General features: G+C 68.1%; 45 protein-coding genes and 1 tRNA gene (1 of these 46 running past the window's edge). 35 read left to right on the top strand and 11 right to left on the bottom strand.

Annotation, left to right across the window (positions count from 1 at the left end; genetic code table 11):
* Together GC150_05335 and GC150_05330 are read left to right on the top strand one after the other, a co-directional pair.
* A protein-coding gene (locus GC150_05335) for a TRAP transporter fused permease subunit (GenBank protein ID MBI1384313.1) crosses the window boundary here: on the top strand, positions 1 to 303 show its 3' end. Its footprint begins 2316 nt before the window's first position; 303 of the gene's 2619 nt are visible here — the last part of the coding sequence; the start codon falls outside the window, past its left edge; the stop codon is at positions 301 to 303.
* Between the two features lie 168 nt (positions 304 to 471).
* Complete coding sequence (locus GC150_05330) at positions 472 to 1563, top strand: glycerol acyltransferase (GenBank protein MBI1384312.1); 1092 nt, start codon at positions 472 to 474, stop codon at positions 1561 to 1563.
* Positions 1564 to 1587: 24 nt separating this feature from the next.
* On the opposite strand, the gene GC150_05325 is transcribed toward GC150_05330, so the two are convergent.
* Positions 1588 to 2535 (bottom strand): hypothetical protein, encoded by a 948-nt coding sequence (locus tag GC150_05325; protein ID MBI1384311.1) that lies wholly within the window; start codon positions 2533 to 2535, stop codon positions 1588 to 1590.
* A gap of 259 nt (positions 2536 to 2794) precedes the next feature.
* Here GC150_05325 and GC150_05320 point away from each other — a divergent pair, with 259 nt between their 5' ends.
* Together GC150_05320 and GC150_05315 are read left to right on the top strand one after the other, a co-directional pair.
* The gene (locus GC150_05320; protein MBI1384310.1) at positions 2795 to 3268 is read left to right on the top strand and encodes a hypothetical protein; all 474 of its coding nucleotides are present in this window, start codon (positions 2795 to 2797) and stop codon (positions 3266 to 3268) included.
* A 209-nt stretch (positions 3269 to 3477) separates the two neighbouring features.
* The gene (locus GC150_05315; protein ID MBI1384309.1) at positions 3478 to 4224 is read left to right on the top strand and encodes a hypothetical protein; all 747 of its coding nucleotides are present in this window, start codon (positions 3478 to 3480) and stop codon (positions 4222 to 4224) included.
* A 56-nt stretch (positions 4225 to 4280) separates the two neighbouring features.
* On the opposite strand, the gene GC150_05310 is transcribed toward GC150_05315, so the two are convergent.
* The gene (locus tag GC150_05310; protein ID MBI1384308.1) at positions 4281 to 5951 is read right to left on the bottom strand and encodes a hypothetical protein; all 1671 of its coding nucleotides are present in this window, start codon (positions 5949 to 5951) and stop codon (positions 4281 to 4283) included.
* Between the two features lie 247 nt (positions 5952 to 6198).
* Positions 6199 to 8208 carry a hypothetical protein gene (locus GC150_05305; GenBank protein MBI1384307.1) on the bottom strand — a complete coding sequence of 670 codons (2010 nt, stop codon included), beginning with the start codon at positions 8206 to 8208 and terminating at the stop codon, positions 6199 to 6201.
* A gap of 315 nt (positions 8209 to 8523) precedes the next feature.
* Between GC150_05305 and GC150_05300 the strand changes: the two genes are divergently transcribed.
* The 4 genes from GC150_05300 (at position 8524) to GC150_05285 (ending at position 12877) form a co-directional block, all read left to right on the top strand.
* The gene (locus GC150_05300; GenBank protein ID MBI1384306.1) at positions 8524 to 9120 is read left to right on the top strand and encodes a nitroreductase; all 597 of its coding nucleotides are present in this window, start codon (positions 8524 to 8526) and stop codon (positions 9118 to 9120) included.
* A 37-nt stretch (positions 9121 to 9157) separates the two neighbouring features.
* Positions 9158 to 9757, top strand: coding sequence for a flavin reductase family protein (locus GC150_05295; protein ID MBI1384305.1), 600 nt, complete (start codon positions 9158 to 9160; stop codon positions 9755 to 9757).
* Between the two features lie 142 nt (positions 9758 to 9899).
* Positions 9900 to 12242, top strand: a complete 2343-nt coding sequence (locus GC150_05290) for a thiol:disulfide interchange protein (protein ID MBI1384304.1) — start codon at positions 9900 to 9902, stop codon at positions 12240 to 12242.
* A gap of 5 nt (positions 12243 to 12247) precedes the next feature.
* Positions 12248 to 12877, top strand: a complete 630-nt coding sequence (locus GC150_05285) for a redoxin domain-containing protein (protein ID MBI1384303.1) — start codon at positions 12248 to 12250, stop codon at positions 12875 to 12877.
* A 13-nt stretch (positions 12878 to 12890) separates the two neighbouring features.
* On the opposite strand, the gene GC150_05280 is transcribed toward GC150_05285, so the two are convergent.
* Positions 12891 to 13799 carry a CoA ester lyase gene (locus GC150_05280; GenBank protein MBI1384302.1) on the bottom strand — a complete coding sequence of 303 codons (909 nt, stop codon included), beginning with the start codon at positions 13797 to 13799 and terminating at the stop codon, positions 12891 to 12893.
* 50 nt (positions 13800 to 13849) lie between these two features.
* Positions 13850 to 14311 (bottom strand): MaoC family dehydratase, encoded by a 462-nt coding sequence (locus tag GC150_05275; protein MBI1384301.1) that lies wholly within the window; start codon positions 14309 to 14311, stop codon positions 13850 to 13852.
* A 181-nt stretch (positions 14312 to 14492) separates the two neighbouring features.
* On the opposite strand from GC150_05275, the gene GC150_05270 reads away from it, so the two are divergent.
* Entirely contained in the window at positions 14493 to 15446 is a 954-nt protein-coding gene (locus tag GC150_05270) for a lytic transglycosylase domain-containing protein (GenBank protein MBI1384300.1), read from the top strand.
* A 27-nt stretch (positions 15447 to 15473) separates the two neighbouring features.
* On the opposite strand, the gene GC150_05265 is transcribed toward GC150_05270, so the two are convergent.
* Positions 15474 to 16433: an NAD kinase gene (locus GC150_05265; GenBank protein MBI1384299.1), complete on the bottom strand. Its 960-nt coding sequence runs from the start codon at positions 16431 to 16433 to the stop codon at positions 15474 to 15476.
* Between GC150_05265 and GC150_05260 the strand changes: the two genes are divergently transcribed.
* On the top strand, positions 16390 to 17295 hold the full coding sequence (locus tag GC150_05260; protein ID MBI1384298.1) for an NAD-binding protein: 906 nt from the start codon (positions 16390 to 16392) through the stop codon (positions 17293 to 17295). The two genes, GC150_05265 and GC150_05260, sit on opposite strands and share 44 nt — an antisense overlap.
* Before the next feature lie 141 nt (positions 17296 to 17436).
* Positions 17437 to 19635 carry a cyclic nucleotide-binding domain-containing protein gene (locus GC150_05255; GenBank protein MBI1384297.1) on the top strand — a complete coding sequence of 733 codons (2199 nt, stop codon included), beginning with the start codon at positions 17437 to 17439 and terminating at the stop codon, positions 19633 to 19635.
* A 35-nt stretch (positions 19636 to 19670) separates the two neighbouring features.
* Here GC150_05255 and GC150_05250 read toward each other — a convergent pair whose 3' ends face one another.
* A complete protein-coding gene (locus GC150_05250; GenBank protein MBI1384296.1) occupies positions 19671 to 20060 on the bottom strand; it encodes a DUF3307 domain-containing protein in 390 nt (129 codons plus the stop codon).
* 230 nt (positions 20061 to 20290) lie between these two features.
* Between GC150_05250 and GC150_05245 the strand changes: the two genes are divergently transcribed.
* Positions 20291 to 21607: a nucleotide sugar dehydrogenase gene (locus GC150_05245; GenBank protein ID MBI1384295.1), complete on the top strand. Its 1317-nt coding sequence runs from the start codon at positions 20291 to 20293 to the stop codon at positions 21605 to 21607.
* A 34-nt stretch (positions 21608 to 21641) separates the two neighbouring features.
* On the opposite strand, the gene GC150_05240 is transcribed toward GC150_05245, so the two are convergent.
* Positions 21642 to 22556 carry a hypothetical protein gene (locus GC150_05240; protein ID MBI1384294.1) on the bottom strand — a complete coding sequence of 305 codons (915 nt, stop codon included), beginning with the start codon at positions 22554 to 22556 and terminating at the stop codon, positions 21642 to 21644.
* Positions 22557 to 23379: 823 nt separating this feature from the next.
* Here GC150_05240 and GC150_05235 point away from each other — a divergent pair.
* From GC150_05235 to GC150_05130, 22 genes are all read left to right on the top strand, one after another.
* A complete protein-coding gene (locus GC150_05235) occupies positions 23380 to 24624 on the top strand; it encodes a hypothetical protein (GenBank protein MBI1384293.1) in 1245 nt (414 codons plus the stop codon).
* Between the two features lie 196 nt (positions 24625 to 24820).
* On the top strand, positions 24821 to 27547 hold the full coding sequence (gene alaS, locus GC150_05230) for an alanine--tRNA ligase (GenBank protein MBI1384292.1): 2727 nt from the start codon (positions 24821 to 24823) through the stop codon (positions 27545 to 27547).
* A 175-nt stretch (positions 27548 to 27722) separates the two neighbouring features.
* Positions 27723 to 29186, top strand: coding sequence for a UDP-N-acetylmuramoyl-L-alanyl-D-glutamate--2,6-diaminopimelate ligase (locus GC150_05225; protein MBI1384291.1), 1464 nt, complete (start codon positions 27723 to 27725; stop codon positions 29184 to 29186).
* Positions 29183 to 30673: a UDP-N-acetylmuramoylalanyl-D-glutamyl-2,6-diaminopimelate--D-alanyl-D-alanine ligase gene (locus tag GC150_05220; protein ID MBI1384290.1), complete on the top strand. Its 1491-nt coding sequence runs from the start codon at positions 29183 to 29185 to the stop codon at positions 30671 to 30673. Before GC150_05225 ends, GC150_05220 begins: the two co-directional genes overlap by 4 nt.
* Positions 30674 to 30716: 43 nt before the next feature.
* A complete protein-coding gene (locus GC150_05215) occupies positions 30717 to 31880 on the top strand; it encodes a phospho-N-acetylmuramoyl-pentapeptide-transferase (GenBank protein MBI1384289.1) in 1164 nt (387 codons plus the stop codon).
* A gap of 32 nt (positions 31881 to 31912) precedes the next feature.
* Complete coding sequence (locus GC150_05210; GenBank protein ID MBI1384288.1) at positions 31913 to 32710, top strand: (Fe-S)-binding protein; 798 nt, start codon at positions 31913 to 31915, stop codon at positions 32708 to 32710.
* Positions 32711 to 32714: 4 nt separating this feature from the next.
* A complete protein-coding gene (locus GC150_05205) occupies positions 32715 to 34124 on the top strand; it encodes a DUF3390 domain-containing protein (protein MBI1384287.1) in 1410 nt (469 codons plus the stop codon).
* Positions 34121 to 34777, top strand: a complete 657-nt coding sequence (locus tag GC150_05200; GenBank protein ID MBI1384286.1) for a hypothetical protein — start codon at positions 34121 to 34123, stop codon at positions 34775 to 34777. The genes GC150_05205 and GC150_05200 overlap by 4 nt, the downstream gene beginning before the upstream one ends.
* Before the next feature lie 64 nt (positions 34778 to 34841).
* A complete protein-coding gene (locus tag GC150_05195) occupies positions 34842 to 36263 on the top strand; it encodes a UDP-N-acetylmuramoyl-L-alanine--D-glutamate ligase (protein MBI1384285.1) in 1422 nt (473 codons plus the stop codon).
* The gene (locus tag GC150_05190) at positions 36260 to 37426 is read left to right on the top strand and encodes a cell division protein FtsW (protein MBI1384284.1); all 1167 of its coding nucleotides are present in this window, start codon (positions 36260 to 36262) and stop codon (positions 37424 to 37426) included. The genes GC150_05195 and GC150_05190 overlap by 4 nt, the downstream gene beginning before the upstream one ends.
* An 87-nt stretch (positions 37427 to 37513) precedes the next feature.
* Entirely contained in the window at positions 37514 to 38623 is a 1110-nt protein-coding gene (murG, locus tag GC150_05185; protein MBI1384283.1) for an undecaprenyldiphospho-muramoylpentapeptide beta-N-acetylglucosaminyltransferase, read from the top strand.
* 87 nt (positions 38624 to 38710) lie between these two features.
* The gene (locus GC150_05180) at positions 38711 to 40144 is read left to right on the top strand and encodes a UDP-N-acetylmuramate--L-alanine ligase (GenBank protein MBI1384282.1); all 1434 of its coding nucleotides are present in this window, start codon (positions 38711 to 38713) and stop codon (positions 40142 to 40144) included.
* Between the two features lie 14 nt (positions 40145 to 40158).
* Complete coding sequence (gene murB, locus GC150_05175; GenBank protein MBI1384281.1) at positions 40159 to 41106, top strand: UDP-N-acetylmuramate dehydrogenase; 948 nt, start codon at positions 40159 to 40161, stop codon at positions 41104 to 41106.
* A 114-nt stretch (positions 41107 to 41220) separates the two neighbouring features.
* Positions 41221 to 42162 carry a D-alanine--D-alanine ligase gene (locus GC150_05170; GenBank protein ID MBI1384280.1) on the top strand — a complete coding sequence of 314 codons (942 nt, stop codon included), beginning with the start codon at positions 41221 to 41223 and terminating at the stop codon, positions 42160 to 42162.
* Positions 42150 to 43127, top strand: a complete 978-nt coding sequence (locus tag GC150_05165; protein MBI1384279.1) for an FtsQ-type POTRA domain-containing protein — start codon at positions 42150 to 42152, stop codon at positions 43125 to 43127. The genes GC150_05170 and GC150_05165 overlap by 13 nt, the downstream gene beginning before the upstream one ends.
* Positions 43128 to 43190: 63 nt before the next feature.
* Positions 43191 to 44516, top strand: coding sequence for a cell division protein FtsA (gene ftsA, locus GC150_05160; GenBank protein ID MBI1384278.1), 1326 nt, complete (start codon positions 43191 to 43193; stop codon positions 44514 to 44516).
* 158 nt (positions 44517 to 44674) lie between these two features.
* Positions 44675 to 46474, top strand: coding sequence for a cell division protein FtsZ (gene ftsZ / locus GC150_05155; protein ID MBI1384277.1), 1800 nt, complete (start codon positions 44675 to 44677; stop codon positions 46472 to 46474).
* 207 nt (positions 46475 to 46681) lie between these two features.
* The gene (locus GC150_05150) at positions 46682 to 47644 is read left to right on the top strand and encodes a UDP-3-O-acyl-N-acetylglucosamine deacetylase (protein MBI1384276.1); all 963 of its coding nucleotides are present in this window, start codon (positions 46682 to 46684) and stop codon (positions 47642 to 47644) included.
* A 435-nt stretch (positions 47645 to 48079) separates the two neighbouring features.
* Complete coding sequence (bamD, locus tag GC150_05145; GenBank protein ID MBI1384275.1) at positions 48080 to 48928, top strand: outer membrane protein assembly factor BamD; 849 nt, start codon at positions 48080 to 48082, stop codon at positions 48926 to 48928.
* A 201-nt stretch (positions 48929 to 49129) separates the two neighbouring features.
* Positions 49130 to 51268, top strand: a complete 2139-nt coding sequence (gene ligA, locus GC150_05140) for an NAD-dependent DNA ligase LigA (protein ID MBI1384274.1) — start codon at positions 49130 to 49132, stop codon at positions 51266 to 51268.
* A gap of 81 nt (positions 51269 to 51349) precedes the next feature.
* Positions 51350 to 52087 (top strand): branched-chain amino acid ABC transporter permease, encoded by a 738-nt coding sequence (locus GC150_05135; protein MBI1384273.1) that lies wholly within the window; start codon positions 51350 to 51352, stop codon positions 52085 to 52087.
* Entirely contained in the window at positions 52084 to 52389 is a 306-nt protein-coding gene (locus GC150_05130; GenBank protein MBI1384272.1) for a hypothetical protein, read from the top strand. Before GC150_05135 ends, GC150_05130 begins: the two co-directional genes overlap by 4 nt.
* A gap of 62 nt (positions 52390 to 52451) precedes the next feature.
* Here the strand turns inward: GC150_05130 and GC150_05125 are convergent, their stop codons facing one another.
* Positions 52452 to 54728: a hypothetical protein gene (locus GC150_05125; GenBank protein MBI1384271.1), complete on the bottom strand. Its 2277-nt coding sequence runs from the start codon at positions 54726 to 54728 to the stop codon at positions 52452 to 52454.
* A 223-nt stretch (positions 54729 to 54951) separates the two neighbouring features.
* Positions 54952 to 56280 carry a hypothetical protein gene (locus GC150_05120; GenBank protein MBI1384270.1) on the bottom strand — a complete coding sequence of 443 codons (1329 nt, stop codon included), beginning with the start codon at positions 56278 to 56280 and terminating at the stop codon, positions 54952 to 54954.
* A 391-nt stretch (positions 56281 to 56671) separates the two neighbouring features.
* Here GC150_05120 and GC150_05115 point away from each other — a divergent pair.
* Positions 56672 to 56762: transfer RNA gene (locus GC150_05115), tRNA-Ser, on the top strand.
* Positions 56763 to 57295: 533 nt separating this feature from the next.
* Here GC150_05115 and GC150_05110 read toward each other — a convergent pair.
* On the bottom strand, positions 57296 to 57671 hold a 376-nt coding region (locus tag GC150_05110; GenBank protein MBI1384269.1), incomplete at its 5' end, for a hypothetical protein.

The raw sequence follows: 57671 nt of genomic DNA, 5'->3' as shown, positions 1-57671 counted from the left end.
ACTACCAAGACCTTCATCGTCGCCCTCGGCGCGGCGGGGTCGGGCTCCGAACGGCTCGCCCAGGCCGGACTCCTGGTGCGCGAGGAAGCCGGCAAGGCGCTGCTCGACGAGCCGTTGCCCGGCTCGCGCTATTTCCAGTCGCTCCAGGGCTTCGACTTCTACGGCGACAACCCGGTCGAGATCACGCGCATCGAAACGCCGGCCGAGCGCATGCCGAGGCAGGTCTTCTACATTCCGGCCTTTCTGCTGCTCCTGATCGTGATTCTTGCGCAGCGCCGACGCCAGACCGTACCGGCATTCTGAACCGGACGGCATGGCTGGTCGGCCGATGCAACCACGTCAGAACGCTTGCTCTCTCGGGGATTCGGTGCTCGGATGCCGTCTTTCAGCCTGCGGTGGCGACGACGGGCCGCAACTTGAGGGCACTGTGTTACGAGCGGCGAGTGGCCGTGCCTGCTGAGAGGTGGGGCGATGGTGACGAAGTTCCGTGAGCTGAGCTACGCGAATCCGAAGGACCCCTGGTGGAAGCGCAAGATGGTCGAGACCATCGAGGCGCTGTCCGGCCGGCACCGATTCCTCCCGCTCTATCAGATCTGGCGCACCGAAATCGTCGGCCACTCCGATCGTGTGATGGGCGACCTTCTGAAGCTCATCAACGTCGAGCTGGCGATCAAGTCCGGTCACTGGCCGCCGGTCATCGCGCCCGACGTGCCCCTCGTCATCGTCGCCAACCACCCGTTCGGCATCGGCGACGGCATCGCCGCGCTCGCTATCGCCGAGCAGCTCGGCCGGCCCTACAAGGTCCTGCTCAACCGCGACCTCACCAAGGTGCCGGAGATCCTGCCCTATTCGCTCGCCGTCGACTTCGAGGAATCGAAGGAGGCGATGAAATTCAACATCGAAACCCGCAAGGAGGCGCTCGACCTCCTCGCCAAGGGCTGGACGATCGTGGTTTTCCCGGGCGGTGGCGTGGCGACGGCGCACACCCCCTGGGGCAAGGCCGAGGAGTTGCCCTGGAAGATGTTCACGGCGCGCATGATCATGTCGGCCAAGGCCGCCGTGCTGCCGGTCTACTTCGAGGGCCAGAACAGCTGGATCTTCCACCTCGTCAGCCGCTTCAGCCTCACACTTCGGCTCTCCCTGCTCGTTTCGGAATTCCGCCGCTTCGCCGGCTCGGTGTGCAAGGTTCGCATTGGCGACGTGGTCCCCTTCGACGAACTCACCCACAAGGACGACCGCAAGGAGCTGATGCAGGAGCTCTACGATCGCGTTCACGCGCTCGGCGAACTCGAGGTGACGAACGAGGTCGTCGAGGAGCGCGGCGGCCGCCGCCTCAAGACCATCAAGGCGATCCGCCGTATCCGCCGCAAGGCGAGCGAGTTGATCCCCGACCGCGAGGACATCAAGCGCAAGGCCAGGGACCAGGTCGAAAAGGTCAAGCGCTTGAAGGAAAAAGCGGTCGACGCCATTCCGGAACGCCACGAAGTCGCCGACCGCATCCAGCGCGGCGTGCGCCGCATCAAGGGCAAGAGTGACGGTGGTGACGACCGCGACGCGGCGTGACACCACCCTCGCCAAGCGTGCCAACTAGGCAGCGAGTCCCACCCCGACGTACGTCACCCGGCCGTCACGCGTCACCTTGACGGCACCGAGCAGGGGCGCCTTGGCGCTGAGCGACCTCCAGAACGCGAGTTGCGGAACCGGATTGAGCCCCCTGGCCGAGCATGTCGTTCGATAGGCCGCCAGGGCATCGATGGCCGTGACCGCGTTTCCGGGGGCCTGTCGGAGAGCCGTGCCGATGAATTCCTCCGGCTCCAGGCAATTGGCGACGGTGCGCTTTCGTATGATCTCGGATTCCTCCAGCGAGCGCACCACCCGCCCGCCCTGTGCTGCGCTCGGGATGACGACATTCGATCCGGTGCGCTCGCCGAGGTCCGAACCGGCGGCCGAGTGGTTCGCATAGGTCGCCCAACTCGGCGCATAGTCCTCGGCCTGATCGCCCCAGACGGTCCAGCCCGCCCGCGGGCCGCGAGCAAACAGCTCCAGGAATGGCCCTTGGCTGCACGCCTCGATCAGGTCGTAGAGTTCGTCGGGCTTGCGAGAGTGCTCCCGCTTCTGGGTCTTGATGATGTTGACTTGCCGTCGTCCGGCTTGGCGAGTGCGAGCGTTCTTGCCGCGCACGCCGAACAGCACCAGTTCGGTCGTGTTGCGAAAGTAGAAGCCGACACCGCGCCCATCCGGACCGCCGTCCTTCCTGATCTTGTGCCAGACGATGTTGCTCTTGTAGTCGAAGCCCCACGCGGCCATGACGCGCAACCCCTCGGGCAGGAGGGCGTTGGGAACCCAGAGGTAGAGATGTGCCGGGGTATCGGCTATGTCGGCGACCGGCATCGCCAGCACTTCGTCGAGACTCATCGTGCCGTAGCGCGACAAGCGACGGTGCTCGGGCGCTATCTTTCCGGTTCGGTTCTGGAACTGCCACGGCGGATCGGCGAGCACCGTCCTGAAGCTTGAGCGCGGAATCGTTTCGAGCATGGCAGCCTCCACCGATCAGCCCCCAGACTGGCGGCGAGTCGCCGTTCGCACAACGCGATTGCCGGCCCTGCCCTCCGTTTCCTGGGCACCTTTCGCTTGCGCCGCCTCACTCACCCGTGACCGCCCGCCGCATTGCCGCCCAGGTTCGTTCAACCACCATTCAGCCCGCAGGCGGCAGAACTGACTTCACGTTGAGACGAGGTGGCGCGCCGAGCCGCAAGGCCCCCCTCCCCGTCTCGATCCAACAGGAGGTCAGCACATGTCGAAGCCCATCACCACCCTTGCACTCGCCGCATTCGTTGCCGCTGGTGGCGCCCTCGCCACTGTCGCCACGGCCGAGGCCAGGCCCCGCCACGACCTGCGGCCCGATCTCGTGATCCAGTCGGTCGAACTCTATTCGACCGATCGCTGCAACGCCCTCTCGCCCGCCATCGTGGGTGACGTCGTCATCAAGAACCGTGGCCATACCCGTTCCAAGGCCCTCTGGATTTCGCCGATCCTGCGCGTCCAGGACCTCGCGGACGCCGGCTTCAAGGATGCCGAGGTTCGCATCAAGGCGCTCGATCCGGGCGAATCCATCTCGATCCGGGTCAACATCGGGACCCTGCGCAGCAAGGTCGACTACGATGGCTCGCGGCGCCTGCGCGTCATCGCCGATCCGCGCAACCGGATCGAGGAGGCCAACGAGTTGAACAACGCGCTGACGGTGCGCGTGCGCACGCGCTGCACGTGACAGCGATCGCCAGACCTGATCGCCAGACCTGATCGCAAGGCATGATCGACGAGGCCCCGTCGCCCCCGAGGCGCGACGGGGCCTCATCGTCGCTGGTCTGTATCATCCAATGTCCGGGGCGGCGCGACCTGCCGGCGCCCGCCCCGCCACCTTGCTTCGCGCGTCCCCCCGGTCTCAAATGCAAGCTCGCGAACCGCAAGGTGCCCCCGATGTCCATCCTCATCGTCGCATTGGTCGTCGTGCTGCTCGTCGTCGTTCTGACAGCGGGCCGCACGCGCCGGGTGCGTGAGCCGCGAGCCGAGGACGAGAAAACGCCGGATCGCACCGCGTCGCAGCCGGACGGGACGGTCGTGCCCGGCGAGCCGTTGGACGGTAACGGCGCCGTCGCGAACGGCGGAGGCGTGGGCTTCGAGGTCGGCAATGGCGCGCCGGCGGTCGCAAGACCGGTCGCCGCGAGGCCCGGGCCACGGCGCGAGCGCCAGATCGACGAGATCCAGATTCCGGGCGACGGGGATGAGGCGCCAGGCAAGCCCGACGAGGTTCCATCGCCGGGGGAGCCCGACGAGCAGCCCCTGCCTGCTCGCACGAAGGCCCAGCACGCCGAAACCGCTCTCGAGCGGGCCGAGCGCCTCGGCGACTCACCGACCCTCGCGCGTCTCCTCATCGAGCAGGGTGAGGAATATCTGGCGGGTGGCCAACTGGTACCGGCCCGAGACGCCCTCCAGCGCGCCCTCGTCGTGTGCCACGCTCTCCGTGACCCCGAACTCGAGGCCCTCGCCCGCCTCAATCTCGGCGATCTCGCCGAGCGCGATGGTGATCTGACCAGCGCATGCGAGCATTGGCAACTCGCCCGCCGCCTGTTTTCCGGTGCCGGCCGACCCGACGCCGAGCGGATCGCCGATGCGCGCATGCGCCGCGTACAATGCCCGACGGACTGGGTGTTGGACGATTTCTAGGTTCCGGATCGGCGCCGTGATGCGCGTGGCCGTGTTTCCTGCCCGGCTTGCGGCGCTCACTGGCTGGCGACGACCTCGACCTCGCCGACGGCATCGGCAGCGACCGTGAAGGTGCGCTGATAACTCTGCTCGCCACGGATCGCGGTCACGGTATAGCTCCCGGGCGCAAGGATGTGCGTGGGTAGTGCCCCGGCCGTTTCCTTGACGAGTTCACCGGCCGCATCGACGATCCGCCACCGGGTATCGGCGAGCGCTTCGCCTCCCGGAGTCTGCACCAGCTTGAATGTGATCCGTCCGCCGTTGTGTGAGAACGTGACCTCCGTCAGCTTACCGGCCTCGACCGAAACGTCGGCGGCGACGGTGGCGTTGGCATCCCCGAGCCTGCTGACCACGTGATAGAGTCCGGAGTTGAGCCTGACGATCAGCCCACCGGCGACGTCGGAGAGCAACAGCGGCCGTTCACCCGACTGGTTGCGCTCGTCGAGGTAGACATCGAACGTCATGCGCCGTTCGCGGATCGGCTTTCCGTCGGTGGCGACCGCGTTGACCCGCAAGCCACCGGCATTGAGTACGAGTTCGAGTTCCAGTGGGCTGCCGTCCGCGAGCGCGACCTTCAGTGGCTTGGTCACGTGTGCCCGCCCATAGGAAGCATTCACCAGGTAGTCGCCCGGCGGAAGAGCGAACCGTGGGGTCGCTTCCTTGGCCGTCGCCACCAGATTGAGCGCACTGGCATTGCTGCCAGCCGAAAACACCCGCCAGACGAGGCCGGAAGGAATCTGCGGCCCGCCTTCGTTGAGGATCGCGCGCAATTGCAGGGTGCGGGCCGGCGCTGCCGCTGGCGTGGCGGGGGCCTGCGGAACCGGCTCGGTTGCGGTCTGATTGGTGCGCACGTCCCAGTTGGCCGCCGCGCTCTTGGGCGGCGCAACGACGGCCGTGCCCCATGCGGCACTGGCCGCGCTTTCGTCGTCTCGGCGCGCCAGCGCGCGCGTGAAAACCGCATTGAGCGCGGCGGCGAGTTCGCTCTGCGTGCCAGCTGCCCGATAGAGGCCACCTGTCGCCCGAGCAATGCAGGCGAGGGCGGTATTGTCCGCGCCTCCGCTCGGAAATGCGATCGTATGAACCTCGAGGCCAGGATGGTCCCGCGCCAGTTCATCGGACACGGCGCAGGGCGTCGGCGAGCACGAATCGGCCCCCGTCCCGATCACGATGAGACTGCGTGATCCGGCGGCTTCCCCCCCGAGCCGCCTTGCAGCCGCCAGCAGCGCCGGCGTCAGCGCCGCCTGCCCCGCCGGCCGCAGCGCACTGACGGGCTTGGCGAATGCAAGCGCCTCGAGCGGCCCGACCGGGCGCATCGTGCGCGGTTCGGTGCAGGCGTCCTGCCCCATCACGTCGAGCCCCATGTCGATGGAGCCGTCGAACGTCACGAAATTCGCCGCCAGCGCGTTGCCCATGGCAACGAAGGCGCGCACGCCCGAAAGATCGTTCGCCATGCTCTCGCTGGACTCGATGACGAGGATCGCGCGGGCCCTCTCGGTCGCAACCTGCGCGGCGAGCGGGCCGGCGACAGTGCCGAGCGCGACCACGGCTGCGATCAGGCCAACCAGGATGGCGGCGCCGAGCTTCGCCGATGGACGCAGTTGTGCCGTCCCGGTGGCTCCGGCGCGATGCTCTGATTGGTCTGAGGGGTGCGCTGTCACGGAGTTTCGGCCGGGTTGAAGTTGTTCCATTGGCTGGCGTTCGTCGGCCGCCTCGACTGCGCTGCGACTGCAGCCTCGTGCCGCCCCGCCCCCGACCGCCTCCGCCATGGCTGGCAGCCGAGATGGTTCGGGTCGCGATTCGCCAGCCAGTGCCGGCTCGGCATGCCAGTCCGGGATGGCGAAATCACGTCCGCAAGAGCCTGCCAGATTCCTCCTTCGCGTGCATTGCCCGTGTTTGCGGGACTTGCTGCCGTAAGGCCCGACCGTCCGGTTGCGATCATCGCCAAGTCAGGGCGATCTCCTTGGCTTCGCCGGCGGCCACCGTGATGTCCGCGGTCACCGCCCGGTCACGGTGCTCGGCCGTGACAGTGTACCGGCCGGGCGCCAGGAACGCCCGTGGCTCGAGGCTACCCGATTGCCAGACGGGACGGCCCTGCGCATCGACGACGCGCCAGTAGACGTCCCGGACGATCTTGAGGCCGTTGGGGTCGCTGAGCGCAAGGGCTACCTCGCCGGCTTCATAGACGAGCGTGATGTCGGCATGGTCACCCGGGCCGAGCCGGACGCTCGTCGTCGCCAGCGCATTGCCCGGCGTCAGTGTTCCGACGATCCGGTAGCGTCCGGGTGTGAGCTCGAGGGTCGCCTTCGGTCGCGCCGTGGTCAGCACGGGCGTGAACGTTTCGCCATCGGTGGCCTCACCCTCGCGGTAGACCCGATATGTCACGCCCGTGACGAGGGGAGCGCCTTCACTTCCGAGGCGGGCGGCAGCGTCGATGGTCGCCGCGGCCAGTTCGAGGCGCCGCCGCGTCACTTGGCCCGGCTGGACGGTGAAGGTCCGGCGCACCTGCGCGAGGCCGCGCGTCGCCGTCACGTGATAGACATTGGCGGGAAGGGTGAAGACCGGGCTCGGCGCCGCCGATCGTGCCACTTCGCGCCGTCCGCTCGCCGCGCCCGGATCGTCTTCCTCGACGATGAAGAGGACATTTCCAAGGGTTCCGCCATTGCCGTCGTCCGCACTGACGGCGAGCGCCCCGACATAGAGGTAGAGTTCGACGTGCCGATCGTCGCCCGGCGACAGACTGACCGTGGTCTCGGTGCGTGAGAGGCCGTATTGGGCACTCACCTGATAGGAGCCCGGTGGCAGGACGTATTGCGGTTGAACCTCGCGGCTCATGGTGAAAATTTCGCTCGTCTCGCTGTCCGGCGCGCCGTGGAGGGTAAAGAAGACACCGTCGAGCAGCGGGCTGCCCGGGTTGGCGTGTGCAACCAGCGCCAGTTTTGCCGCCTCGATCGCCGCCTCGATACGCGTATCGCCGAGTTCCGCGACCTCCACCTCGATGCCGGCGGTCGCAAGGCCATGACCGATCTCGACACGGTAGCGCCCGGGGGGCGCATCGAGCACCGGGTTGATGGCCGTGCCGGCGAAGAGCACGTCGCTGTCGGGGCCCTGATCGGCTCCGTTCCGCCGCGAGCCGGCCGGCGCGGCTTGGTTCGCCTGCCGGCCGAGCCGTCTCGCTTCCACCATCCGCTCACGGGTTTCCTGGTCGAGCGCCACGACACGCCATTGCACCGGCTCGTCGATCGGCATGTTGTCGGGGGCAAGCACGGCCGACAGCACGAGACGGGGCGGACCCGTTGGCCGTGCTGGCGGTGTGACGGGAACGGCGACCGGGCGAACCTCGTCTTGCGGTGACTTCAGGACCCGGTCGAGCCCTTCCTCGAGATCGCCGCGCGAGCGCACCACCGTCAGCCGGCTGCGCTCGCCACGTCCGAAACAGGCGAGGCCTTCGAGTTCGGCGTCCTTGGGGTTGAGCGCTAGCGCTTCTATGCGCAGCCCCGCGCGCTGCTCGAGCAGCTCGCTGGCCGTTTCGCAGGGGTCGCGCTTGCAATTCTCGAAGCCATCGACAACCAGCAGGATCAGCTCGCTGCGTGGCCCCTGGGCGTCGTCGCCATCGCCACCGGCTGTGGCCGTTTCCTCGCCGATCGCCCCTCGGTCTTCGAGCGCCTGCCCGGCCACATCGAGCGCTGTCGCGAGTGGCGTTCTGCCGCGCGGGCTGACGCCTGCCAGCAGCTGGCCGAGTTCGTCGGCGCCCCCCGGGGCGATCGGGCGCAGCAATTCGGCATCGCTGCAGTCGGACTTGCGCCGGTGACCAAAGGCAACCAGTCCGAGATCCAGCCGGCGGGCCGCGGCGGGAAGGCGCTCGATGATCGAGGCCCGCGCGGCCCCGACTTTGTTCACGCCGTCCAACTCACCCCACATCGAGCCGGAGCCATCGAAAACGATCACGGTCGCCGGTCGGCTCTGGTCCCGCTGAGCTTGGGCCGGGGTTCCGGACACGACCGACGAGGCCGCCACCAAGCCCCATGCGAGCAGCAGGCCAGTCGCCCGGCGCCAGCCGAACCGTGGCGATCGAGCGCGACGGCAGTTGCGGGCAGGGGCGGGTGCCCTGCGGTCTGGCTCGAGGTTCGGCGAAACACGCATCCTTCGTCCGCTCCCGCATTGCTGGCTCGACACTTTCCGGTCGAGTTCCGGTGCACCATCATATATCCACGCAAACGCCACAAGCGAAGCCGGCAAGCCCCGCTTTCCCTGGAGTTCGACATGAACCAAGACGCCATCGAGCTCTTGCTGACGCGCCGCTCGGTCTCGACCAAATGGCTGGGCGAGCCGGGACCCGGCGACGAGGCGCTCGAAATCATCCTGACCGCGGCGGCGCGAGTGCCGGACCACAAGAAGCTCGAGCCGTGGCGCTTCATCGTTTTCGAGGGCGAGGCGCGTCGCCAGTTCGGCGAGTTGCTGGCCGGCATCGCGGCTCTCGAGGAATCGCGTGGTCGCGAGGCGAAATCGCTGGAAGAGGACGCTGGCCGCCTCTTGCGGGCGCCGACGGTCATCTGCGTGGTTTCCTCACCGGTGCAGGATGCCCCGGTCCCGCTCTGGGAGCAGACCCTTTCGGCGGGCGCGGTCTGCCAGAACATCCTGCTCGCGGCGACCGCGCTCGGCTTCGGCGCGCAGTGGGTGACGGAATGGTTGAGCTACAGCGAGGCAGCCGGGATATTGCTTGGTCTTGCATCGCACGAGCGCGTCGCCGGGTTCATCTATGTCGGCACCCCATCGGAGCGGCCGATCGACCGGCCGCGCCCCGATCTCGAGCGAAAGGTCACGCTCTGGCGTGCGCCGCAGGTGGCCGTGGGTGATTGAAAGGCGCTGCGAGCGCGAGCCGACGAGGGGGCTTTGGATGTTCTACGACGCGATCCGCAACGACCATGGGCTGGCGCACGACCCCTTCAAGGCGTTGGTGGTGCCACGTCCCATCGGCTGGATTTCGAGCCTCGCAACCGATGGCACCCGCAATCTCGCACCCTACAGCTTCTTCAATGCGGTCGGCGATCGGCCGCACTACGTCATGTTCGCCTCGGCCGGCCGCAAGGACAGCCAGCGCAACTGCGAGGAGACCGGCGAATTCGTCTGTTCGCTCGCGACGTGGGCATTGCGCGAGGCCATGAACGTTTCGTCGGCGAGCGTGCCGCCCGAGGTCGACGAGTTCGAGCTGGCCGGCCTGACGCCCGCCCCCTCGCGCCTCGTTCGCCCGCCGCGCGTCGCCGAGAGCCCCGTCGCCCTCGAATGTGTCTATGAGCGCACGGTGGAACTCCCCGCCGAAGGGTCCGCGATGCCCTATGCCATGGTGATCGGCAAGGTCGTCGGCATCCACATCGACGACGGTCTGTTGGAGGCCGGCAGGGTCGTGATCGAGCGCGCTCGCCCGATCGCCCGGCTCGGCTATCACGACTACACCGTGGTCGATGAGGTCTTCAGCATGGTGCGCCCGGGCTCCTGACCCGCCGACGGCGCATGCCATCGCCATCAAGACGTCGTGAGGGCCCCTGCCGATCGCGGCCTCGGTCGGCTATGTAAAGCGGGCTCCGGCAGGTCGCCGATTGGCGTCGTCATCGATCGCGGCGGAGCGAGCGAGAGGGTTCATGTCAAGTCGACTGGCGCGAGAGACCGGACGGGCGAGCCATCGGGCCGAGAGCTGGATCACTGGTGCGCGCGCGCTCGTTGCCGGGGCCCTGGCGCTGCTCGGTTTGCTGTCACTGCTCGCGCTGGGCGCCTCTGGAGCTGGCGCGGCGGCCGACGCTGATGCCCCGCCGCGCCGCGTCGCCATCGATCTCGTCGCCGACGGCACCGAGGTGGCGCCGGGCCGCCCGTTCTGGCTCGCCGTGCGCCAGCGCATCGATCCCGGCTGGCACACCTATTGGAGCAATCCCGGCGACAGCGGCGAGCCGACGCGGCTCGAGTGGAGCTTGCCCGAAGGCTTTTCGGCGAGCGACATCCACTGGCCGCTGCCTCATGCCGTACCTGTCGGTCCGTTGGTGAATTTCGGCTACAAGGACGAGGCCGTTCTCCTGGTCGAGGTGACGCCGGCGGCCGGGGCGCTGCCTGATCGCTTCACGGTTTCCGTCCAGGCCGAATACCTGGTCTGCGAGGAGATCTGCATTCCGGAGGCCGGCGAGGCGGCCCTCGAGTTCCGCTCGCGCGCGGGCGGTGGCCACGTCGTCGAGGGCGGCGTCCCGGTCGCCGAGGCTTCGCGCATTCTCGACACTGCCCGCCGGCAACTGCCGACGCCGTTGCCCTGGGCGACCGCGATCGAGGTCGGCCCCGAGACCGTCGCGCTCTCCGTCGCCGCCACCGAATTGGACCCTGGCCGGATCACCGACCTCTATTTCTTTCCTGATCGCTGGGGTCTGATCTCCCACCCGGCCAGCCAGCGCCTCGCTTGGCACGAGGGTGGCTTCAGGTTGACCCTGGCGCGGGGCGATCTGAAGGGTGAGGCGCTCGACGGCCTCGCAGGGCTCCTCGTCGTCACCGAGCGTCTCGCCGGCCCGGCGTCCGCCGGCGCCGGGGAAACGACGGCGCGGCACGGCTTCACGCTCTCGGCCTCGGCGAATGCCGCGCCTCTGGCACTCGGACCGGCCCGGGGCCCGGCCGCCGGCTCGGGCTATGCCGCCGGCGGCTTCATCGCCATGGTCGAAGCGGTGCTTCTGGCGGTGCTCGGCGGGGTGCTGCTGAACCTGATGCCCTGCGTCTTTCCCGTCCTCTCGCTCAAGGCCCTCTCGCTCGCGGGCAAGGCCGGCCACGGCACCGGCGAGCGCCGTCGCCAGGCACTCGCCTATGGCGCTGGTGTACTGGCGACATTCGCCGCTCTCGGAGTTCTCCTCCTCGTGCTGCGGGCGGCCGGCCTCGCGCTCGGCTGGGGCTTCCAGTTCCAGTCCCCGTTTTTCGTCCTCGCCATGGCGGCACTTTTCATGGCGCTCGGCCTCAGCCTCTCGGGCGTTTTCACGGTGGGCGGCTCGCTCGTCGGTCTCGGCTCCGGCCTTGCCGCGCGCCCCGGGCTGTCCGGGTCCTTTTTCACCGGTGTCCTGGCGAGCGTGGCCTCGACGCCCTGCACCGCACCCTTCATGGGCGCCGCGCTCGGCTATGCGCTGACCCGCCCGGCGATCGAGGCGCTCGTCATTCTCCTTGCGCTCGGCGTCGGGTTCGCCCTGCCCATCGTGGCGCTCGGGTTTTCGTCCCGCCTCGCGCGGTTGCTGCCGCGTCCTGGGGCCTGGATGGAAACGTTGAAGCAGGCACTCGCTTTCCCGCTTTATGCCTCCGTCGGCTGGCTGGTCTGGGTCCTCAGCATCCAGGCGGGTAGCGAGGGGGTCATCGCGGCCGCCGTCGTGCTCGTCACCGTCGCTCTTGCGGCTTGGCTCCACGGCCGGCTCGGCGAGGCCGCCCGTGTCTGGCGCACGGCCCCCGTTGTGCTGATCGCGGCGAGCCTTTTCGCGGGCGCCACGCTGGTCGAGGGCAGTGGCGGCGAGCTTGCCGGCGGCCCTGGCGCGGTCGTTGCCGGGCGCCCGGGCGGCGCGAGCACGTCCGGCCCCCTCGCCGAGCCCTATTCGAGCGCCCGCCTCGAAGCCCTCCTTGCCGAAGGCCGCCCCGTTTTCGTGAACTTCACCGCCGCCTGGTGCATCACCTGCAAGGTGAACGAACTCGTCGCGCTCTCCTCGGAGCGTGTCGCGCGTGCCTTCGCGGATGCCGGCGTCGTCTATCTCAAGGGTGACTGGACGCGGCAGGATCGGGCCATAACCGAGGTTCTCCAGCGCCACGGCCGGGCCGGCGTGCCCCTCTATCTTTTCTTTCCAAGAGGTTCGGCGGGTGTGCCGGACGTCCTCCCCCAAATCCTGACCGAGCAGATGCTTCTCGAGCGTATCGCGGCCTCGACCGCCGCCGACGGTCGCCTCCGGCTCGGCAAGGGACCGTCGACGGAGCAACAGGAGTGATCACCATGCTGGAATCCGTGAGGTTCTTCACCAGGGCTGCGCTGTCCGCCGCTGGCTTTCTCGTCCTCGCCAGCGCCTCGGCTACGGCCGCACCGGAAGTTGGCCGCCCGGCGCCCGCCTTCGAACTCCTCGACAGCGCCGGCAAGGCCGTGCGTCTCGAGGACTACCGTGGCCGCAATGTCATCCTCGAGTGGAGCAATCACGACTGCCCCTACGTCCGCAAGCACTACAACTCCGGCAACATGCAGGACCTGCAGCGTGATGCGGTCGGCGAGGGTTCCGTCTGGCTCACCGTGATTTCCTCCGCACCCGGCACACAGGGCTACGTCGCCGGCCTCGAGGCGGACGAATTGACCGCATCGCGCAAGGCCGCCCCGACCGCCGTCCTCCTCGATCCGACGGGCAAGGTCGGCCGCCTCTACGATGCCCGCACCACGCCGCAGATGTTCGTCATCTCGCCCGATGGCACGCTCACCTACATGGGCGCCATCGACGACAAGCCGACGACGCGCACGTCCGACGTTGCCGGTGCGCGCAATTACGTGCGCGACGCGCTGCGCTCGATGGCGTCCGGCGCCGCACCCGACCCGGCTGTCACGCGTCCGTACGGTTGCTCCGTGAAATACGGCTCCTGAAAGGACGGTCGTATCAGTCGCCGAGACCGGCGAGCCGTGCGCGCTCCAGAATGCGCTCGGCCCGCCTGAGGTGCGGCACGTCGATCATCTCACCATCGAGGCTGGCGACGCCGAGGTTGTCGACCGCCTGAAAGGCCTCGACGATACGGCGCGACTGCTCGATCACGCCCCGCGACGGCGTGAAAGCGGCATTGATGATCGGCACCTGCGCCGGATGGATGGCGAGCTTTCCGGAAAAGCCGTCGCGCGCCGCCTCCTCGGCCTCGCGCTGAAGGCCGGCCTCGTCGCGGTATTGGGTGAAGACCGTGTCGTAGGCAGGCCGCCCGGCAGCAGCCGCGGCAAAGAGCGTCAGATCGCGGGCCAGTTGGAACGGCGACGTCCAGGTGCCGTCCGGTTTGCGCGCCGTCGTCGCACCGACGGCCGCGCTCAGATCCTCCGCCCCCCACGTCAGACCCGAGACGCGGTCTGGCAGGTCCGTGAACCCCGGCATGGCGAGCACCGCGCCGGGCGTTTCGGTGACCAGCGCCAGGAGCCGGGTGGTCCCGATCTCGAGCCCCCGCTCGCGCTCGAGCGTCGCGAGCGTGTCCGACAGGAGGCCGAGGTCCGCCGCCGCCCGCACCTTTGGCACCATGATCCCCTCGATGGCCCCTCGCCCACCGCCGCCCGCGCCCAACCTTACGAACCGGTCGAGATCGCCTTGCCAGAACGGCGTGTCGAGCGCGTTGATGCGCACGAGCAGGCACGTTCCCTCGCATCCTGTCCCGGCACCGGCGAGCCATTCGGCCGCAATCGTTCGCGCCTCGGCCTTGCGCGCGGTGGCGACCGAATCCTCGAGGTCCAGAATGAGCGCGTCCGGCCCGCTCGAAAGCGCTTTGGCGAGCTTGCGCTCACTGTCTGCCGGCACGAAGAGCAGTGATCGCATCGCTCGATCCTCGCTTGTTGTGAACGCTGACCTCGACCCGCTGTTGCGCCTCAGGCGGCGGGCGGGCGGCGACGCATGAAGGCCTGGCGCGTGCACTGGGCAACCAGCGTGCCGTCCTGCTTGTAGGCCCGGTGGATCAAGTCGACGATGCCGGCGTCGGGCCGCGAGCGGCTTTCGCGCTTGCCGGCCACCTCGGTCGTCACGTGCACCGTATCGCCGTGAAAGAGTGGCGCCGGAAACTTCACGTCCGTCATGCCGAGATTGGCGATCGTGGTCCCCATGGTCGTGTCGTTGACCGAAATGCCCACCATCAGCCCGAGCGTGAAGAAGGAGTTCATCAGCGGTTGGCCGAACTCGGTCTGCGTCTCGCAGAAGTGACGATCGATGTGCAGCGGCTGCGGATTGTGGGTCAGCGCGGAAAAGAGGGTGTTGTCCATTTCCGTGACCGTCCGCCGAATGCCATGCTCGATGATCTGCCCGACCTCGAACTCCTCGAAATGTAGGCCCTTCATGCTGTGTGCTCCATCGCTGTTGGCGGGCGCACCCGGTCCTGACCAGCGGGTGTGCCGAATTCGGACACCGTTTAAGCAGCTGGTAAGGATGTGCCCTTAGGGTAACGGTCAAGCGAGAGCGCCGAAATTCGGTGACTTGCGCGCGTGCTCGTTGCCGGTGGGTTCAGGAGGCCTCGTCGTCGTGTCGTCAGTTCTCGAAGTTCCCTACCAGATCGCGATGGCGCTTTCGATAGCCGCGAGCGCGACCGGCGCCGACTATGATTATCTCCTGATGACCGCGGCCCGCGAGAGCAATTTCGAGGCCCGGGCGGCCGCCAGGACGTCGAGCGCGCGGGGACTCTTCCAGTTCATCGAAGAGACCTGGTTGATGACGCTCAAGGAGGATGGGCCGAGCCTCGGCCTCGGCGACATCGCCGCCGGGATCTTCAAGACCAGCAACGGCCGCTACTACGTACCCGAGGCGCGCGAGCGCCAGCGCATCCTCGACCTGCGCAACGACCCGCGGATTTCCGCCCTGCTCGCTGGCGCCTACACCCGGCGCAACGCCGAAACCCTCGCTGACGGCATCGGCCGCAAGCCGACGGCGGGCGAACTCTACGTCGCCCACTTCCTCGGGCCACACGATGCGATCCGCCTCGTCCAGATGAAGAGCGCGCGCCCCGCCCAGCGTGCCGACCGGGCCTTTCCTCAGGCTGCCAAAGCCAACCCCTCGATCTTCTACGATGAGGGTCGTGCCCGCTCGCTTGCCGAGGTCTATCATCTGCTCGTGCATCGCTACGATGGCACCGGCAAGCCCGGCGCCCGGGGCGGGACCGGCGGTGCTTGGCGCACGATCATCCTCAATCACCTGCCGGCATCGGGCACAGAGTCCACCAAGCCCGGCAACGCGAACCGCTATGTCCGCCGCCTCGCCGTCCGCGCGCCAACGCCGCCAGCGCCGCTGCGCAAGCCCGCCGAAGCGAGCCCCGAAGGGACTTCGAAGGTCACTTCCGCCGCTGCCCTCGTCGGCCGCGGTACGGCCCACCCCGCCACGCGGCCGGCCGGCGATACCCTCGGCTCGCTCCTGCGCAATGGTCTCGGTCTCGCCAGCGAGGCGAGCGTGACCGCCGTCAACCTTCGCGCCGCTCTGAATTGAAGACGCCGAGACCGGCCGACGACCGCCTCAGTATTGGAATTGCTCGGTCAGGATGCGCTCTTCGAGGGCGTGCCCCGTATCGAAGAGCATCGGCAACTCGATCGAGCCGTCCTCGGCGACCTCCACCCGCTCGATCGAGCGGAATTCGGAATGGTCCGCCACCGCGCTCACCGGCCGCTTCTCGGCCTCTATGACGTCGATGGAGATGCGTGCGCGGTTCGCCAGGATCGCGCCGCGCCAGCGCCGCGGCCGAAACGGGCTGATCGGGGTGAGGGCGAGCAGCGGTGCCGTGATCGGCAGGATCGGGCCGTGCGCCGAGAGATTGTAGGCCGTGCTGCCGGCGGGCGTTGCAACCAGCACCCCGTCGCAGACGAGTTCGCTCATCCGCACCTTTCCGTCGATGGAGATGCGCAGCTTTGCCGCCTGATAGGTCTGGCGGAACAGTGAAACCTCGTTGATGGCGAGTGCTTCATGGTGTGTGCCGCCGCCATCGATCGCGCGCATGCGCAGCGGATGGATGATGCTCTTGTCCGCCTGCTCGAGGCGCTCCCGCAGGTTTTCCTCGTCGTAGTCGTTCATCAGGAAGCCGACCGAGCCGCGGTTCATACCGTAGATCGGGATCCCCGATTGCATGGTGGCGTGCAGCGTCTGCAGCATGAGGCCGTCGCCGCCGAGCGCGACGATCACATCGGCTTCGCGGGCGGGCACCTCGCCGTAGCGCGCAACGAGGCGTCGCCGGCTCTCCTCGGCATCGGGAGCCTGGCTGGCGACGAAGGCCAGCTTGTCGAATTTCGCCACAACGCGCACTCCGGAGCCGTGGACCCGACTGGCCGCTCCCGCCGGGCCTCGCTTGCGCGTATGGTCTAGGCCAAGCGTGGAACGGGTGAAAGTGCCGCGATGGCGCACCCGTCTCCACCACGAGGCGCACCGGGAGGAGACATCGATGGCTGCCACGCGCACAATTGGTCTGATCGGCACCGGGATCATGGGCGGGCACATCGCCCGGCGGCTGGCGACGGCCGGCCATCGCGTGCGTGCCTGGAACCGGACCCCCGACAAGCTCGCGCCGCTCGCTGCGCACGCTGTCGCGCCCGCCGCAACCCCGGCCGCCGCCGCCGATGGCGCCGACCTCGTGATCGTCATGGTGAGCGACGGGCCGGCGAGCGACGAGGTTCTCGGCACCGGCGGTGCGGCTGCTGCCGGTCCAGGCACGGTCTTTTCCGCCGCTCGCCCACCAGCTCTGGTTGTGGTCATGAGTTCGATCCCCGTCGAGACCGCCGAGCGTCAGGCGAGGCTCTGTGCGCAGAAGGCCATGGCCTATCTCGACGCCCCGGTCTCGGGTGGTGAACCCGGCGCTCGGGACGGACGCCTCGTCATCATGGCGGGCGGGAGCGCGGAGGGTTTCGCTGCCGCCCGTCCTGTGCTCGAGGTGCTCGGCCGCCCGACCCACATGGGGCCGGCAGGCGCGGGCTCCCTGGCAAAGCTCGCCAACCAGCTCATCGTCGGCGCCACCATCGCGACGGTCGCCGAGGCGCTCCTCCTCGTCGAGAAGGGCGGCGGACGGCCGGATGCGCTCGTCGATGCGTTGGCGGGAGGCTTTGCCGATTCCCCCATTCTCCAGAACCATGGTCGACGCATGGTCTCTGGCGATTTTCGCGCCGGTGGCCCTTCGCGGATCCAGCTGAAGGACCTCGAGACCGTTCGCGCGCTCGCCGACCGGCTTTCCCTACGGCTGCCGATGGCGGGCGAGGCGCTTTCCCTCTATCGCGATCTCGTCGCCGAGGGCGACGGCGAACTCGACCACAATGCGGCATGGAGGCAGTTGCGTCGCCGCAACGGCCTGGCCTGAGCCAGCCGGCGCACCCCTTGCGAGCCAAGCGCTGCCACCTTGGCAGGCGCCGGGGGGCGTGGCAGGAAGGCGCGTCCCGGTGCACGACCTGCCGGTTCCGGTCCGCGTCCCGGTCTTGCGCTCACCACACAGGGCGATCAGGTGCCTCAACGCCTCCACCTCAGCGAGCGGCTCGCCGCGTTGCCGCCGGACCTCGGGCTGCGCGATGGCATTGCCGGCATGATCTCCGCGCTGGTCACGGTGGCCTATTGCATTTCCTTCAGCGCTTTGATTTTCCAAGGACCACTGATCTCCGGCCTTGGCATGGGCTTGACTGCGCTCCTGGTCGGCTCCGCCATCGTCGGCGCCATCGTTGCGCTCACGACCAGTCTGCCGCCGGCCGACGCCGGCCCGGATACGCCCGCCGTTGCCGTCATGAGCGTGCTCGCGGCCACCGTGGCCGCGCCGCTTTTTGCCGCTGGCCTCGGGCAGCCCTCGGTCATCGCCAACGTGATGATGGCGATCACGCTCAGCACGCTCATCTCAGGCGCGGTGTTTTATCTCATTGGCGGCCTGCGCCTCGGACAGACCCTTCGTTTCGTTCCCTACCCGGTGATCGGCGGCTTTCTCGCCGCCTCGGGTCTCCTCATGGTGGTCGGTGCGATCGAGGTGGCGACGGGGCGCGAGCTCGAGTCCGGACTGCCGCCCCTGACCTCGGGTGGCCTGCAGTTGCTCGTCTCGCTTCTCGTGGCGGGCTTGCTCGTTGCCGCGCGCTTGCGTTTCGACAGTCAGTTCGTACTCCCCGCGGTCTTCTTTGCCCTGACGGCGCTCTTGCATGTCGTCCTGGCGTTGCTGCCCGGCATCGATCGCGACGCCTGGTTCCTCTCCTCGGGAACGGGTGGCTCGGGATGGTGGCCCATACTCGCCGTGGCCGGCGGTGAAATCGATTGGCTGGTCCTCGCCGGCGCCGGGGTCGAGATCATGGCGGTTGCCGGGGTGACGGCCGTGGCGCTGCTGCTCGATGTGACGAGCCTCGAGGTGGCGCGTGCCCAAAGCGCGGATCTCGATCGGGAATACCGCAGCAACGGCCTCGCCAACGGGGTCGCGGCACTGTTCGGTGGCGTAGCGGGCAATCTCTCGCTGCAGGCGAGCGTTCTCATCGAGGAGGCGGGGGGGCGCACCCGCCTCTCGGGGCTGGTGGCGGCTGTGACACTGCTGCTCGACGTCGTCTCCGGCCTCGACGTCGCCAGCATCGTGCCGACCCCTGTGCTTGCCGGGCTCCTCGTTTATCTCGGCCTGGTCATCCTGGCTCAGGCCTTCCGCGCGGCTCCGGGCGAGCGCACCTGGACGGATTTCGTTCTGACGCTCCTGATCATGTCGGTCATCGTCTGGTTCGGCTATCTGGTCGGCGTGGTGGCCGGCCTGGTCGGGGCGACGCTGCTCTTTGCGGTCAGCTACAGCCGCATCGGGGTCGTGCGCCGTCACCTGACCCGCGCCGAACTCTCCTCGAACGTCGAGCGTTCCGAGGCCGAAGCACAGGCGCTGCACAATCACGGGCGTGCGATCCACGTCTTCTGGCTGGACGGTTTCATCTTCTTTGGTTCCTCGAACCGCGTCTTCGAGGCCATTCGCAAGATGATCGACAACCAGCGCGAGCCGAACCTGCGTTTCGTGGTGCTCGACTGCCGGGGCGTGGCCGGCTTCGACAGCTCGGCGCTGCTGTCACTCAAGAAGCTGCGCAACCATGCCGACAAGGCCCGGGTGACATTGGTCTTTGCCGGCATGAGCGCGGCCGTCGAGGCGACCATGAAGCGCGCCGGCTTCTTTGCCGCGGGCGAACGCCACCGCGCCATGCAGAGCCGCAACGAGGCGATCGAGTGGTGCGAGGACGAACTGTTGAAGTCGCTATCGATCGCGCCGCACGCGCCGGGTGCCTTCCTCGACTGGCTGGCCTTGCAACTCGGAGCCGGCCCGGACAGCGGCCTCGTCGAGCACCTCGAGCGCCGGGAAATCGCGGCCGGAACGGTCCTCTATGAAGAGGGCGACCCGGCCGAGAGCATCGACTTCGTCGTCTCGGGTCGCGTGGCGATCGTGATTCGCGACTCGGACGGCCGTCTCGTCAGGCTGAAGCGGATGTCCGGTTGGACGGTGGTTGGCGAAATGGGCTTCTTTCGCTCCAGCCCGCGTGCGGCCACGGTCGTCGCGGAAGAGGAGACGCTGGTCTACACGCTCGCCCGCGAGCGGTTCGAGGCGATGCGCCAGACGTCGCCCGCACTGGCGATCGCGTTTCTCGAGTTCATCGTTCGCGTTCTCGCGGACCGCCTCGACACGGCCAATCGCGAGGTCGCCGCGCTCCTTTGACGCAACACGGCCGGTCGGCCGGTCGGCCTCGGCGATCAGAGTGGCGGGGCGATCAGCAGTCCGGTGATGGCGATGTAGGTCAGCATGTGGAGGAACTGGTCGACGCCGATCGCATACCAGAAGGGCGCGTCGACCGGGGTCCATCCGGCCCCCTTCGTGATCTGCTCCTTCATCCAATCGAGGTGGTAGTGGAGCACGAACTCGCCGGCCAGGATCGCCCCCATCAGCTCTTGGCTCGCCGGTACGATGAGGAAGACGGGAGCGGTGAGCAGGGCATGCACGAACGCGTGCAGGATGCCGCCGGGGTGACCGTATCGCCCCTTGTTGCGGTGCATGTAGCCGATCTGCAGAACGAAGTCGGCGATCGCATGCTTGAACGACAGATACGCGATGGCAAGCAGCGTGAGCTTGACGGCTTCGGGCATGATCGGCAGTTCCGTTGCGGAGTGGAACGAGCAGTGAGGCGCGCTCCACTACTAGCGGTTTTGCGCGCGAGCTGGCCAGCGCGTTCATGTCGCCGGCGGGCTCTTGCTGCAACAGGTGGGGCGGCCGCGTCCGCATTGCCACGCCCGCGACTTGCGGAATCGCTCTCCGCTTGGCCTATTCGCGAGCGCGAGGCGCAAGGCCCTTTCCTCGCGGTACGGCGGAGGAGCGCATGAAGATCTGCATGATCGGCGCCGGCTATGTCGGCCTCGTCTCGGCGGCGTGTTTCTCCGAGTTCGGCTGGAACGTCGTTTGCGTCGAAAAGGACCCGGCGCGCCTTGCCATGCTGCTGCGTGGTGAGGTGCCGATCTACGAGCCGGGGCTCGACGCCTTGCTGGCCCGGAACACGGCGGCGGGGCGCCTGTCGTTCACCGCCGAAATGGCCGCCGGTGTCGCGGACGCCGAACTCGTCTTCGTCGCGGTGGGCACGCCGATGCGCCGCGGTGACGGGCATGCCGACCTCAGCTACGTCTTTGCCGCCATCGAGGAGTTGGCCCCCCATCTCGCCGGCTACAAGGTGATCACCACCAAGTCGACGGTGCCCGTCGGGACGAGCCGCGAAATCGAGCTGCGGCTTCGGGCCTTGCGTCCCGACGCCGATTTCTCGGTCTGCTCCAATCCCGAATTCCTGCGTGAAGGCTCGGCGATCCAGGACTTCACACATCCCGACCGGGTGCTGGTGGGCGCCGACGACGAGCGTGCCCGCGCGGTCATGCGTCGGGTCTACAAGCCGCTCGCCCTGCGCAGTGCCCCTGTCATTTTCGTCGATCGCGAGTCCGCTGAACTCGCGAAATATGCCGCCAATGCCTTCCTCGCCATGAAGATCAGCTTCATCAACGAGATCGCGGACCTTTGCGAGGAGGTGGGGGCGGATGTGCAGCAAGTCGCCCAGGCCATTGGCGCCGACGGGCGGATCGGCAACAAGTTCCTGCATCCCGGCCCCGGCTACGGCGGCTCGTGTTTTCCCAAGGACGTCTCCGCCCTCATCCGCATCGCCCGCGAGCACCGTTCGCGCCTCTCGCTCGTCGAGCAGGTCCAACTCGTCAACGACGAGCGCAAGATCGCCATGGTCGCGCGCATCACCCGCGCCCTCGGCGGCTCGGTGCGCGGCAAGCGCATCGGAGTGCTCGGGGTCACGTTCAAGCCCAATACCGACGACATGCGCGAGGCGCCGAGCCTCGTCGTCCTGCCGAGCCTGGTCGACGCTGGCGCCCTCGTTCGCGCCTACGACCCGCAAGGCCGTGCCCACGCCGAGCAACTCATCGAAGGCGTCGAATGGTGCGCGAGTGCCATGGAGGTCGCCGACGAGGCGGATGCCGTCGTCGTGCTGACGGAATGGAACGAATTCCGCGCCCTCGGCCTCGCGGAGATGAAGCGACGGATGCGCGGGCGCCAACTGGTGGACATGCGCAACATCTTCCAGCCCGAGGACGCCGAGGCGGCGGGGCTCGTTTATCGCGGGATCGGCCGGCCGAAGCGTGCGACCTGAAGCGCTGGCCCCGATCGGGGTTGGGGAGGCGGCCTCAGTTCGCGGCGCGGAAGGCGCGGGCCATCCAGTTCGACGCCGACCGCGGTGCCGAACTGGTCTGAGCGACACGCGTTCTTGCCGCCGGGCGTAGGTTGCCGGCTCCTAAGCCATATCGCGTCGCCCGCGTTACCCGAACGATTTGAACGTTGCTGGTGCGCCGTGCACTGAGCCGGACGACGCGCGTGCGCCTTGTCGAGCGCGCCGCCGGCTGGGCGTCACCGGCCGCACCGTTGGCGGCGACGATGGTCCCGCCGATCTGCGGATTGGCACCAGGAATGTTGGCACACGCGCTCGCCCGCTCGGTGCCCAGCAGGAGCACCAGGTCGGTCGTGATCTCGCCCGATCGGTTCGGCGTTGCGACTGCCCCGAACGCGCGCCGGAACGCGGCGCGGGAGGCTGGCCCCCAATCGCCGTCGACCCGCGCCCGATAGCACCCGAGCGCGGCAAGATGGGTCTGGAGCCCCCGCACCAAGGTCTTCGTATCCCCGCCGAGCGCCGCGAGATCACTGGCCCAGTCGGCTGGAAGGGCCCGAGCAGGGCCTTCGTCACCATCGGCGAGAGGGGCATGGGTGGCGTCCTGCGCGGCGGCCGGCATGCCCGACCGAGGCGCCTGAGCGAGACCGCTATCGAGCGCCGCCGTTCTCAGGATCTGGCGCCCCGCTTCGAGCGCGATGACCTGCTGGTGCGCTGTCGCAGCCGCCGCCCAGGTGCCGCCGACATTTTCGGCGGCACCCGCCAGAAGGCGCTCGCCCCCGTGCGTGCCACCAGCGATCGAAACGACCTCCGGACTGCCTGCGATGGCGATCGCGGTGAGGGCATTGAGCCGCTCGGCCTCGTGATCGGCCCCTCGCGAGATGGCTGCCGCCGAGAGTGAGGCGAGAACGAGAGTGGCGATCACCGCGCGCAACATGACGAATTCATCCCAGAATGACACAGAGCGTTGCCAACTTGCCGCACTTCCATGCACGACACGGGCCCAATTACCGGCCGACCGGCGCCAGCACGCCCAGAACCGGCAATTCACAGCCTTCGCCAATTGCCGTGTCGCGTGCCGTACACGCTTTGAATGGTTAATGGCAACTCACTGAAGTCATTAGGAAAGCAGTAACACTTTTTCAGGCGGCGCGCTACCGTTCACGGCAGGCGGCCAACGCCACCGTCCGGACCCGTCCGCAGACGAATGGGAGCCCGCGAGGCCCGCTGCGAGGGTCCTGGAAGGCGCTTCAATGCCGGCAGGAAAACTTTTCAAGAACATCAACATCTAGTGGGGCGGGGTTCAGGGTGCACGCTTTGGGTTGTGCGTTCTTTGTCCCCAGGTTGTCCACCGGCCAGGATTGCTGCCATCGGGCTGCCATACAACTCGGTCGACCTCGGCCGGCCCCGGCTACGGGTCTGAATCCGTTAACGATTCATTTCTCGTCTCGAATCGCCTACGGTTGCCGGCATCGAGGGGGGCAATCGTGCCGCGTACGCTCGCACAATCTCGTCCACAGTGTGCGCACAACTGAGAACAATCAGCGCGGACACGGCGTGGCGGGCTTGAGGCCCTTGGGGGTGGAAAATCGACCGTGCGTCACGCTGAGTTGCACCGCAGCCGGTGCGACCCGCAACGCGTGTTCCCTTTTCCATCAGGTGCCGGTGCGAACGAGCTCGTCCCGCTTGTGATGTTGGGTCCACCACATGCCCTCCGCAGCTCGCGGAACCGTGGTGGGCTGATGATTGGAGGGGGCAATATGAAACATGCTCTAGGTTTGCTGGGGGTTGCGGCTGCTGCCGTTCTGCTTCTGGTTTCGGCCGCCATGAACTGGCAGTTCGGCTACCAGCTCGGCAAGACGGAGTTCGATTCCACCGTGCTCGGATTGGCGAGCGCGGCGTCTGACTGCTTGAAGGCGCTTCTTCCGTTCTTCCTGTTCGCCGCTATCAAGGATCGGAAATGGTCCGTCGCGCTCGCTTCGGGAACACTTTGGGTCGTAACCCTGGCGTTCTCGCTGACCTCCGCGCTCGGATTTGCTTCGCTCAACCGCTCCGACACGACCGGCGCGCGCGCGGCGCAGGTGCAGTCCTACAAGGACGTGCGCGTGGAGCTCGACCGCCTGCGTGAGCGGCTGAACTGGATTCCCGAGCATCGCCCGGCGGCTGCCGTTGCGGCCGATATCGAAGGCATCAAGCAGAACCGGCGCTGGTCCGCGACGGGTGGTTGCACGAACGCCACGGCCTCCAAGAGCATCGAGTTCTGCCAGAGCTACTACAAGCTCGGTGCCGAGCATGTCGCGGCCGTCGAGGCCAGCCAGATCGAGACGCAGATCGCCGCGCTCAAGTCGCAGCTTGCCGCCGCCCCGGCCGACTTCGCCGAGACGAAGGCCGACCCGCAGGCCGAGACCCTCTCCTTCCTCTCGGGTCACACCATCGAGGCGGTTCAGATCGGTCTGGTCATCCTGGTGGCGATCCTCGTCGAGTTGGGCTCCTCGCTCGGCTTCTACGTGGCTCTCGGCCAGTGGCGCATCTACGACCAGCGTCCCGCCGTCGTCGTCGCCCGGCCTCGCACCAAGGAGGGCGCCAACGACAACGCGAGCGGCCTCCTCGATGCGCTGCCTCAGGTTGCCGCCGTGCCGCAGATCGCCCAGCGCGCCACGGCTGCCGCCAACACGGCTGCACCGCTCGCTGTCGAGACCAAGGTGGCCCCACAGAAGCTGCTTGCGCCCGAGAACGACATCGAGCGCTTCTACAAGGAGCGTGTCGGTCAGGCCGAAGGCTGCAGCCTCACCGCGACGGCCCTCTACGAGGACTACTGCGACTGGTGCGAGGAACTGAGCAAGGAGCCGCTGGCGCTGCCGACCTTCGGGCGTCAATTCGGCGAACTCGGTGTCCACAAGGCCAAGATCGCCGGTCGCATCCGCTACATCGGCATCCGCCTCAACTCGGGACGGGCCGACGAGGAGGTCGCACCGCTGGTCGAGCCCAAGCTCGCAGTCGGCTAGCCGACCTCGCAAGCCCAACGAAACTGCAAAGGGCGCCCTGGCGGCGCCCTTCTGCGTTTTTGGAACCTCCCGGCGCAAACCGCGCCGGGTGTGGCGGTGGACAGTCCACGGCGTCGCAATTAGAGATCGCGACAACGATGTTTCGCGCGCGCCGGCGCTCCGTGCCCGGCTGCCCAATACCAAGGACAGGCGACGAATGAGCGGCGTCAATGAGATCAGGCGGACGTTCCTCGACTACTTCGCGCGGCACGGTCATGCCGTGGTCGCCTCGAGCCCCTTGGTGCCGCGCAACGACCCGACGCTGATGTTCGCGAACTCGGGCATGGTCCAGTTCAAGAACGTCTTCACGGGAGCCGAGAAGCGCGACTACGTGCGTGCCACGACGGCCCAGAAGTGCGTGCGCGCCGGTGGCAAGCACAACGACCTCGACAACGTCGGCTACACCGCGCGCCATCACACCTTCTTCGAGATGCTCGGCAACTTCTCGTTCGGAGACTATTTCAAGGCCGAGGCGATCGAGCGCGCCTGGGAGCTGATCACGAAGGTCTACGGGCTGCCGGCCGACCGGCTCGGCGTGACCGTTTATCACACCGACGACGAGGCGTTCGATCTCTGGCGCAAGATCGCGGGCCTGCCCGAAGCGCGCATCCTGCGGGTCCCGACGTCGGACAACTTCTGGGCGATGGGCGACACCGGACCATGCGGGCCCTGCTCGGAGATCTTCTTCGACCACGGCGTCGGCGAAGGGAAATGGGCGCTCGATGCCGAGGGACGCGACCTCTTCGGCGAGCGTTACGTCGAGATCTGGAACCTCGTCTTCATGCAGTACGAGCAGCGCGTCGCCGGCGGCACCCTCGACGATGGCGGGCGCGTACCCTTGCCCAAGCCCTCCATCGACACGGGCATGGGCATCGAGCGGATCGCCGCCGTCTTGCAGGGCGTTCACGACAACTACGACATCGACCTCTTTCGCGCGCTCATTGCCAAGATCAAGGAAGAATCCGAGAAGATCGGTGCGGTTACCAAAGGGCAGACTGCGGAGAAGGCGCCCTACAAGGTCATCGCCGACCACCTCAGGGCCACGAGCTTCCTCATTGCCGACGGTGTGCTGCCGTCCAACGAGGGGCGCGGCTACGTGCTGCGGCGGATCATGCGCCGCGCCATGCGCTACGCCCACCAGCTCGGCTGCAAGGAGCCGTTGATGTACCGGCTCGTCGGCTCGCTGGTTGCCGAAATGGGCGAGGCCTATCCCGAGCTGGTCCGCGCCCGCAGCCTGGTCACCGAGACGCTGAAGCTCGAGGAGAACCGCTTCAAGCGCACGCTGGAAAAGGGCCTTTCGCTCCTGGAGGCCGAGTCGGATGAGCTCGGGGTGGGTGATACGCTCTCCGGCGAGGTCGCCTTCAAACTCTACGACACCTACGGCTTTCCTCTCGACCTGACGCAGGACGCATTGCGCCGCCGGGGCATCGAGGTCGATACCGACGGGTTTTCCGCCGCCATGGCGCGCCAGAAGGCCGAGGCGCGTAAGAGCTGGGCGGGCTCGGGCGAGGCGGCCACCGAGGGCCATTGGCTGGAGTTGCGCGAGCGGCTCGGGGCGACCGAGTTCCTCGGCTACGACACCGAGCGCGCGGAGGGCCAGATTCGGGCGATCGTGCGCGACGGCAAGGAGTTGAAGCAGCTCAAGAAGGGCGACGAGGCGGCCATCGTCGTCAACCAGACGCCGTTCTATGGCGAGTCGGGTGGCCAGGTCGGCGACCGGGGCGTCATCCGCACTGCCACTGGCGCCGTTTTCCACGTCACCGACACCCAGAAGAAGGCGGGCGACCTCTTCGTCCACTTCGGCACCGTCGAAAAGGGGCCGTTCCGGCCGGGCGAGGCCGTTGAGCTGGAGGTCGACCACGCCCGCCGCTCGGCGACGCGCGCCAACCACTCTGGCACGCATCTGCTGCACGAGGCGCTCCGCCAGGTGCTCGGCGAGCACGTTGCCCAGAAGGGCTCGCTCGTCGCTCCCGACCGCCTGCGCTTCGATTTTTCCCACCCCAAGCCGATCAGCGCCGAGGAACTGGCCAACATCGAGCGGCTCGCCAACGCCATGATCCTGCAGAATTCCGAGGTCGAGACCCGGCTCATGGACATCGAGAGCGCCATGGCGACCGGCGCGATGGCCCTCTTTGGCGAGAAATACGGCGACGAGGTGCGTGTCGTCTCCATGGGGCACGCAGAGGAGGGGGCCAAGGCGGGCCGCGCCTATTCCGTCGAGCTTTGCGGCGGAACGCACGTGCGCCGGACGGGTGACATCGGCCTGCTGCGCGTCCTCGCCGAGAGTGCGGTCGCGGCCGGCGTCCGGCGCATCGAGGCGCTGACCGGGACGGCCGCGCGCGATTACCTGGCGACCCAGGACGGCCGCGTGCGCGCCGCGGCTGACATCCTGCGCGCCCGACCGGAGGAGGTCGTCGAGCGGATCGCTGCCCTCCTCGACGAGCGCAAGCGCCTCGAGCGCCAGTTGTCCGACGCCAAGCGCCAGATCGCGCTCGGCGGCGGCGGGGCGACCGGGCCGGCCTCGGCGACGGGTGAAGCGGCCATCAGATCGGTCGGTGACGTCAAGCTCTTTGCCCGCGTCCTGCGTGGCGTCGATCCCAAGGACCTGCGTGGCATCGTCGACGAGGCCAAGGCGCAGGTCGGCTCCGGCATCGCCGTCGTGGTCGGCGTCAGCGACGAGGGCAAGGCCGGAATCGTGGTGGGCGTGACGGCCGACCTCACCGGCCGCTTCAGCGCGGTCGACCTCGTGCGCGTCGGCGCCGAGGCGCTCGGCGGCAAGGGCGGCGGCGGCCGCCCCGACCTCGCCCAGGCCGGCGGCCCGGATGGCACCAAGGCGGAAGCGGCACTTGCGGCCGTCGAGCACCGGATCGCCCCTGCGGCCTGAGTGGATTTGAGCGAGCAGGCCTCGGTCGCCCTGGCACCCGGTCGGACGCGCGCATTGCTGTGTGTGACGATTGCCAGCGTTTGACCGGTGGGCGGGCGCACGCATATGAACGCATGCGTGCATGGGCCCACCGCCCGGGCCCGTGGCGACCGCCTGCCGAGGGGAATGATCCGAGATGAAGCTCGCCGAGGTCGTGGGCACCTACACCCAGTTGGCCCCCGAGACGGCCGGCATCGAGATCGCCGGCCTCACCGCCGACAGCCGTCAAGTGAAACCGGGCTGGCTCTTCGTCGCGGTGCCGGGCAGCAAGGCTGACGGCGCCCGCTTCATTCCCGATGCCATCGCCGCCGGCGCGTCCGCTGTCATTCACGGGCCCGACGCCCAGTTGCCGCCGCCGCCTCCGCGCCCCTTCGCGTTCATTCGTTCCAAGGACCCCCGCCGCCTCTTGGCGCGTGCCGCCGCCTGCTTCCACTACGGCCAGCCCGAGGTCACGGTCGCCGTCACCGGCACCAGCGGCAAGTCGTCGGTCGCCGACTTCACACGGCAGATTTTCACTGCCGCTGGCTTCGAGGCCGCCTCCCTCGGCACCCTCGGCGTCGCCCGCGCCGATGGAACGGTCTACGGCTCGCTGACGACGCCGGACCCCGTCACCTTGCACCGGACGCTCGCCGACCTCGCGCGCGACGGGGTGACGCATCTCGCGTTCGAGGCATCCTCCCACGGCCTCGACCAGCGCCGCCTCGACGGTGTGCGCCTGACGGCGGCCGGCTATACCAACCTCGGCCATGATCATCTCGACTACCATCCGAGCATCGAGGACTACCTCGCGGCCAAGCTGCGGCTTTTCGACACCCTGCTTTCGGCCGGCCAGACGGCGGTGGTCTGCGCCGACGGTGCGCGCAGTGCGGATGTGGTCCGCGCCGCCCGCGGCAATGGTCTCGCCGTCATGACCGTCGGGATCGCCGGGGCCGACTTGCGCCTCGAGCGCACCCGCCGCGAGGGCTTTCGCCAGCACCTCGAGGTGCGCCATGCAGGCGGCCTCGTGCCCGTGACGCTCGATCTCATCGGAACCTATCAGGCAACCAACGCCCTCGTTGCAGCCGGCCTAGCCGTGGCCGCTGGCGTCGACACCGAACGCGCGGTCGCGGCCATTGGTGGCCTACGCGGCGTCAAGGGCCGCCTGGAGGTGATCGGAAACCGAAACGGCGGCGTCGCGGTGGTCGACTATGCCCACAAGCCCGACGCGCTCGCCGCCGCGCTCGAGGCCCTTCGCCCGTTCGTCACCGGTCGCCTCATCTGCGTATTCGGCTGCGGCGGCGACCGCGATCGCGCCAAGCGCCCGGTGATGGGGGGCATATCGACCCGACTGGCGGGCGTCACCATCGTCACCGACGACAATCCCCGCACCGAGGAACCCGCCGCGATCCGCAGCGAAATTCTTGCCGGCGCCCCCGGCGCCATCGAGATCGGGGACCGGGGGGCCGCAATTCGCGCCGGCGTCGAAATGCTGCAACCCGGGGATGTCCTGTTGATCGCTGGAAAGGGCCACGAGACGGGCCAGATCGTCGGCGACAAGGTGTTGCCATTCTCCGATCAGGACGTGGTGGCCGAGGCGATTGCGGCGATGGGGGCGAAATGAACGACGAGCCGCTCTGGATCCTGACCGACGTCGTCCTCACGACCACTGGCGAACTCGTCGGGCCGCACGTTGGCCCATGGCACCCCTTGACGGGTGTATCGATCGACAGCCGCACGCTCCAGCCGGGCGACCTGTTCGTGGCGCTGAAGGGCGATCACCTCGATGGCCACGACTATGTCGCGGCCGCCCTGGCGCGCGGTGCCGGCGCCGCGCTCGTCGAGAAGGGAGCCTACGATGCGAGCCGCGCGGGCGTCGCCTCGCCGTTCGACCTCGCCGCGCCGCTCGTCGGCGTCCACGACACGCTCGCCGCGCTCGGCCTCCTCGCACGCGTCGCCCGCGCCCGCACCGAGGCCCGGATCGTCGCCGTCACCGGAAGCGTCGGCAAGACCGGCACCAAGGAGATGCTGCGCCGCTGCCTCGAGCCGGAGGGAGCGACCCATGCCGCGGTCAAGTCTTTCAACAACCATTGGGGTGTCCCCCTGACGCTCGCCCGCATGCCGCGCGAAACGGAGTATGGCGTCTTCGAGATCGGCATGAACCATGCCGGCGAGATCACACCACTCGTCAAGATGGTGCGCCCGCACGTCGCCATCGTCACCACCGTCGAGCCCGTGCACCTCGAGTTCTTTCCCTCGGTCGAGGCGATCGCCGACGCCAAGGCGGAGATTTTCTCTGGGCTGCTGCCGGGCGGCACCGCCATCATCAATCGCGACAACGCCCACTTCCGGCGCCTCGAGGCCGCAGCGAGCGGGGCCGGTGCCCGCATCGTCTCGTTCGGTGAGCACCCCGAGGCCGATGTTCGCCTCCTCGATTGCGCACTCGATGCGGATGGCTCCTCGTTTCGTGTTGCCATCGCGGGCGGCACGCTGGACGTGCGCCTCGGCGCGCCGGGCCGCCACCTGGTTCAGAATGCGCTTGCCGTGCTCGCTGCGGTGTCGGCGCTCGGGGTCGATCCGGCTCGTGCGGCCGCCCGCCTCGCCGGCGTTTCGGCCGAGCAGGGGCGCGGTGCCCGCACCAGGCTCGCCGCCGAGGGTGGCGAGATCCTGCTGATCGACGAGAGCTACAACGCCAATCCCGCCTCGATGCGTGCCGCCCTCGCGGCGCTCGGCCAGTTGACGCGCGAAACCGTCGGCCGGCGGATCGCCGTGCTCGGCGACATGCGCGAATTGGGTGAGGACGCACCGCGTCTCCATCGTGAGCTGGCTGGCCCCCTCGAGGCGGCCGGCGTCGATCTCCTCTTTGCGTGTGGTCCCCATATGGCCGAACTTTGGGCCGCGACGCCCGAAGGGCGCCGGGGCGCTTATGCGCCGAAGTCCGAGGAATTGGTCGAGCGTCTCGTGGCGAGCGTCGGGGCAGGGGACGCGGTCATGATCAAGGGCTCGCTCGGGACCCGCATGGCGCCCCTTGTCGAGGCGCTGCGTGCGGCCTATCCAGCAGCGGCTTCGTCGGCGCACCCCGCCGGCAACGAAGTGGGGGCAAAGCGCTGACCACGGCTCGGCCTGGTTGTCGCGCGGTCGAGGGGAACGGTGAATGCTCTACGAGCTCGTCAACTACAGCGATCAGATCAGCGTTCTGAACGTCTTTCGCTACATCACGTTCCGCACGGGCGGTGCGATCGTCACGGCGCTTTTGTTCGTGTTCCTGTTCGGCCCCGGCCTGATCCGCCTCTTGCGCGTGCGTCAGGGCAAGGGCCAGCCGATCCGCGCCGACGGCCCGCAGACGCACGTCGTCAAGAAGCAGGGCACGCCGACCATGGGCGGCCTCATGATCCTGGCGGGCGTGACGGTGGCAACGCTCCTCTGGTCGAACTGGTCGAACGCCTACGTCTGGATCGTCCTCGGCGTAACGCTCGCTTTCGGCGCCATCGGCTTCTACGACGACTACCTCAAGGTGACCAAGCAGCGCACCTCGCATTTCTTTTCCGGCCGCATCAAGCTCGCGATCGAGATTCTCGTCGCCGGCCTCGCCACCTATTTCATGATCCGCGTCGGCGTCCATCAGGCCGGTGGCGTGCCGATGGAGTGTTTCACCAACCTGCCGCTGGTGGGCGATGAGGCACCGACCGCCAAGCACCATTTCGCCTGTTCGCTCACCGTGCCGTTCTTCAAGGACGTTCTGCTCTATCTCGGGCCGCTGTTCCTGCTGTTGGGCGTCTTCGTGATCGCGGGCGCAGGCAATGCCGTGAACCTCACCGACGGCCTCGATGGTCTCGCCATCGTGCCGGTCATGATCGCGGCCAGCACCTTCGGCCTCATCGCCTACCTCTCCGGCAACTTCAAGTTCGCCACGTACCTGCAGATTCACTACGTCGCGGGCACTGGTGAACTCGCGATCTTCTGCGGCGCGCTGCTCGGGGCCGGCCTCGGCTTCCTCTGGTTCAACGCTCCGCCCGCGATGATCTTCATGGGTGACACCGGTTCTCTGGCACTCGGCGGCGCGCTCGGGGCGATCGCCGTCGCCGTCAAGCACGAACTGGTGCTCGCGATCGTCGGCGGCCTCTTCGTTCTGGAGACCGTCTCGGTGATCGTGCAGGTCGTCTCCTTCAAGCTCACAGGCAAGCGCGTGTTCCGAATGGCGCCGATCCACCACCACTTCGAGCAGAAGGGGTGGCAGGAGCAGACCGTCGTCATCCGGTTCTGGATCATCTCCGTGGTCCTGGCACTGATCGGTCTTGCCACACTCAAGCTGCGCTGAGGGGGCTGCGGCACCGCAAGGGGGATCGGGCGATGGGCGAGGAAGGCAAGGGCGGCGCGGTCGGCAGGCATGGCTCGGCGCCGCGGGTCGGCCTCTTCGTCACGTGTCTCGTCGATGCGATCCGCCCCTCGATCGGTTTTGCCAGCCTGAAGCTCCTCGAGGATGCCGGCTGCATCGTAGAGGTTCCGGCGCGCCAGACCTGCTGCGGCCAGCCCGGCTTCAATTCCGGCGACAACGCCATTGCCCGCGATCTCGTCGTGGGCTGGATCGAAGCGTTCGAGGGCTACGATTATGTCGTGGTGCCCTCGGGCTCCTGCGCGGGAATGCTCAAGTGTCACGGCGGGGATTTGTTCGCGGGCGAGCCCGATTGGGCAGCTCGCCACAGTGCGCTCGCCGATCGCACCTACGAGATCATGAGCTTTCTCGTGCGCGTCATGGATTACCGTCCCTCGGGCGTTGCCTGGCCGGGGCGCGCGACGTACCACGACAGCTGCTCGGGCCTGCGCGAGCTTGCCATCCACGACGAACCGCGCGCGCTCCTTGCCGCCGTCGACGGCCTCGAACTCGTCCCGCTCGAGGGCAACGACGTCTGCTGCGGTTTCGGCGGCACGTTCTGCGTCAAATATCCCTCCATCTCGAACGCCATCGTCGCCGAGAAGGCGCGCCAGGTCGGCGCGAGCGGCGCCGGCCTCCTCCTTGGCGGGGACCTCGGCTGCCTCATGAACATGGCCGGCAAGTTGAGCCGCGAGGCGAGCCCGGTAGAGGTGCGTCACGCTGTCGAAGTGCTGGCGGGCATGGACGACGAGCCCGCCCTCTGTCGTTCGGAGTAGGCCCATGGAGCAAACCTCGCACCGCTTCAAGGAGAACGCCGAGCGCGCCCTCGCCTCGTCGACGCTGCGCGTCGCCCTCGATCGCACGACGACGCTCCTGCGCACGCGCCGCGCGGCTGTCGTCGCCGCCTTTCCGGAGTTCGCCGAGGTCCGCGGTACGGCCGCCCGCATCAAGGACCACACCATCGCGCACCTCGACCACTATCTCGAGATGTTCGAGCGGAACGCCATCGCTTCGGGAGCGAAAGTGCACTGGGCGCGCACGCCCGACGAGGCGACCGACATCATCGTGCGCATCTGCCGGCAAGCCGGCGCGCGCACGGCCACGCGCGTCAAGTCGATGCTGGGCGAAGAGATCGGCATCGGCGAGGCGCTGGCGGCGGCCGGCATCGAGCGCGTCGAGACCGATCTCGCCGAGCACATCATCCAGCTTGCCGGCGATCCCCCCTCCCACATCGTCATGCCGGCAATGCACAAGACGCACGAGGAGGTGGCGGAGCTGTTCTCGCGCAAGCACCGCCGCGCGCCCGATGCCCTCGATGTCGCCAGTCTCGTCGAGAGCGCGCGCCGCGAACTCAGGGAAAAATTCCTCTCCGCAGACGTCGGTATCTCGGGGGCGAATTTCCTTATCGCCGACACCGGCTCCGTCGTCACCGTGACCAACGAAGGCAACGGCGAACTGACGACGACGCCGCCACGTGTCCACATCGTCAATGCAGGGATCGAAAAACTGGTTCCGACGGTCGAGCATGCAACCGTTCTGTTGCGGCTCCTCTCGCGCTCGGCCATCGGCACGGAGTTCACCCAGTACACCACCTTCTACAACGGCCCCCGCCGCGAGAGCGACCGCGATGGACCGCGCGAAATGCACATCGTTCTCGTCGATAACAGGCGCACGGACATGCTGGCCGGATTCCTGCGCCCGATGCTGCGCTGCATCCGCTGCGGCGCCTGCATGAACCATTGCCCGGTCTATGGTGCGGTCGGCGGCCATGCCTACGGCGCCGTTTATCCGGGACCGATGGGCGCCATTCTCACGCCAGCCATGTCGAATCTCGCGGTGGCGGGCGACCTGCCGAACGCCTGTACCCTGAATGGCCGCTGCCGGGAGGTTTGCCCCGTCGACATTCCGCTGCCCGATCTCATGCGCCGGCTGCGCGAGGAGCAGTGGAGCCGTGGGCTGACGCCGCGCGTGGTGCGCAGCGGATTGGGCCTCTGGGGCACACTGGCGCGCCGGCCCGGGCTTTACCGCCTCGCCACCCGTCTTGCCGTCTTTTCCCTCCGCCTCGTCGGCTGGCGGGCCGGACGCATCGGGGCATTTCCGCTCGCTGGCGGCTGGACACGCCACCGCGATCTGCCTTCCCCGCAGCGCGGTACATTCATGGATCAGTATCGAGCGGGGCGGCGGCGATGAAGCGGGCCCGCGAGGAAATTCTGGACCGTGTGCGCACGGCGCTGGGGCGTAGAGAGCCGCTCGATGCGGCTGCCATCGTCGCCGAGGCGGCTGCACTCCTCGCCCGTCCCGAGCGCCTGCGCCCGCAGATCCCGGGCGGCGATGCACGTGCGCGCTTCATTGCCCAGGCGACTTCGGAGCGGTTGACCGCCACCGTCGCCGAGGTTGCGAGCCTCGCCGATGTCCCCGTCGCGGTCTCGGCCTACCTCGCGCGCGCCGGCCTCGCCCCCTCGATCGCTCTGCCGCCGGATCCGCGCCTGCTGGCCCTGGACTGGTCGGGCATCGCGCTGCGCGAGACCCTTGCCCCGGACGAGCCGGTCGCCGTAACGCACGCCGAATGGGCGATCGCCGAGACGGGAAGTCTCGTCTTCACCTCGGGCCCCGCAACCCCGACGCTCTTCAATTTCCTGCCTCTGCACCATGTCGCGATCGTGCTTGGCGGCACTGTTCTGGGGCACATGGAGGACTATTGGGCCCTGGTTCGAACGGCCGCCGCTCCGCCACCGCGCTCGATCAACCTCATCACCGGTACGAGTGGAACCGCCGACATCGAGGCGCGCAACATCCGTGGCGCCCACGGCCCCCGCTACATGCACATCGTCCTCGTCGGCTGAGCGCGCTGTCGGACCCGATCAACGCCCGCAAGCGCCCGCCCCTGAATCACGGTATTCTGCCGCCATGATCGAGATCACGACATTCGCCGGACGGCCGGTCGCCGTATTCGGGCTGGCGCGCTCGGGGCTCGCGACCGTCGCGGCGCTCGCGGCCGGCGGCGCCGAGGTCTGGGCCTGGGACGACAGCGAAGCCGGGCGCGCGCGGCTCTCCGCCATTGGGATCGCTCCCCGCGATCTCGCGGCTGCCGACTGGTCGCGCTTTGCCGCCCTCGTCCTGGCGCCGGGCGTGCCGCTGACCCATCCCGTGCCGCATTGGACGGTCGGGCGGGCCAAGACCGCCGGCGTCGAGGTGATCGGCGACACCGAACTCTTCGTGCGCGAAATCGCCGCTCGGGGCTCCAAGGCACGCCTCGTTGCCATCACCGGCACGAACGGCAAGTCGACGACGACGGCCCTCACTGCGCACCTCCTCGCCTCGGCGGGCCGACCGACGAGCCTCGGTGGCAACATCGGCGAGCCGATCCTTTCTCTGGCCCCACTCGCCGACGATCGCACCTACGTCATTGAGTTCTCGTCGTACCAGATCGACCTGACGCCGGGCCTCGAGCCTGCTGCGGGGGCCCTCACCAACATCACCCCGGATCACCTCGATCGCCACGGCACGCTCGAAAACTATGCGGCGGTCAAGGAGCGCATGTTCGCGCGCCAGGGCGCCGGCGACACGGCGGTCGTCGGCATCGACGATGCGCACTGCCGTGCGATTGCCGATCGCGTTCGCCCGGCAGCGATCGTGCGCCGGGTCTCGGTGCTCGGCCCGGTTGCCGACGGCACCTTCGCTGCCGACGGGCGCCTCTGCCGCATGCGCGAGGGGGTTTGCGAGGCCGAGATCGACCTTGCCGGCATCATCTCGTTGCGCGGCGCGCACAACTGGCAGAATGCCGCCATCGCCTGGGAGCTGGTGGCCGCGCTCGGCCTCGAGCGAAACGAGGTCGCCGCCGGTATGGCGAGCTTTCCGGGACTCGCCCACCGGATGCAGGCGGTCGCGCGCGCCGGTCGGGTGCTTTTCGTCAACGACAGCAAGGCGACCAACGCCGACGCCGCCGCGCACGCCCTCAAGGCCTTTCCGGAGATATTCTGGATCATCGGTGGGCGCGCCAAGGAAGGCGGCATCGCGAGCCTCCTGCCCCTGCTCGCTCCGGTGCGCAAGGTCTACCTCGTCGGTGAGGCGGCAGCGATGCTCGCGGCCCAGCTTCCGGCCGGGTTGGAGCGCGCCATGTCCGGCACCATCGAGGCCGCCGTCGGCGAGGCGGCACGCGACGCCGCCGCCTCCGGTCTCGACGAACCCGTGGTTCTGCTCTCGCCGGCCTGCGCCTCCTTCGACCAGTTCCCAGACTTCGAGGCGCGTGGCCGCGCCTTCGTTGCTGCCTCGCTCGCCGTCCCGGGTGCCGAGCCGATCGGCGCCGACCAGCCGCGAGGCCCGCGATGACCCCCTCACGCGCCGATCGCGGTGCCTTTGCGTCCTGGTGGTTCACGGTCGACCGCCAGCTCGTTGCCGCGATCGTGGCTCTGGTGCTGACCGGCGTGGTCGTCTCGCTTGCCGCCGGGCCGACCGTTGCAGGCAAGAAGGGCCTTGCGACCTATTACTTCGTCGAGCGGCATGCGCTCTTTGCGCTCGCCGGCCTCGCCATCGTACTCGCATTGTCGTTCGCCGGTCGTGCGCTCGTCAGGCGTTTCAGCCTCGTTCTCTTCATCGGCGGTTTGCTGCTCATGGTCGCGGCGGTTCTCTTCGGCGAGGAGATCAACGGCGCGCGGCGCTGGGTGCGCATCCTCGGCCAGTCGCTGCAGCCCTCCGAACTCACCAAGCCGGCCTTCGTCATTCTGACCGCCTGGCTGCTCGCCGAGCGCCTGCGCCGTCCGGATGTGCCGGCCATGGCGATCGCCGTTTCGGCCTGGGCGCTCCTGGCCGGACTCCTCGTCCTGCAACCTGATATCGGCCAGACGGTCCTGGTCACGCTGGTGTGGGGAGGAATGCTGTTCGTGGCGGGGGTCTCGCTGCGCTGGTTGCTGGCACTGGGGACGGCGTCTGTCGCTGGTCTGGCGGCCGCCTATTTCACGATGCCGTACGTCAAGCGTCGCTTCGACGCGTTCTTTTTTCCCGACAGCGCCGAGACGTACCAGCTCGACCGCGCGCGGCAGTCCTTCGTCGAGGGGGGCTGGTTCGGTCAGGGACCGGGCGAGGGGCGCGTCAAATCGCTGCTGCCGGATGCCCACACCGATTTCGTCCTCGCCGTGATCGCCGAGGAGTATGGCATCGTCGCATGCCTCGTTCTGATTGGCCTCTTCGTATTCGTTGCCGTGCGCGCGCTGGCCCATGTCTGGTCGGAGGAGGACGCCTTCGTGCGCAATGCCTGCGCCGGCCTGGTGATGCTGTTCTCGTTCCAGACGCTCATCAATATGGCGGTCAACGTCGGCCTCGCCCCGGCCAAGGGCATGACGCTGCCGTTCCTCTCCTATGGCGGCTCGTCCCTCGTTGGGAACGCCGTGGCGATGGGGCTCCTGGTGGCGGTCACACGGCGCAGACCTGGCGCGGCGCGTCTGAAAAAGACCATGTTCGTGTCGTCGGAGGAGCCGGGATTGCCCGCGCGCTGAGCGAGTTTCGAGGGGCACTGTGCCGGCCCCGGTGGAGCGAGGCGGATGGCGGGCGTTGGCCGCGCCTCTCCTCGGGAAGGGAACGCGATGACCTCGATGAATGTCGTCCTGGCGGCGGGTGGCACCGGAGGTCACCTCTTTCCGGCCTTCGCCCTTGCCGAGGAACTCGGCCGGCGTGGCGTCGCGGTCGATCTCGTCACCGACCACCGGGCGCAGCGCTACGGTGGCGATTTTCCCGCCCGCTCCGTTCACGAAATCCCCTCGGCGACGCTCGCCGGCCGCTCGCCCGGCGCCATGTTCAAGACCGCGATCGCGCTTTCGCGCGGCATCGCGAGCGCCCACCGCCTCCTCGGCCAGCTTCAGCCTGCGGCGGTCATGGGCTTTGGCGGCTACCCGACGTTTCCGCCTCTCGTTGCCGCCCGCCTGCGCGGCATTCCGACCGCTATTCACGAGGCCAACGCCGTGATGGGGCGCGCGAACCGCATGCTCGCCGGCCGCGTGACCGCCATCGCCACGTCGTTCACCACGACCGGCCACGTTGAAGGCGATCTCCTCGCCAAGACGCGTGTCACCGGCAATCCGGTGCGCGATCTGGTCGTTGCCGCATCCGGACGTCCCTACCAGGAGCCACGGCCGGACGGGCCACTCCGTCTTGCCGTCTTCGGTGGCAGCCAGGGTGCGCGCTATTTCTCCGAGGCCGTGCCCCCGGCGCTGGCATTGCTGCCCGACGCCCTGCGCCAGCGCCTCCTCGTCGTGCAGCAGGCGCGCGAGGAGGACGTCGGGGCGGTCGAGGAGGCCTACGCACGCGCCGGCATCCGCTGCGAGCTGGCGACGTTCTTTTCGGACCTGCCCGCAAGGCTCGCGGACGCCCACCTCGTCATTGCGCGGTCCGGCGCCTCGACCGTCGCCGAACTCGCCGTGCTGGGGCGTCCGGCGATCCTGGTGCCCTTGCCCCACGCCCTTGACAACGACCAGCTCCTCAACGCAACTCGGCTGGCCGAGGCGGGGGGCGCCTGGTGCATAGAGCAATCGGCACTTGATTCGAATCGCCTGGCGCGCGAGCTAGAAGGCTTGCTGTCGGCGCCGGTCCGATTGGCCGAAGCCGCAGCCAGGGCGCGGGCCGTCGGCCGTCCGGCGGCGGTTTCTGCCCTTGCTGATCTCGTCGTGGAGCTTGGCGCGGCAAGGGCCGGCTCGTGACACCGCAGGCTGCACCGGCGATGGTCGCGTGCCGACCATGTGACGGGCACGTATTGGGCGACCTTCAGCGTTCTTGAGGAGATGAGGATGCGCATTCCACCTGGCCTCGGCCCGTTCCATATCATCGGCATCGGTGGCATTGGCATGAGCGCCATCGCCGAGATCCTGATGGAGCTGGGCTATACGGTCCAGGGCAGCGACCAGCGCGACGGCGCCAACATCAAGCGGCTGCGCGAGCGTGGCGCGCGCGTGTTCGTCGGCCATGACCCGGTCAATCTGATCGGGGCGCGCTATGTCGTCATTTCGAGCGCCGTCAAGCCCGGCAACCCGGAGCTCGAGGCGGCGCGGGCGCGCGGCATCCCGATCATCCGCCGTGCCGAGATGCTCGCCGAGCTGATGCGCTTCCATTCGACCGTCGCCGTCACCGGCACGCACGGCAAGACCACGACCACCTCGATGATCGCTCACCTGTTCGACGTCGGCGGGCTCGATGCCACCGCCATGTCGGGTGGCATCATCAACGACTGGGGCAGCAACGCCCGTCACGGCAAGGGTGAATGGATGGTGGTCGAAGCCGACGAGTCGGACGGCACCTTCATCGCGCTGCCGACGCAGATCGGCGTCGTCACCAACATCGATCCCGAGCACCTCGACTACTACGGCAGCGTCGAGGCGATGCAACTCGCCTTCAAGACGTTCTTCAACAACATCCCGTTCTATGGAACCTGTGTCGCCGGCATCGACCATCCCGTGGTCCGCCGCCTCGTCGAGGAACTCGGGCGCGAGAAGCGTCGCCGGGTGCTGACCTATGGCGAGGCGGACGATTCCGATCTGCGCATCGCCGGCATGGCCCAGCAGGGCGCGATGATGCGCTTCGACGCCGAATTGAGTGACCGTACGACCGGTGGCGCGCGCCGCCTCGGCGACCTGATGATCCCCGTGCCGGGGCGCCACAACGTGCTCAATGCGCTGGCTGCGATCGCGGTCGCCTCCGAGGTCGGCATTCCCGACGCGCGCATCCGCGAAGGGCTCGCGAGCTTCGGCGGCGTCAAGCGACGCTTCACGCCGACCGGCACCTGGAACGGGGTCTCGTTCTACGACGACTATGCGCACCATCCCGTGGAGATCGCGGCGGTGCTGAGCGCGGCACGCCGGGCGACCTCCGGCCGCGTCATCGCCATCATGCAGCCGCACCGCTTCTCCCGTCTGAATGATCTCTTCGAGGAGTTCTGCGGCTGCTTTGGCGATGCGGACGCCGTGCTGGTCGCCCCGGTCTATGCCGCCGGCGAGGAGCCGATCCCCGGGCGCGATCACCGCACGCTCGCCCACGCCATCAAGGCACGCGGCGGGTGCGATGCCATCGCGGTCGAGAGCGAGCGGGAGCTGGCGCCGATCCTCGTGCGCTATGCCAAGCCCGGCGACCTCGTGATCGGCATCGGCGCGGGCACCGTGACGGATTGGTCCCACGGCCTGCCGACGGAGCTTGCCGCGATGCGCCGCGCCGCTGGTGGCGCCGCCTGAGCGGGAGCCGGACCATGGCGGATCTCGTCGAGCGCATTCGTGCCGATGTCCCGGGATTGCGGGGCCGTCTCGTCGCCGGTGCCTCGATTGCCGATATGACGTGGTTTCGGGTGGGTGGCCCGGTCGAGGCGCTCTTCACGCCCGCCGACGAGGCCGATCTGGCCGCCCTCCTCGCGGGTCTCGACCCGGCCACACCGGTCACGGTGATCGGGCTGTCCTCCAATCTGCTGATCCGCGACGGCGGCGTTTCCGGCGTCGTGGTGCGTCTCGCGCGGGGCTTTTCGGACGTCGCGATAGAGCCGGCGAGCCGCTTGCGGGCCGGGGCCGCGGTGCCGGACGTCAAGGTCGCGCGTGCCGCCGCCGAGGCGGGCATCGCTGGGCTCTCGTTCTACCGGGGCATCCCGGGCTCGATCGGCGGCGCCATCCGCATGAACGCTGGTGCCCATGGCTCCGAGACCAAGGACGTTCTGGTGGAGGCCCGCGCCGTTGGCCGCGATGGGCGGATCGTCACCTTGAGCAACGCCGACCTCGGCTACACCTACCGCCATTGCGCCGCCCCCGAGGAACTCATCTTCACCGAGGCACTCTTTGCTGGCCGGCCCGGCGATCCCGCCGAGATCGAGGCGGCCAACGAGGAGGTCGCCGCCTACCGCGAGGAGCATCAGCCGACGCGCGAGCGCACGGGGGGCTCCACGTTCAAGAATCCACCGGGCGAGAGTGCCTGGAAACTGATCGACGCGGCCGGCTGCCGTGGCCTCGTGATCGGCGGCGCGATGGTCTCGCAAAAGCACTGCAACTTCCTGATCAATACGGGTGGGGCCAGCGCCGAGGACATCGAGCGGCTCGGCGAGACGGTGCGCGCGCGCGTTCTGGCGGCGAGCGGCATCACCCTCGAATGGGAGATCAAGCGCATCGGCAACGCCCTGCCGGGCCACGCCACCGGCGAGGCCCTGGCGGGTTAGGGTGGCCGTTCGCGTCACTCCCTGGCAGCACCGCCCCGGCGCCTCCGCCATCCCGCCACCACTGGAATCGGCTATCCTCGCAACTTCATGCCCGAAGCTGGAGGAGCCACCCCGATGCCCGAACGCAAATACAACCACGTCGCAGTGCTGCTCGGCGGCTGGTCGGCCGAGCGCGAGGTGAGCCTTGCTTCGGGGGCATGCTGCGCGGCGGCGCTGCGCGAGGCCGGCTACGAGGTCACCGAGGTGGACGTCGACCGCGATATCGTTGCAACGCTCCAGGCGCTGAAGCCGGACGTCTGCTTCAATATCCTCCATGGTCACTTCGGCGAGGACGGCGGCATGCAGGCCATCCTCGAGATGCTGGAGATCCCCTACACCCACTCGGGCGTGCTCGCCTCCGCCCTCGCCATGGACAAGGAGCGCGCCAAGATCGTCATGAAGGCGGTCGGCGTGCCGGTCGCCGAGAGCCGTGTCGTGGACATGTCCCGCCTTGCGGCCGGCGAGGAGTCGATCGCCCGCCCCTTCGTCTTGAAGCCGGTCGCCGAGGGCTCGAGCGTCGGCGTCTTCCTCGTGCGCGAGGATTCCAATTTCAATCCGGACGTCATCCTCGCCGACTCCAAGCTGCGCCGCTACCGCTGGATGGCCGAGCGCTATGTGCCGGGGCTCGAATTGACCTGCGCCGTCATGGGCGAAACCCCTCTCGGGGTGACGGAGATTCTGCCGGCCGAGAACCTCGCGTTCTACGATTACGAGGCCAAGTATGCCGCCGGAGGCTCCCGCCATGTCATTCCGGCGCGAATTTCACCGGATATTTACCGTTCCATTGAGAGACTGTCGTTAGCGGCCCATCAGGCACTCGGATGCCGCGGCGTCTCGCGTTCGGATTTCCGCCTCGACGAGCGTGCCGACGGATCGTTCGAGCTGATCTGCCTCGAAGTGAACACGCAGCCGGGCATGACCGCGACCTCGCTGGTCCCCGAGCAGGCGGCGCACAAGGGCATGCCGCTCGCCGAGTTGGTGCATTGGATGGTGGAGGACGCGAGTTGCAACCGCTGAGCAGGCATCGTGAGCCGCATTTTTCCGGTGGTGACATCGGCGGCTCGCGCATGCCTGCGGTCGATGCGACCGGCGACCTGCCCCGCGTCGTACGGCGAGCCGCCCAAGAGGCCCGCCGCGGGCGCAATCGCGGCCAGAGGGCGCTCGGGCGCTGGGCGGCGGGCCTTCGCCGGCTGGCCGCATTCGCCGTGATCGCCGTCATGCTCGCCGTCCCGGCGGCGGCGGCACTTGCCTGGCAGGGCCGCCTTCCGACCGGTCTCGCCGACCTCGCCATGCTCGCCGATCGCCTCGGCGTCGCCCTCGATCTCGACATCTCACATGTCGCCGTCGTAGGTCATCGTCACACGAGTGACGGGGAAATTTATTCTGCCCTGGGGCTCGATGAGCGTGCCACGTTCCTCGGCTTTTCCGGGGTGGCGGCGCGTGAACGCCTCGCTCGGCTCGCCTGGGTCGAGAGCACGCGGCTGGTCTACATCCTGCCCGATACCCTGATGGTCGAAGTCACCGAGCGCACACCGGGCCTCGTCTGGCAGAACCGCGGCATGCTCTTTCTCGTCGACGGCGCCGGCCACATCCTCGAGCCGGTTGCCCCGACCGCCTTCACGCAGTTGCCTCTCATCGTCGGCGAGGGCGCGCCCGAGGCTGCCCGCGACCTCTTCGATGTGATCGCGGCGCATGGCGCGCTCGCCGATGAGGTGCGCGCCTATGTTCGCGTTGCCGAGCGCCGCTGGACGCTCGAGTTGCGCGACGGTCGCAGCATCCATCTGCCGGCTGCCCGTGACGACATCGCGGGCGGCGAGCGGGCGATGCTCGCGGCCTCGCTCGCCACTGCCCGCCGTCTTCTGGACGATCCCCGGCTCGAGGGCGGTGTTTCCGAGATCGATCTCCGCGTGCCGGACGAGCCGCTGCTGCTCGTCGGACGCCGCGTGAGCGAGGCGACCGGCAGCGTGCGCCGGGGTGGCTGAAGCCATCGGTTCCGAGGCGAGCGCGTGTCGTTTCGCCCGTATGTACGAGAGGAGTGGAATATCGTGCTGAGTGCGTTCGACAAACGACGGGGCGCGGAGCGTATCGTGACCGTGCTCGACATCGGATCCTCCAAGGTCTGCTGCATGATCGCGGCTCTGGCGCCCTGGGCAGGCAGCAACCACGCCATCGGCAAACCGCTGAAGGCGCGACTCCTGGCCGTGGCGACCAAGCAGGCCCGCGGCATCAAGTCCGGCGTGATCGTCGACATGAACGATGCCGAGGAGGCGGTCCGCGCCGTGATCGGCCGGGCCGAGCAGATGGCGGGCGTCACCGTCGAGGACGTCGTCGTTTCGGTCTCGTGCGGGCGCTTGCGCAGCACCAATTTCACGGCCCGCCGCCGCTTGCCGGGCGAGCGTGTGACGGATGGCGACATCGACCACCTGCTGCAAACCGCCCGTCGCTTCGCCGAGAAGGACGAGCGCGTCGCCCTCCATCTCGGCGCGCTCTCCTATCAGGTGGACGGCACCCCCGGCATCGTCGATCCGCGCGGGCGCCCGGCCTCGGAACTCGCCGCCGAAGTGCACGTCGTGACCGCCGAGGGCTCCCCACTCGATGCCATCGTCGGCCTGCTCGATCGTTGTCACCTCGACATCGAGGGGCTGGTTCCGACGCCCTATGCAAGCGCCCTCGCCGTACTCAGCGCCGAGGAAGCGAGGCTCGGCGTCGCCTGCATCGACATGGGTGGCGGCACCACGACGCTCTCGATCTTCGCCGAGGGCCAATTCGTCTACACCGACGCGGTCGCGCTCGGCGGGCATCACGTCACATACGATATCGCGCGCCAGCTCTCTGCGCCGCTTGCCGAGGCCGAGCGAATCAAGACGCTTTATGGCACAATCATCGGGGCGGCTTCGGACGCCCACGAGGTCATCTCCTATCCGCTCGTCGGCCAGGACGAGGATGCCGGGTTGCACCAGGTCACGCGCGCCGACATTCGGGAGATCATCCAGGGACGGGTTCACGAGACCCTGGAACTCGTCGCAAGGCGGCTCGAGGGGAGTGGCTTTGCCGAGTTCGCCGGGGACCGCATCGTGCTGACGGGGGGAGCCAGCCAGTTGACGGGGGTAGGGGCGTATGCGGCGCAGGTGTTCGCCAGACCGGTCCGCATCGGTCGGCCGCAACCGTTCGCCGGCCTGCCCGAGAACGTCCGCGCGCCGGGCTTTTCGACCGTCGTCGGCTTGTTGCACGCGCGCGCCATGCCGCGGGGCATCGGCGTTGCCGGCGAGGGCCAGGGCACACGCACGCCGCGAGGCTACCTCGGGCGCGTCGGGCAATGGTTCAAGGAGAGCTTCTGGGACGAGGAGCCGAGTTTGGCTCGCGGAGCTTGAAGGGACTTGGCGCCGTGTCGGGCGCCGGGCGGTGATACCGCCTCGTGACGGCGTTGGTTGGGTTGCGTTGCGGGGAACGATGGCGGTCGCCGTCGCTCCCGAGGCAAACCGTGCATCGGAGTTCGCTCCGGCGCACCGTCGAGGAGGGTGGGATCGGCATGGGCATCAGGCTTTCGCTTCCCAATATCACTGAGCTCAAGCCACGGATCTGCGTGATCGGTGTCGGTGGCGCCGGCGGCAACGCGATCAACAACATGATTGCGGCTGGCGTCACGGGTGTCGACTTCATCGTCGCCAACACGGATGCCCAGGCGCTGGCCATGTCGAGCGCGGACATCGTCGTCCAGCTTGGCACCAACCTCACCGAGGGGCTCGGCGCCGGCGCACGCCCCGAGATCGGAGAGAGCGCGGCCGAGGAGGCAATCGACGAGATCCGCTCGCACATTTCGGGCTGCCACATGGTGTTCGTCGCCGCCGGCATGGGTGGCGGCACCGGCACGGGCGCAGCGCCGGTGGTGGCGCGCGCGGCGCACGAGATGGGCATCTTGACGGTCGGTGTGGTCACCAAGCCGTTCCACTTCGAGGGCAATCGGCGCATGCGCGTCGCCGAGGCCGGCATCGCCGAACTCGGCAAGCAGGTCGACACCCTCATCGTCATCCCAAACCAGAACCTCTTTCGCATCGCCAACGAGAAGACGACCTTCGCCGAGGCCTTCGTGATGGCCGACCAGGTGCTGCACTCCGGCATCGCCTGCATCACCGATCTCATCGTGCGCGAGGGCCTGATCAACCTCGATTTCGCCGACGTCCGGGCCATCATGCTCAACATGGGCACAGCCATGATGGGGACCGGCGAAGCGGCTGGCGAGCGCCGTGCCCTCGAGGCAGCCGAACTCGCGATCGCCAATCCGCTGCTCGACGAGATCACGATGAAGGGGGCCAAGGGCCTGCTCGTCAGCATCACCGGCTCGACGGCCATGACGCTCTATGAGGTCGACGAGGCAGCGAGCCGCGTGCGTGAGGAAGTCGACCCGGAGGCCAACATCATCGTCGGTGCCACGTTCGACGACTCGCTCGGCGAAAAGATTCGCGTCTCGATCGTCGCATCGGGTCTCGCATCGAAGTCGCAGGCCGTCCGTCCGCCACAACCCGAGATGCCGCGCGGCGCGGTCGCCTCCCCTCATGCCGCTTCCGCGGTTGCCGCGGGGCAGACCGCGTCGACGCCTTCGCCTCAGGCGAAACCCGCTCCGACCGTTGCGCAGACGAGCGCTACCCAAGCGCAGCCGGCGAACCCGCCCGCCGCCGCATCGGCCCCGCCGCAGCCACAGCGGCCGAATGCGCCGGCCGCCGACCGTCCGTCATCGCCGCTCGCTGGCGCCCCCGCCGGGGCCCCGGCAGGCCAAGCCCCGCGACAGGCCATGGTGGTCGAGGACGACGTCACGATCGAACTCGGGCCACCGCGCAGCATCGCGTCCACCTACGCGCGTCCGGCCGCCGGTGGCGAGCGCCAGCCCGAGCCTCGCCCCGAGAGCGCCACGCCAACCTCCACGACCGGCACCCAGGGCGGTGCGTTCCGGCCCCAGGCACCGGCCGAGATCCGCTCCGCTCCGTCCCGCATGCCGGATCTCGAGGCGTTCCCGGCTCACGCCCAACGCGAGTATCGGGCCAAATCCGAGGGTCAGCAGCCCGAGGCCCCGGTGCAGCGCAAACGCGCCAGCCTGTTCGAGCGCCTGACCGGTCGCGGCGATGGCGACAGCGAGCCCGTCGAATCGCGCGCGCCCGTGGCGCCGGGACAGCCTCAAGGAAGTGGCCATTCCGCAACACACAACGCGTCACCGAACGCCGCGCCTCACTCGTCCACTCCCAATCACCAGCGGGAGGCGACCGGACGGCCTGCGGCTAAGGATACGGAAATACCGTCTTTTTTCCGCCGGCAGGGCGGTGGCGGGAACAGTTGAGGCGAACCGCCGCGTTAAAGGTAACAGTCCGTAACAAGGCGTGATTTGGTGACACTCGGCGACGCACGCTAATGTCACGTTGTCATCCGAACCGGATCCACTCCAACTGTGGATATCCTGTGCAGAAGTAACCGGGCGAATGGCGACATGGGGTGACCTAGGGCGCTGCGAACCAGCAGCGCCGGGTCTGCAGGGGGACGACCTGACATGCCGCATACGGCCAGAGGGTTCATCGGCTCGAGCCAGACCACATTGACGCGCGAGATCGTGCTGTCGGGCAATGGCGTGCACAGCGGCGCGCCGGTCAGCATGGTTCTCCATCCGGCGGAAGCCGACGTCGGAATTCGCTTCGTGGCGCTGCGTGAAGGCCGGATCGTCGCGGACATTCCTGCCGACTTCTCCCAGGTCTGCAACGCCACCCTCTGTACCGTCATCGGTCATCCTGACACCGCAGTCATCGCGACGGTCGAACACCTCCTCGCCGCCCTTCGTGGCCTCAGCGTCGACAACGTCGTTATCGAGGTCGACAGCGGCGAAATTCCGATCATGGATGGCAGCTCTTCCGCATTCGTCGCCGCGATCGACGAGGTCGGCGTGGCCGAGCTGGACGCTCCCCGCAAGTTCATCAAGGTCTTGAAGCCGATCCGTGTCGAGGAAGGCGATTGCTGGGGCGAACTCGCACCGCATACGGGCTTCCATCTCGACGTCGAGATCGACTTCGAAACACCGCTCATCGGCCGCCAGCGCCGCCATCTCGAACTCAATCCGGGCGCCTTCCGGGCTGAGCTGTCCCGGGCCCGCACCTTCGGTTTCATGAAGGACGTCGAGGGCTTGTGGCGCAAAAATCTGGCTCTCGGCGCTTCCCTCGACAACACCGTCGCGCTCGGTGACGACCGCATCCTGAACCCGGAAGGACTGCGCTATTCGGACGAGTTCGTCCGTCACAAGATGCTGGACGCAGTCGGCGATCTGGCCCTCGCTGGTGCCCCGCTGCTTTGTGCCTATCGCTCCTATCGGGGTGGACATCGCCTGAACACCAACATGCTCAAGGCGCTCTTTGCCGACCGCGACGCTTGGACCATGGTACATGCGCCCCGTCGCCGTGACGTCGCTCGCGCAGGGCACCAGGTTGGCGCGATGGCGGCCAATTTTGCAGCCGATCGCAGCTGAGCGTAGGCGGTCGACTGTCGGGTCGATGACCCGTTGCCCGTTCGGTTGGTTGATCGCTGGTCAGGGTAATTCGGTGTTGGTGCGATCGCTCATGCTTGCGATCCAACCCCGTAATTCGCGCGGATGTCGTTCCGACTGATTGGCGCGGCGTGTCGACTGTCCTGAACACCTCCTGCGTTTCATCGAACACACTTGCCGCGACCGCTGCGACCCAATTCGAGCGTGCGTGACGGCCGGCTTCGACCACAAAACACCACAGTCCTCGTGCAAGAGCGTGACTTGGCGCGTTCCTGCTGGACAAGCCGTTGGCTTTGAACGAGTTTCCAGTGGCGAGCGGGCGCGCCGTCTTGACACTGCCGTGGGTCATCGGGCACCGATCGAAGCGGCATGGCTCGCGTGGCGAGTCGGGAACGTCGGCTCGGGTTGGGGGACACGATGAGGCACAGCTGGCGTAAGGCAATGACTCCCCTTGCGCTTTGCGCGGCGCTCACGAGTGCCGGTTGCTCCATGTTCGGTGGCGACGAAGCCGCTGCGCCGGGCATTGTCGAGCCGGCCGGCGCTATCTATTCCGATGCCGACCGCATGCTCGGCTCGGGCAGCTACGAAGCTGCTGCTAAGCGTTTCGAGGACGTGGACCGCGATCATCCCTACGCGGCCGAGGCCCGCCGCGCGCTCGTCATGGCGGCCTATTCCTATTTCCGGGCGGAGCTTTACGACGAGGCGATCTCTTCCGCCAAGCGCTACACCACGCTGCATCCTGGCACCAGCGATGCCGCGCTCGCCCACCACATCATCGCCTCCTCCTACTTCCGCCAGATCAACGATCCGGCGCGTGACCAGAGCAAGACCAAGCTCGCGCTCGAGGAACTGCAGACGCTGGTTCGGCGCTATCCCGACAGCAAGTATGCCGAGGAAGCCCAGAATCGCATCCGGATCACGCAGGACGTGCTCGCGGCATCGGAAATGAACGTCGGGCGCTTCTATCTGAAGAAGCAACAGTATGAAGGCGCGATCAGCCGCTTCCGTACGGTCGTCACGGACTACCAGACCACCGCACACGTCGAGGAGGCGCTCTACCGACTGACGGAGGCCTATCTCGCGCTCGGGATCGTGAACGAGGCGCAGACGGCCGCAGCCGTGCTCGGCCACAACTTCCCCGAGAGCAAGTGGTACCGCGACGCCTATGCCTTGCTCGGCAACGAGGGCTATCAGCCGAACGAGAGTTCGGGCTCCTGGATCAGCCGCGCTTGGTCGAGCACCATCGCGGCGATCAATCCCTTCTGACGTTTCAGAGTGTGCTGATCTGTCGCCGCGCCGTTCCTCGCATCTGCAGGGTTTTGTCTGCGCTATGAGGGCGCCGTTTGCGGCGACGTCCTGGACAGCAGGTTCGTTTCGCCTTAGGCCGGCGGCGAAACCACGGCGCGCCCCGACCGCCCGCGCCATCCCGATGAACCTGCCCGCTCACCCCGGCCCGCGAGCACGGCCATGATCACGAAGCCGAAGCGCCCACCACTCACCGCCACCCTCGCCGTCGGCGAACTGACATCGCGCCAGGCCGAGCGTGAGCTTGCCCGGCTCGCCGCCGAGATCGCCGAGCACGACCGGCGCTACCATGGAGACGACGATCCGGTCATTTCCGACGCCGAATATGACGCGCTGCGCCGGCGGAACGATGAGATCGAGGCGCGGTTCCCCGATCTCGTGCGCGGTGACTCCCCGGCCGGCGCGGTCGGCGCCGCGCCCGCCACCGGCTTTGCCAAGGTCCGCCATTCGGTTGCCATGCTCTCGCTCGCCAACGCCTTCAGCGACGAGGACGTCGCCGAATTCGCCGAGCGCATCCGCCGGTTTTTGTCCCTGCCGGAAGGCGAATGCCCGGCGCTGACCGCCGAGCCCAAGATCGACGGACTTTCCATCTCCCTGCGTTACGAGGAAGGTGAGCTGGTCAGCGCCGCGACGCGCGGGGATGGCCAGGTCGGCGAGAACGTGACGGCGAACGTCCGCACGATTGCCTCCGTCCCCGCGCGCATATCGGGTGGCGGGCTGCCGGCCGTCATCGAGGTGCGCGGCGAGGTCTACATGGATCGCGCCGATTTCACATCCCTCAACGAGCGTCTGGCGGGGGAGGGCAAGAAGTTGTTCGCGAATCCGCGCAACGCGGCTGCCGGCTCGCTGCGCCAGAAGAACCCGGCCGTCACCGCCGGGCGGCCGCTTTCGTTCTTCGCCTACACCTGGGGCGAGGCGAGTGCCTTGCCGGGAGAAACGCAGAGCGCGGTCGTCGCCGCGTTTTCCTCCTGGGGATTTCCCACCAACCCGCTCATGCGCAGATGCAACTCCGTTGCCGAGGCGCTTGAAGCCTACCGGCAGGTGGAGGCGATGCGCGCCACGCTCTCCTACGACATCGACGGCATGGTCTACAAGGTCGACCGGCTCGATCTCCAGGAGCGCCTCGGCTTCGTCTCGCGCGCCCCCCGCTGGGCGATCGCGCACAAGTTCTCCGCCGAACGCGCAACGACGATCCTTCGCGACATCGAGATTCAGGTTGGTCGTACCGGCGCGCTGACGCCTGTGGCCAAGCTCGAACCCGTGACCGTCGGTGGCGTCGTCGTCCAGAACGCGACGTTGCACAACGAGGACGAGATCGCGAGGAAGGACGTGCGCATCGGTGACACGGTCGTCGTCCAGCGCGCGGGTGACGTCATTCCTCAGATCGTCGAAGTCGTCATGGCGCATCGCCCTGCCGGCGCCCGCCCGTTTTCCTTCCCGACAGTGTGCCCCGCCTGCGGTAGCCACGCGGTGCGCGAGGTGAACCAGCGCACCGGCAAGGTGGATGCGGTACGGCGCTGCACAGGCGGTCTCGTCTGCCCGGCCCAGGCCGTCGAGCGCCTCAAGCATTTCGTCTCCCGCGACGCCTTCGATATCGAGGGACTGGGCGACAAACAGGTGACCGCCTTCCACGAGGAGGGCTTGATCGCGCAACCAGCCGATATATTCACCCTCGCCGGGCGCGACGCCGCCATGTCGCCGCGTCTCGCCGAGCGCGACGGCTGGGGCGCGACGTCCGCGCGAAACCTCTTTGCCGCCATCGAGGCGCGGCGCGACATCGCGCTCGATCGCTTCATCTATGCCCTCGGCGTGCGTCATGTCGGCGAGACGACGGCGCGCGTGCTCGCCCGCAGTTATGTCACCATCGAGGCCTTCATCGAAGCCATGCGCGCCACGACCGACCGCGAGGGGGCGGCCTATGGCGAACTGGACAGCATCGACGGCATCGGCGAGGTGGCCTGCGAGGCACTCGCCGAATTCTTTGCCGAGCCCCACAACGTCAAGGCCGTCGACGACCTCCTCGCCGAGATCAGGGTGGCGCCCTTTTTTGCCCCCGACACCGCTGGTTCGCCCGTCGCCGGCCTGACGGTGGTCTTCACCGGCACGCTCGAGCGCCTCGGACGCGCCGAGGCCAAGGCCCAGGCCGAGCGGCTCGGCGCCAAGGTGGCCGGCTCGGTCTCCGGCAAGACGGACATCGTGATCGCCGGGGCGGCGGCCGGCTCCAAATTGAAGAAGGCCGCCGAACTCGGTGTGCGCGTCATGAGCGAGGAGGAATGGTTGGCCTTGATCGGGTCGCCGTGATAAGCGGCCGACGGTGGCGCCGCTGCCGCGCCCCGTCCCCCTCTGCTCCCGTCCCTTTTTCGATCACGGATCTCATCGACGATGACCGGCACGTCGCGTGACGAATTCCTCCTTGGCGTTCGCGATCAGCTGCCGGTGCTGGCCGCGGCCGCGCCGATCGGGCTGCTCTTTGGCGCGCTCGCCGTCCAGAAGGGGCTAACGCCGCTCGAAACGGTACTCATGAGCGCCATCGTCTTTGCTGGTAGCGCCCAGTTCGTCGCCATCGAAATCTGGCGCGAGCCTGCTCCCTGGCTGACGCTCGCGGCAACCGCGCTGGTCATCAACCTGCGCCATGTCATGATGGGGGCGTCGCTCGCGCGCTCCCTCGGCCGCTTCGGGCCGCGTGCCCGTTGGTCGGGGTTGTTCCTGCTGACCGACGAAACCTGGGCGCTGGCCGAGCGAAGGGCGCGCCTCGCGCCCCTGACGACCGCCTACTATTTCGGGCTCGCCCTCTCGCTCTACGTCAACTGGAACGTCTTCACGCTGATCGGGGCGCTCGTCGGCAACCTGCTGTCCGACCCGGCGCGCTTCGGTTTCGACTTCGCCTTCGCCGCGCTCTTCATCGGCCTCATCGTCGGCTTCTGGAAGGGGCGCGAAACGGGGCTGGTCGTGCTCGCTTCAGCGCTCGCGGCCATCGTCGTCGAGCACCACGTCGAGGGCACCTGGTACATCATCGCGGGCGCGGCTGCCGGCATGAGCGTTGCCGCGCTGCTCGCCTGGCGGGTCTCCACCGCGTCACCGGCGGCCAACGCGACGCCGATCGAGGAGGACGGACCGTGACCGTCACGCCGGACTCTCTGCTCGCGATCCTCGCCATGGGCCTTGCCACCTACGCGACGCGCAGCGCCGGCGTATTGCTGCTCAGTCGCATTCGCCCGGGTCGCGTGCTGCAGGCTGCTCTCGACGCCCTGCCGGTCGCCATTCTGACCTCCGTCATCGCGCCGAGCATTGCGAGTGCGGGCCCGGCGACCTGGCTGGCGGCCCTGGCGACCGCGATCGCGGGCTTTCGGCTCCCGCTCTTTGCGACGTTCGCCGTCGGCATCGTCTCGGTGGTCGTGCTGCGCCGCCTGCTCGGAGCCTGAGGAGGCGGCCGGCCGATGGGCGCGCCCGTCGCGCGCGCCAGGCCGCCCACCTTACCACCGGCTCAGGAGGCCAGCAGCACCAGCCCGCGAATGCGGTCCCGCCGGCTGGCGAGGGCACCCGTTGCCCGAGTCAGTTCGTCGAGATCGGTCACACCCTCGCGCGTCACCACGACGATGTCGTCGACCAGATCGGCCAGCATGTGCAGCGAGGCATCGACCCCGGGAACACCACCATCAATGACGATGAGGTCGCAATCCTGCTCGAGGCTGGAGAGCGCCTTGCCGAGGCCCATGAGGGTGAGGCGCTGCGTGAACTTGCGGTCACCGGACTGGGCCGCGACGAACCAGATGCCGTTCTCCTCGTCATGGAACCGGGCATTGGCGGCCTCGACGGCGCCTGCCGACAATTCGGCAAGACCCGTCGGCGCGCCCGGCATCAGGATGCGGCTCATGTAGCGGCGCACGGGATCGCCGTCGACCAGCACGACGCGCTCGTTCTCACGGGCCGCCGACAGCGCCAGGTTGAGCGCCACGGTTGACTTGCCCTGCTCGGGCCCTGCGGCCGTCACCAGCACCTTGCGGGCCCCCTTCGCCCCGGGGTTCATTTGCACGAGCTGGGTGCGCAGCTGAGCGAAAGCGCGCGACTGCGCATTATCGCCGCCGCGTTCCACGACCGCCGGCATGTGGTCCGGGATCGGACCGTTGACGCCCGCCACACCTGCCGGGGCGCCGGGTACGCCGAGGTCGACCATGCCCGGCACGACGCTGAGCAGCGGCAGGTCCATCGCCCGCACGAGGCGCTTGGGCGAACGCACCGTGCGATCGGCATACTCGCGGATGAGTGCCAGCACGGCCCCGAGCCCGAGCCCGACGAACAGCGCGCCCCCGAGCAGCATCGCCAGGGAGGCACCGGAGCGCTCGCTCGGCGGCACGGCCGGCGAGATGATGCGCGTCAGCGAGGTGTCGAGACCCTGCTGCTCGCTGATCTCGCGGGCCCGCACGAGGAACGTCTGATAGACCTGACGGGCCGCGGCCGCCTCGCGCTCCAGTTCGCGCATCTGAACCATCGCCCCGCTGGTCTCGACGGCGCGATCCGTCAGCCGGTCGAGGTCGGCCTGCAGGCGTTTGGCATCGGCGTTGGCGCGCTCCAGTTCGAGCGCGGCCGTGCGCTCGATGCGGCCGAGTTCGGCGGCGAGTTCGCGCTTGAGATCGGCGACCTCCGCATTGGCGGCTGCCATGCGCGGATGGCCGGAGCGCAGTTGCGATGCGAGGGCGACCGCGCTCTGGTTCGCGGCCGCGAGCCTCGCGCGGAGCTGGCGGATCGTTGCCGATTGCACGGCCTCCGCGATCGCGTCGGCGCTGGCACCGGTCTGCTTGAGCAACCGGACCTGATCGTAGCGGCTCTGGGCGCGGGCGGCGGCGGTGCGGGCCTGGGTCAGCTGGGTATTGGCTTCCGAGAGCTGCTGTTCGCCGACCAACCGTCCGCCGACGCCGACGATGTTGTTCTCGGCCTTGAAGGCCTCGATCTTGTCTTCGGCGATCTGCACGCTGCGGCGCAGTTCATCGAGCCGCGCCTCGAGCGCCGCCGACGTGCGCCGCGCCATGTCGCCATGGCTCGCGAACTCGGACTGCAGATAGACCGCCGCGATGGCATTGGCGATCCGGGCCGCCTTGTCGGGTGAGCTGGCGCGCACCGTGAGGTCGATCACGAACGAGCCGACGACGCGCTGCGTGCGCACCGACTGGCGCAGGATGCGCAGCGCCTTGACGGCCGGGTCCGTCGGCTTGCTCGAGCCGCCGAGGAGTCCCTTGACGGCCTGCTTGATGCTGGCGAGCAGGCCCGGTTCGCGCGCGCCGAAATCGCTGTCCTCGGCCAGCCCTTCGCGCAGCACCACCTGGGTCAGCACGGGATCGGAGATCATGACGCGCTTCTGGCTCTCGACGATCGCGCCGTTCGACTCCGATGTCGCGCTGCGTGGCGTCACTTCGTTTTCGACCACCTGCAGACCGCGCGGATCGATCAGCACGCTCGCTGTCGCATCGAAGCGCGGTGGCACGGCGAGATAAACGGCGAGCGCGACCAGTCCGAGGATGCCAGCGAGCGCCACCATCCAGAGCTTGCGCCGCCAGAGCGTCGCCAGCAGCGCCATGATGTCCGGCGTGATGGGCTCGATTTCGAAGCCGTCGGCCCGCCGCGCGCCGGCGATCGCAAGGCCCGCGTCCGAGCCGTCGTGACGATACTGATACATGAGACACCCGTTCCCGCTGTGAGCGCGTGGTGATAGCCGCGCCGCTCGCCCCTTCGGTTTCTGGCCGTCCGGAGCGCTGTCCGCGGCCATTCACTGGGCATCAACGCAAGAAGTGGGCCGGATCGACGCTGGGTTGCGGGTGGCTGTTGGCGGGGGAACGCGATGCGCGCAGATGGTAAAGACCGGTGCTTGCCGTAGGCCCGAACGAGCGAAAGCAGGCCGAGCCGGGTGCGCTCGACCTTCCTTCATCGGTACGCGGAACGACGCTTCAGCGGGCCGCCAGCCCCGCGCCGACTACTGGTGCGCCGTCCGTCTAAGCGGCCGCCATGGCACGATGCTGGCGCGCATGGCGGCGCACGAGGCGCAGCACGTAGACCATCGAGATGAGGTGGGCGAGGCACACCACCATCGCCGCACCGATCACGCCGAGCGTCATGATAGCGGGATAGATCAGCACCAGCGCCGCCGCGGAACTCAGCGCGAAGGCGTGGAATGTGCCGCGCGTCTGCTCGATCGTGCGCAGGTAATAGACCCACATCTCGCGCACGAAGACGATGGCGTAGGCGAGCGACCACACCCAGAGGATGGGCGCGAACTGTGCGTATTCCGGCCCGAAGAGGGTGCCGAGCCAGAAGTGGGCCGGTGCCGCCACGAGGATGATGAGCCCGAACGTCGGAATGCCGAGGATGAACATCTGGCGCGTCAGGAAGCGGCCGAGCCCCTCGACACCGCCCTCACTGTAGGCATCGGACGCGCCGCGCGGCACGAAGTTCTCGAGCGCCAGCATGATGAAATGCGTGACCCCGAGAAGGTACTGGCCGGCTCTGAGGCCCCCGACCGCCGCATCGCCGAGCGTTCCCCCGACGATCAGCCAGACCAACTGCTCCTGGCCCATCGCCACGACCACCATCAGCACGAGCCAGCTCGCGATCGGCCAGTGGCGATCGACGACGGCGCGCAGCAGTTTGAGACGCACCCGGCTCGCCAGCAGCCCCGCATAGGTGGTGAGCGTCGCCAGCACCCCGGTGCCCCCGAGGATGACCAGCAGGACCTCTGCGCTCGGGGTCACCTCGAATGCGAGCAGACCGGCAACGAACAGGGCAAAGAGGCCGTAACGGGCCACGTCCACCGCGAGCGCCCCGCGTGAGCGGCGGCGCGCAAAGAGGATTCGGCGCGCCACCGTGTGCACGACGTGGCCGAAGGTGACGGCAAAGGCCGATCCCATGAGCAGCCAGTCGAGAGAGCCGTCGCGCGCAAAGAGCATCGTCGCCTTGACGAACGCCACGGCCAGGCCACCGGCGACCGCCGATGCGATGCCGAGCACGGCGACGGCTGCGAAGTAGGACCCGGAGCGCCGCGCACGTCGGCCGGCGAGCGTCATCATGGGCGCGCAGAAGATGTATTCGACGAACACGGCCGCGAGCGCCGCCAGCATCAAGGTCAGGGTGAACTGGCCGAAGGAGGCAACGCCAAGGAGCCGCGCCGCGACGATGCCGATGGCGAAATTGGCGGCGCTGACCAGGAACTGGTCGGCGACCGACCAGGCCATCGAGCGGTTGTGCACGGAGCCGAGGACCCGCGAGACGAGTGCGACCACGCCCTGGATGTGCTGCGTGGCGGGAATCGAGGAGGCAGCGGTCATGGCCAGGGTCCGATTGTATCGCTCTGGGGCGTGTTTTTGACTGGTAGCCGTCGCATTTCGGGCCGGATCGCACGCAACGGAGCCGATCCGGACTGATCGCATCGACCTTGCAAGGACCGAGCCGGGTTACCATCGTCCCGGGTCGCGACTGGCCAGTGCATCAGCGTCCTTAAGGAACCCTTACCCTCGGGGCGACGCGTGATCCTTGTCGCGACACCGACGCACTCGCGCATGGCCACTCACGCCTTGCGCGGATCGTGCCGAACGGCCATGTTGCGGCATCCGAGTGGCGCGCGCGGGCCCGAGGCGGTTGATCGCCGCGGCCCCCGACACCGGGCGCGTCACATTCGGCTTGAGTTTGCCGGTAGGGCGCGCTACCCGAGACCCTCCCGGAGAGGTGGCCGAGTGGTCGAAGGCGCTCCCCTGCTAAGGGAGTATACGCCAAAAGCGTATCGTGGGTTCGAATCCCATCCTCTCCGCCAGATTACCATTGATACAATTGCATAATTTCGCTGTTTACTCTGGCCGCGCCAACACCGGTCGCGGACTGGGGCGGCTATTCGCGAACTGTTGCGGCCATGTCGCGGGTGCTCACGGCGCCAAAGCGCGGATGAAGCACGTTGTAGCTGGCCGCGGCAGCGCTTGTCTCACGTGAACCTATCGATCTATGCGGTGCTGTTGCACGAAAGACTGATCTTCGCACTCGGCCCCGCTCGCACCGAGATCGCCGGGTGGGTCTCCGATCGAAACACCGAGCGGCCTCACTGCGTGCTCGGCTACGGGACACCGGCTGCGTTCGGGACGACACTGGGGCCCACCTTGACCGCCGCACCGGGGCAGTCTGCTGCGGTTTGCGAGGCCTCCGCAGCCCGGCCCATACGAACCATTCAGACGACAGCGTATCAGCCAGGAGGACTCTGTCCACGGCAGGATGAAGGTTCTGGGGCAGGTCAACCCCAGAGAAGTCGGGGCGGTTCACCCTAGAGAAAGCGCAAATCCGAACACGTCACGTCCCTTAGAAATCGAGCAAATCCGAGGACGAGGCAATTGCCACGGCGTGTGTGACATTCGATGCGTTCAATTTGTGAAGAGTGGAGCGAATGTGCGATCGCACGGTCGTCAAGGCGACGTTCATTTTATCGGCGGCCCCGGAGGCCGTGAGACCTCGACCGATCCATGTCAACACCTCGCGCTCCTTGTCGGAAAGAACGCGCTCGGGGCCGGTCAGGATGGGTTGTGGCTTGGCGAGTTGCTGGCGTCGGTCCAGCAGCCGGACATAGCGGTCCATCGCGAAGGTGAGGACGGTGTGCACGGCGGGGAGCTTCTCGTCGAGAACGCGCCCCAGTTCGTCGGCCTCCTGCTTCCAGAAGAGGACGATGAGGGTCGAATAG

The organism is Hyphomicrobiales bacterium, from assembly GCA_016125495.1.
Taxonomy (GTDB): domain Bacteria; phylum Pseudomonadota; class Alphaproteobacteria; order Rhizobiales; family RI-29; genus RI-29.
The sequence above is the reverse complement of the archived record's forward strand: the minus strand, read 5'-3'. Positions and strand labels throughout refer to the sequence as shown.

Bases quoted from the DNA above. Each gene is read 5' to 3' on its own strand.
- GC150_05330 (MBI1384312.1), top strand. From the start codon at position 472: ATGGTGACGAAGTTCCGTGAGCTGAGCTACGCGAATCCGAAGGACCCC.
- GC150_05325 (MBI1384311.1), bottom strand. From the start codon at position 2,535: ATGCTCGAAACGATTCCGCGCTCAAGCTTCAGGACGGTGCTCGCCGAT.
- GC150_05320 (MBI1384310.1), top strand. From the start codon at position 2,795: ATGTCGAAGCCCATCACCACCCTTGCACTCGCCGCATTCGTTGCCGCT.
- GC150_05315 (MBI1384309.1), top strand. From the start codon at position 3,478: ATGTCCATCCTCATCGTCGCATTGGTCGTCGTGCTGCTCGTCGTCGTT.
- GC150_05310 (MBI1384308.1), bottom strand. From the start codon at position 5,951: ATGGAACAACTTCAACCCGGCCGAAACTCCGTGACAGCGCACCCCTCA.
- GC150_05300 (MBI1384306.1), top strand. From the start codon at position 8,524: ATGAACCAAGACGCCATCGAGCTCTTGCTGACGCGCCGCTCGGTCTCG.
- GC150_05295 (MBI1384305.1), top strand. From the start codon at position 9,158: ATGTTCTACGACGCGATCCGCAACGACCATGGGCTGGCGCACGACCCC.
- GC150_05290 (MBI1384304.1), top strand. From the start codon at position 9,900: ATGTCAAGTCGACTGGCGCGAGAGACCGGACGGGCGAGCCATCGGGCC.
- GC150_05285 (MBI1384303.1), top strand. From the start codon at position 12,248: ATGCTGGAATCCGTGAGGTTCTTCACCAGGGCTGCGCTGTCCGCCGCT.
- GC150_05280 (MBI1384302.1), bottom strand. From the start codon at position 13,799: ATGCGATCACTGCTCTTCGTGCCGGCAGACAGTGAGCGCAAGCTCGCC.
- GC150_05275 (MBI1384301.1), bottom strand. From the start codon at position 14,311: ATGAAGGGCCTACATTTCGAGGAGTTCGAGGTCGGGCAGATCATCGAG.
- GC150_05260 (MBI1384298.1), top strand. From the start codon at position 16,390: ATGGCTGCCACGCGCACAATTGGTCTGATCGGCACCGGGATCATGGGC.
- GC150_05265 (MBI1384299.1), bottom strand. From the start codon at position 16,433: ATGATCCCGGTGCCGATCAGACCAATTGTGCGCGTGGCAGCCATCGAT.
- GC150_05250 (MBI1384296.1), bottom strand. From the start codon at position 20,060: ATGCCCGAAGCCGTCAAGCTCACGCTGCTTGCCATCGCGTATCTGTCG.
- GC150_05245 (MBI1384295.1), top strand. From the start codon at position 20,291: ATGAAGATCTGCATGATCGGCGCCGGCTATGTCGGCCTCGTCTCGGCG.
- GC150_05240 (MBI1384294.1), bottom strand. From the start codon at position 22,556: ATGTTGCGCGCGGTGATCGCCACTCTCGTTCTCGCCTCACTCTCGGCG.
- GC150_05235 (MBI1384293.1), top strand. From the start codon at position 23,380: ATGAAACATGCTCTAGGTTTGCTGGGGGTTGCGGCTGCTGCCGTTCTG.
- alaS (MBI1384292.1), top strand. From the start codon at position 24,821: ATGAGCGGCGTCAATGAGATCAGGCGGACGTTCCTCGACTACTTCGCG.
- GC150_05225 (MBI1384291.1), top strand. From the start codon at position 27,723: ATGAAGCTCGCCGAGGTCGTGGGCACCTACACCCAGTTGGCCCCCGAG.
- GC150_05220 (MBI1384290.1), top strand. From the start codon at position 29,183: ATGAACGACGAGCCGCTCTGGATCCTGACCGACGTCGTCCTCACGACC.
- GC150_05215 (MBI1384289.1), top strand. From the start codon at position 30,717: ATGCTCTACGAGCTCGTCAACTACAGCGATCAGATCAGCGTTCTGAAC.
- GC150_05210 (MBI1384288.1), top strand. From the start codon at position 31,913: ATGGGCGAGGAAGGCAAGGGCGGCGCGGTCGGCAGGCATGGCTCGGCG.
- GC150_05205 (MBI1384287.1), top strand. From the start codon at position 32,715: ATGGAGCAAACCTCGCACCGCTTCAAGGAGAACGCCGAGCGCGCCCTC.
- GC150_05200 (MBI1384286.1), top strand. From the start codon at position 34,121: ATGAAGCGGGCCCGCGAGGAAATTCTGGACCGTGTGCGCACGGCGCTG.
- GC150_05195 (MBI1384285.1), top strand. From the start codon at position 34,842: ATGATCGAGATCACGACATTCGCCGGACGGCCGGTCGCCGTATTCGGG.
- GC150_05190 (MBI1384284.1), top strand. From the start codon at position 36,260: ATGACCCCCTCACGCGCCGATCGCGGTGCCTTTGCGTCCTGGTGGTTC.
- murG (MBI1384283.1), top strand. From the start codon at position 37,514: ATGACCTCGATGAATGTCGTCCTGGCGGCGGGTGGCACCGGAGGTCAC.
- GC150_05180 (MBI1384282.1), top strand. From the start codon at position 38,711: ATGCGCATTCCACCTGGCCTCGGCCCGTTCCATATCATCGGCATCGGT.
- murB (MBI1384281.1), top strand. From the start codon at position 40,159: ATGGCGGATCTCGTCGAGCGCATTCGTGCCGATGTCCCGGGATTGCGG.
- GC150_05170 (MBI1384280.1), top strand. From the start codon at position 41,221: ATGCCCGAACGCAAATACAACCACGTCGCAGTGCTGCTCGGCGGCTGG.
- ftsZ (MBI1384277.1), top strand. From the start codon at position 44,675: ATGGGCATCAGGCTTTCGCTTCCCAATATCACTGAGCTCAAGCCACGG.
- GC150_05150 (MBI1384276.1), top strand. From the start codon at position 46,682: ATGCCGCATACGGCCAGAGGGTTCATCGGCTCGAGCCAGACCACATTG.
- bamD (MBI1384275.1), top strand. From the start codon at position 48,080: ATGAGGCACAGCTGGCGTAAGGCAATGACTCCCCTTGCGCTTTGCGCG.
- ligA (MBI1384274.1), top strand. From the start codon at position 49,130: ATGATCACGAAGCCGAAGCGCCCACCACTCACCGCCACCCTCGCCGTC.
- GC150_05135 (MBI1384273.1), top strand. From the start codon at position 51,350: ATGACCGGCACGTCGCGTGACGAATTCCTCCTTGGCGTTCGCGATCAG.
- GC150_05125 (MBI1384271.1), bottom strand. From the start codon at position 54,728: ATGGCCGCGGACAGCGCTCCGGACGGCCAGAAACCGAAGGGGCGAGCG.
- GC150_05120 (MBI1384270.1), bottom strand. From the start codon at position 56,280: ATGACCGCTGCCTCCTCGATTCCCGCCACGCAGCACATCCAGGGCGTG.